This is a genomic window from Chloroflexota bacterium (genome assembly GCA_020850535.1).
In the GTDB taxonomy this organism is placed as follows: Bacteria; Chloroflexota; UBA6077; order UBA6077; family JACCZL01; genus JADZEM01.
Genome location: JADZEM010000005.1, coordinates 1 through 57671, shown reverse-complemented (window position 1 = coordinate 57671; position 57671 = coordinate 1). Strand labels below are relative to the sequence as shown.

The 57671-nt window shown below is 68.9% G+C and carries 43 protein-coding genes (1 of these 43 running past the window's edge); 19 read left to right on the top strand and 24 right to left on the bottom strand.

Features of this window, described 5'->3' with window-relative positions:
- Nucleotides 1-1665, top strand: the 3' portion of a protein-coding gene (locus IT306_00905; protein ID MCC7366948.1) for a GAF domain-containing protein. Its footprint begins 1626 nt before the window's first position; 1665 of the gene's 3291 nt are visible here — the last part of the coding sequence; its start codon lies off the left edge, out of view; it ends in the stop codon at nt 1663-1665.
- Between the two features lie 11 nt (nt 1666-1676).
- Nucleotides 1677-2744 carry a response regulator gene (locus tag IT306_00900; GenBank protein ID MCC7366947.1) on the top strand — a complete coding sequence of 356 codons (1068 nt, stop codon included), beginning with the start codon at nt 1677-1679 and terminating at the stop codon, nt 2742-2744.
- A gap of 107 nt (nt 2745-2851) precedes the next feature.
- Here IT306_00900 and IT306_00895 read toward each other — a convergent pair whose 3' ends face one another.
- From IT306_00895 to IT306_00880, 4 genes are all read right to left on the bottom strand, one after another.
- On the bottom strand, nt 2852-3214 hold the full coding sequence (locus tag IT306_00895) for an Hpt domain-containing protein (GenBank protein ID MCC7366946.1): 363 nt from the start codon (nt 3212-3214) through the stop codon (nt 2852-2854).
- A complete protein-coding gene (locus tag IT306_00890; GenBank protein MCC7366945.1) occupies nt 3211-3918 on the bottom strand; it encodes a response regulator transcription factor in 708 nt (235 codons plus the stop codon). Before IT306_00890 ends, IT306_00895 begins: the two co-directional genes overlap by 4 nt.
- A 154-nt stretch (nt 3919-4072) precedes the next feature.
- The gene (locus IT306_00885) at nt 4073-5656 is read right to left on the bottom strand and encodes a response regulator (GenBank protein ID MCC7366944.1); all 1584 of its coding nucleotides are present in this window, start codon (nt 5654-5656) and stop codon (nt 4073-4075) included.
- Nucleotides 5657-5844: 188 nt separating this feature from the next.
- Nucleotides 5845-8532 carry a GNAT family N-acetyltransferase gene (locus tag IT306_00880; GenBank protein ID MCC7366943.1) on the bottom strand — a complete coding sequence of 896 codons (2688 nt, stop codon included), beginning with the start codon at nt 8530-8532 and terminating at the stop codon, nt 5845-5847.
- Nucleotides 8533-8871: 339 nt separating this feature from the next.
- Between IT306_00880 and IT306_00875 the strand changes: the two genes are divergently transcribed.
- From IT306_00875 to IT306_00845, 7 genes are all read left to right on the top strand, one after another.
- A complete protein-coding gene (locus IT306_00875) occupies nt 8872-10125 on the top strand; it encodes an ABC transporter permease (protein MCC7366942.1) in 1254 nt (417 codons plus the stop codon).
- A gap of 1 nt (nt 10126) precedes the next feature.
- Nucleotides 10127-11389, top strand: a complete 1263-nt coding sequence (locus tag IT306_00870; protein MCC7366941.1) for an ABC transporter permease — start codon at nt 10127-10129, stop codon at nt 11387-11389.
- A complete protein-coding gene (locus IT306_00865; protein ID MCC7366940.1) occupies nt 11379-13010 on the top strand; it encodes an ATP-binding cassette domain-containing protein in 1632 nt (543 codons plus the stop codon). Before IT306_00870 ends, IT306_00865 begins: the two co-directional genes overlap by 11 nt.
- Before the next feature lie 213 nt (nt 13011-13223).
- Nucleotides 13224-14384, top strand: coding sequence for a universal stress protein (locus IT306_00860; protein MCC7366939.1), 1161 nt, complete (start codon nt 13224-13226; stop codon nt 14382-14384).
- Nucleotides 14385-14474: 90 nt separating this feature from the next.
- Nucleotides 14475-15962 (top strand): anion permease, encoded by a 1488-nt coding sequence (locus IT306_00855; protein MCC7366938.1) that lies wholly within the window; start codon nt 14475-14477, stop codon nt 15960-15962.
- Between the two features lie 78 nt (nt 15963-16040).
- Nucleotides 16041-17123: a phosphotransferase gene (locus tag IT306_00850; protein MCC7366937.1), complete on the top strand. Its 1083-nt coding sequence runs from the start codon at nt 16041-16043 to the stop codon at nt 17121-17123.
- 236 nt (nt 17124-17359) lie between these two features.
- Nucleotides 17360-18598, top strand: coding sequence for a hypothetical protein (locus IT306_00845; GenBank protein ID MCC7366936.1), 1239 nt, complete (start codon nt 17360-17362; stop codon nt 18596-18598).
- A 234-nt stretch (nt 18599-18832) separates the two neighbouring features.
- On the opposite strand, the gene gyrA is transcribed toward IT306_00845, so the two are convergent.
- From gyrA to IT306_00825, 4 genes are all read right to left on the bottom strand, one after another.
- The gene (gene gyrA / locus IT306_00840) at nt 18833-21442 is read right to left on the bottom strand and encodes a DNA gyrase subunit A (protein MCC7366935.1); all 2610 of its coding nucleotides are present in this window, start codon (nt 21440-21442) and stop codon (nt 18833-18835) included.
- A gap of 359 nt (nt 21443-21801) precedes the next feature.
- Nucleotides 21802-22524, bottom strand: coding sequence for a phosphotransferase (locus IT306_00835; protein MCC7366934.1), 723 nt, complete (start codon nt 22522-22524; stop codon nt 21802-21804).
- A gap of 81 nt (nt 22525-22605) precedes the next feature.
- The gene (locus tag IT306_00830) at nt 22606-23379 is read right to left on the bottom strand and encodes a glucose 1-dehydrogenase (protein MCC7366933.1); all 774 of its coding nucleotides are present in this window, start codon (nt 23377-23379) and stop codon (nt 22606-22608) included.
- On the bottom strand, nt 23376-25706 hold the full coding sequence (locus tag IT306_00825; GenBank protein MCC7366932.1) for a xanthine dehydrogenase family protein: 2331 nt from the start codon (nt 25704-25706) through the stop codon (nt 23376-23378). The genes IT306_00830 and IT306_00825 overlap by 4 nt, the downstream gene beginning before the upstream one ends.
- Nucleotides 25707-25953: 247 nt before the next feature.
- Here IT306_00825 and IT306_00820 point away from each other — a divergent pair, with 247 nt between their 5' ends.
- Nucleotides 25954-26337, top strand: a complete 384-nt coding sequence (locus IT306_00820; GenBank protein ID MCC7366931.1) for a RidA family protein — start codon at nt 25954-25956, stop codon at nt 26335-26337.
- Nucleotides 26338-26431: 94 nt separating this feature from the next.
- Here the strand turns inward: IT306_00820 and IT306_00815 are convergent, their stop codons facing one another.
- Both IT306_00815 and IT306_00810 read right to left on the bottom strand, forming a co-directional pair.
- Complete coding sequence (locus IT306_00815; GenBank protein ID MCC7366930.1) at nt 26432-28846, bottom strand: EAL domain-containing protein; 2415 nt, start codon at nt 28844-28846, stop codon at nt 26432-26434.
- 204 nt (nt 28847-29050) lie between these two features.
- Nucleotides 29051-29212 (bottom strand): hypothetical protein, encoded by a 162-nt coding sequence (locus tag IT306_00810; protein MCC7366929.1) that lies wholly within the window; start codon nt 29210-29212, stop codon nt 29051-29053.
- Between the two features lie 559 nt (nt 29213-29771).
- Between IT306_00810 and IT306_00805 the strand changes: the two genes are divergently transcribed.
- The 3 genes from IT306_00805 to IT306_00795 all read left to right on the top strand — a co-directional run bounded on the left by IT306_00805 (nt 29772) and on the right by IT306_00795 (nt 31763).
- Nucleotides 29772-30275 carry a Zeta toxin family protein gene (locus tag IT306_00805; GenBank protein MCC7366928.1) on the top strand — a complete coding sequence of 168 codons (504 nt, stop codon included), beginning with the start codon at nt 29772-29774 and terminating at the stop codon, nt 30273-30275.
- On the top strand, nt 30272-30502 hold the full coding sequence (locus IT306_00800; GenBank protein ID MCC7366927.1) for a hypothetical protein: 231 nt from the start codon (nt 30272-30274) through the stop codon (nt 30500-30502). Before IT306_00805 ends, IT306_00800 begins: the two co-directional genes overlap by 4 nt.
- Before the next feature lie 157 nt (nt 30503-30659).
- On the top strand, nt 30660-31763 hold the full coding sequence (locus tag IT306_00795; protein MCC7366926.1) for a methyltransferase domain-containing protein: 1104 nt from the start codon (nt 30660-30662) through the stop codon (nt 31761-31763).
- Nucleotides 31764-31831: 68 nt separating this feature from the next.
- On the opposite strand, the gene IT306_00790 is transcribed toward IT306_00795, so the two are convergent.
- From IT306_00790 to IT306_00775, 4 genes are all read right to left on the bottom strand, one after another.
- A complete protein-coding gene (locus IT306_00790) occupies nt 31832-32569 on the bottom strand; it encodes an RraA family protein (protein MCC7366925.1) in 738 nt (245 codons plus the stop codon).
- Nucleotides 32570-32674: 105 nt separating this feature from the next.
- Nucleotides 32675-36073, bottom strand: coding sequence for a sulfatase-like hydrolase/transferase (locus IT306_00785; protein ID MCC7366924.1), 3399 nt, complete (start codon nt 36071-36073; stop codon nt 32675-32677).
- Between the two features lie 44 nt (nt 36074-36117).
- A complete protein-coding gene (locus tag IT306_00780) occupies nt 36118-36822 on the bottom strand; it encodes a response regulator transcription factor (GenBank protein MCC7366923.1) in 705 nt (234 codons plus the stop codon).
- A gap of 156 nt (nt 36823-36978) precedes the next feature.
- Nucleotides 36979-37893 carry a dephospho-CoA kinase gene (locus IT306_00775; protein ID MCC7366922.1) on the bottom strand — a complete coding sequence of 305 codons (915 nt, stop codon included), beginning with the start codon at nt 37891-37893 and terminating at the stop codon, nt 36979-36981.
- 47 nt (nt 37894-37940) lie between these two features.
- Between IT306_00775 and map the strand changes: the two genes are divergently transcribed.
- Nucleotides 37941-38774, top strand: coding sequence for a type I methionyl aminopeptidase (gene map, locus IT306_00770; protein MCC7366921.1), 834 nt, complete (start codon nt 37941-37943; stop codon nt 38772-38774).
- 328 nt (nt 38775-39102) lie between these two features.
- On the opposite strand, the gene IT306_00765 is transcribed toward map, so the two are convergent.
- Entirely contained in the window at nt 39103-40290 is a 1188-nt protein-coding gene (locus IT306_00765; GenBank protein ID MCC7366920.1) for a thermonuclease family protein, read from the bottom strand.
- Between the two features lie 503 nt (nt 40291-40793).
- Here IT306_00765 and IT306_00760 point away from each other — a divergent pair.
- A complete protein-coding gene (locus IT306_00760) occupies nt 40794-41801 on the top strand; it encodes a hypothetical protein (protein ID MCC7366919.1) in 1008 nt (335 codons plus the stop codon).
- Nucleotides 41802-41913: 112 nt separating this feature from the next.
- On the opposite strand, the gene IT306_00755 is transcribed toward IT306_00760, so the two are convergent.
- The 7 genes from IT306_00755 to IT306_00725 form a co-directional block, all read right to left on the bottom strand.
- Nucleotides 41914-43635 carry a glycosyltransferase family 39 protein gene (locus IT306_00755; GenBank protein MCC7366918.1) on the bottom strand — a complete coding sequence of 574 codons (1722 nt, stop codon included), beginning with the start codon at nt 43633-43635 and terminating at the stop codon, nt 41914-41916.
- A 17-nt stretch (nt 43636-43652) separates the two neighbouring features.
- The gene (locus tag IT306_00750) at nt 43653-43883 is read right to left on the bottom strand and encodes a hypothetical protein (protein MCC7366917.1); all 231 of its coding nucleotides are present in this window, start codon (nt 43881-43883) and stop codon (nt 43653-43655) included.
- 227 nt (nt 43884-44110) lie between these two features.
- Complete coding sequence (gene trxA, locus IT306_00745) at nt 44111-44446, bottom strand: thioredoxin (GenBank protein MCC7366916.1); 336 nt, start codon at nt 44444-44446, stop codon at nt 44111-44113.
- 120 nt (nt 44447-44566) lie between these two features.
- A complete protein-coding gene (gene rfbD, locus IT306_00740; protein MCC7366915.1) occupies nt 44567-45478 on the bottom strand; it encodes a dTDP-4-dehydrorhamnose reductase in 912 nt (303 codons plus the stop codon).
- Between the two features lie 162 nt (nt 45479-45640).
- Nucleotides 45641-47608, bottom strand: a complete 1968-nt coding sequence (locus IT306_00735) for a glycosyltransferase family 39 protein (GenBank protein ID MCC7366914.1) — start codon at nt 47606-47608, stop codon at nt 45641-45643.
- Nucleotides 47608-49536 carry a glycosyltransferase family 39 protein gene (locus IT306_00730; GenBank protein ID MCC7366913.1) on the bottom strand — a complete coding sequence of 643 codons (1929 nt, stop codon included), beginning with the start codon at nt 49534-49536 and terminating at the stop codon, nt 47608-47610. The genes IT306_00735 and IT306_00730 overlap by 1 nt, the downstream gene beginning before the upstream one ends.
- Nucleotides 49537-49847: 311 nt before the next feature.
- On the bottom strand, nt 49848-50957 hold the full coding sequence (locus IT306_00725) for a hypothetical protein (GenBank protein ID MCC7366912.1): 1110 nt from the start codon (nt 50955-50957) through the stop codon (nt 49848-49850).
- Nucleotides 50958-51313: 356 nt separating this feature from the next.
- Between IT306_00725 and IT306_00720 the strand changes: the two genes are divergently transcribed.
- The 4 genes from IT306_00720 (at nt 51314) to IT306_00705 (ending at nt 56726) form a co-directional block, all read left to right on the top strand.
- Nucleotides 51314-52492, top strand: coding sequence for an LLM class flavin-dependent oxidoreductase (locus IT306_00720; GenBank protein ID MCC7366911.1), 1179 nt, complete (start codon nt 51314-51316; stop codon nt 52490-52492).
- Nucleotides 52493-52694: 202 nt separating this feature from the next.
- Nucleotides 52695-53882 carry a transposase gene (locus tag IT306_00715; protein ID MCC7366910.1) on the top strand — a complete coding sequence of 396 codons (1188 nt, stop codon included), beginning with the start codon at nt 52695-52697 and terminating at the stop codon, nt 53880-53882.
- A gap of 255 nt (nt 53883-54137) precedes the next feature.
- The gene (locus IT306_00710; GenBank protein MCC7366909.1) at nt 54138-55079 is read left to right on the top strand and encodes a D-2-hydroxyacid dehydrogenase; all 942 of its coding nucleotides are present in this window, start codon (nt 54138-54140) and stop codon (nt 55077-55079) included.
- A gap of 1356 nt (nt 55080-56435) precedes the next feature.
- The gene (locus IT306_00705) at nt 56436-56726 is read left to right on the top strand and encodes a hypothetical protein (GenBank protein ID MCC7366908.1); all 291 of its coding nucleotides are present in this window, start codon (nt 56436-56438) and stop codon (nt 56724-56726) included.
- 263 nt (nt 56727-56989) lie between these two features.
- Here the strand turns inward: IT306_00705 and IT306_00700 are convergent, their stop codons facing one another.
- Together IT306_00700 and IT306_00695 are read right to left on the bottom strand one after the other, a co-directional pair.
- Nucleotides 56990-57145, bottom strand: coding sequence for a hypothetical protein (locus IT306_00700; protein ID MCC7366907.1), 156 nt, complete (start codon nt 57143-57145; stop codon nt 56990-56992).
- A gap of 5 nt (nt 57146-57150) precedes the next feature.
- The coding region (locus IT306_00695) for a hypothetical protein (protein ID MCC7366906.1) at nt 57151-57671 on the bottom strand (521 nt) is incomplete at its 5' end.

Below are 57671 nucleotides of genomic sequence, written 5' to 3'. Positions count from 1 at the left end.
ATCGCCGCGCAACTCTCGCGGATGCACGCGCTGACGCGGCTGAATCAGGTTATCTTCTCCACGCTCGACCGCAAGACCGTGCTGGCGGAGATCGCGCGGGCCGCCGCCGAGATCTTCGAAGCGCCGTTCGTGGCGTTCTGGGTGCTCGATCCGGAGACCCAGACGTTGAAGTCGCAAGCGTTCTCCGACGACGAGATCGGCCTGGCGCTCCGCTCGCGCACGCTGACCCTCTTCGAGGCCGGCTTCGGCGACTGCGTCCCGGACGCCTGGACACACGTCGAGATCGCCGACGCCGTCGAGGATCAGCGCATCGCGATGCCGTCGTGGTGGGCGCGCCACGGTCTCAAGACCTACTACGGCGTGCCCATTGTCGGAGACGATCGCCAGTTGCTCGGTCTGCTGGCGCTCTACGGCACTGACCGCTTCCACTTCTCCGAAGGCGACCGCGACTTGCTCGACAGCTTCGTGGCGCTGGCGGCCGTGGCCGTGCGTAACGCCTTCCTCTACGAAGCTGAGACGGTGGCCCGGCAGCTTGCGGAGCAGGCCAACCGCTCCAAGAGCGAATTCCTGTCCCGCATGAGTCACGAGCTGCGGACGCCGCTCAACGCCATCCTTGGCTTCGCCCAGATCCTGGGGATGGCCCGGCTGGAGGCCCGCGACGCCGAAGCGGTGGGCCACATCCTCCACGCGGGCAAGCATCTGCTCGGGCTGATCGACGACGTGCTGGACATCGAGCGCATCGAGGCGGGGCGGCTGCCGATCAACCTCGAGCCGCTGCCCGTTGCCGATCTGGTCGGCGAGCTGCTCGACCTCGTGCAGCCGACTGCGAACGGGCGCTCGGTCACGATCAGAACGTACGGGCTGGATGAGCTGTCCGTCCTGGGGGATCGCCAGCATCTGCGGCAGGTGCTCTTGAATCTGCTCAGCAACGCCGTGAAGTACAACCATGAGGGCGGCAGGGTCACGCTGAGCGCCGAGCCGGTCGACGGCGAGCAGGTGAAGCTGGCCGTCCGGGACACCGGTGACGGTATCTCGCAGGAGCGCATGCGCCAGCTCTTCAATCCGTTCGACCGGCTCGGCGCTGAGCGAACGGGCGTCCAGGGCACCGGCCTCGGGCTGGTGATCGCGCGGTCGCTCACTGAGGCGATGGGCGGCGAGATCGGCGTGGAGAGCACCGTCGGCCAGGGTACGACGTTCTGGGTGCAACTGCCCCTGGCTGCCAACGCACGCCCGACGCTGAGTGTCCTCCCACCGACGACGGAAGACCCGGCGCCGGCTCCGCCGACCCTACGGCAGAGCATCCTCTACGTGGAGGACAACCGACCGAACGCCCTGCTGGTTGAGCGGTCGCTGGCGTGGCGGCCACAGGTCCGCCTGCTGACCGCCGAGACGGCCAGCGAGGGACTGGCGCTCGCGCGTGCACAGCATCCACTCTTGATCCTGGCAGACCTGCACCTGCCAGACATGTCTGGCGCGGAGCTGCTGGCCGAGCTGCGGTCTGCTCCCGATACGGCGCACATCCCCGTCGTCGTCCTGAGCGCCGACGCCAACCGCGAGCAGATCGACCGGTTGCTCGCGGCGGGCGCTCACGCCTACCTCACCAAGCCGTTTGACGTGCGTGCGTTCCTGGGCATCGTCGACCGATTCTTGCAGGAGGCGTCGTAGTGGAGAGCCCGCTGTATCGAAGCTCGCACATCTTGATTGTCGATGACGAGCCAGCGAACTGCGCGGTCCTCACGCGCCTGCTCAACCAGCACGGGTTTGGCAACATCCAGGCGACGACCGATCCACGTGACATCCTGGTGTTGATGCTGGAGACGCCGCCCGACCTGATCATGCTCGATCTGCACATGCCGCACCTGGACGGGTTCGCCGTGATGGAGCTGCTCAAGCCGTGGCTCGCCGATGGCCCGCTGCTGCCCATCCTGGTGCTGACCGCTGACGCCACCCGCGACACGCGACTCCGGGCGCTGGCCGGCGGCGCAAAGGACTTCCTGACCAAGCCGTTCGACGCGACCGAGGTGCTGCTGCGTGTCGAGAACCTCCTGGAGACACGTGCGCTGCACACGACGCTGTTTCGCCAGAACGCCCGACTTGAGGAGAAGGTCCAGGAGCGAACCCGTGAGGTCGAGCAGTCTCGCCTGGAGATGCTGGAGCGGCTCAGCACGCTGGTGGAGGCCCGTGACGACCTGACCCACCGTCACATGCTGCGCGTCGGGGAGAACGCCGCGCGGCTCGCGGCGGCGCTTGGGGACAGCGCGGACGCCGTCGAGCTGCTCCGCCGGGCCGCCCCCCTGCACGACGTTGGGAAGGTCGGGATTCCAGACCACGTCCTGCTCAAGCCGTCCCGCCTGACCCCGGACGAGTACGCGGTCATCCGCGAGCACACGCTCATCGGTGCGCGCATCCTCGCGGACAGCGGCTCGCCGGTGCTCCAACTGGCCGAACGCATCGCCCGCTTCCACCATGAGCGTTGGGATGGTGACGGCTACCACGGCGTCGCCGGTGCGGCGATTCCTCGCGAGGCCAGTATCGTCAGCATCGTGGACGTCTTCGACGCGCTGACCCATGTGCGGCCTTACAAGACGGCCTGGCCGCTCAACGAGGCGATCGGCGAGATCAGGCGCCTGGCCGGGCAGGCGTTCGACCCGGAGCTGGTGGCCGTGTTTCTGGAGCTGCACCGCCGTGGCGAGGTGCTGGTGGAGCCGGGCAGCCCGCGCCTGAACGCGCGCGTGGTGGCCTGACCGGCCGCCAGGGTCACGCCAAAACCCAGATGGCACGCATCCGAGGTCGTCAGGGCGATGGCAGCCCGCGGTTCTCAGGTTGGAATTGATGTTGGGCGACGCCTGGGCTACGCTGCCGTCACCTGCTCCAGTGCGGCCAGCAACAGGACGCGCGTCTCGCCGAAGGTGGCCGCCAGCCTGTCGACGCCGGCCTCCAGCTCCGAGCGTTCCTGGCGATCCGCTGCCTGCTCCAGCAGCCGAGCCTCCTCGGTCAGGCGGGCCGCCCCGACGAAGCTGCCGCTGCCCCGCAGACCGTGTGCCGCCCGCGCGACTCGCACAAGGTCGTCGGCCGCAAGCGCCTCCCGCGCCTCAAGGATCAGGCCCTCGGCTTCGCGCAAGAACACGCTGACGAGGCGCGGCACCATCTCCTCAGGATTGGGCAGCTCCTGGAGGGCGTCGAACTCCTCGCGGTCGAGCAGTGGCCGGCTCATGATGCGTGGTCCGTCACGCGGCGGTTGAACATATAGCCGAGGCCGCGCACCGTGATGATGTGGCGGGGCTGCTCCGGGAACTCTTCGATCTTCATGCGGAGGTTCCGAACGTGGACCTTCATCAGCGGGCGGGCCTCCCGCTCAGGGATGTGGTGGCCCTGGATCTCGGCAACGAGCTGTTGGGCGCTCACCATGACGCCCGGCCGTCGTGCCAGCGCTGACAGGATACGCAACTCGGTGGCCGTCAGGTTGAGCGCGCGGCCGTTCCGCTCGACCCGGCCGCTCCCGAGATCGACGGTCAGATCGCCGAGGCGGATGATGCTGGCGCGCGGGCCAGCCGCCCGCCGCATCACCGCTTCGACGCGCGCCACCAGCACCGCCGGCGAGAACGGCTTGACGAGGTAGTCGTCACCGCCGGCCCGCAGTCCCTTGACGATGTGCTCCTCGTCTCCGAGCGCGGTCAGGAAGATGACGGGCAGCTCCTGGCTCTCGCGCAGGCGCGAGCAGAGCTCCCAGCCGTCCATCCCAGGGAGGCGTACGTCCAACAGCGCGAGATCAGGTCGCTCCTCGGCGGCGATCTGGAGCGCCGTCTCGGCGTCCGCGGCGTCCCGTACGGCGTACCCGGTCGCCTGGAGCGCCACACAGATCAACTGGCGGGTGAACGCTTCATCCTCGACGACCAGAATGGAAAGAGGTCCACTCATGGCTCGCTCCTATCACTGGCCGGGGGCACTGGCGCCACGGGAGGCGGCGTGCTGACTCCCGCGGCGCCCCGATCCTGACCTCGTGTGTGCCTCCGCGCATCACCGTCCCCGCGCTGGCCGGGTCGCTGGTGGGACGTGTGGCGTGCTATGCTGTTCATGCCTCTGCGCCTGTCGCCGGGGGGCCGCCGACCGGCAGCTCCACCGAGAATGTCGAGCCGTGGCCGCGCCCCGGGCTCTCAGCCCAGATGCGCCCGCCGTGCAGCTCCACGAGCTGCTTCGCAATGTACAGGCCCAGCCCCGAGCCAGGGATACCCTCGCGCTCGACCGTGCCGACCCGCTGGAATCGCTGAAAGAGGCGGTCGATGTCGGTGCGGTCCATGCCGAGGCCCTGGTCCGTGACCGTGAACGTGACGTGCCCATCCGTCTTGCACACGGCCAGCTCGACGCTGCCGCCGCCCGGCGAGTACTTCAGGGCATTGCCGACGAGGTTGGTGATGATGCGGCGAACCTTCTCGGCGTCCGCGGTGAGCTGCGCCGTGTCGCCAGTGAAGCGCCGCACCAACCGGTGTCCGTTGGGGCCGGCCTCGAAGGGCAGCAGCGCTCGATCCGCGATGTCGTAGGCATCGATCGTGCGCAGGGACAGCCCGACGCGCCCGGCGTCCAGGTGGGAGACATCCAGGATGTCGTCCACCAGCTCGGCAAGACGCCGCGCCTCGTTGTGCAGGACCTCGGTCCAGCTGGTACGCTCGGCCTCGGCGACGCCGCTGTCGAGCAGCAGCTCCGAGAAGCCGAGCAGCGACGAGAGCGGCGTGCGCAGCTCGTGGGACACGGTGGCGATCAGCTCCGACGCCATCCGGTCCCGTTCGCGCTGGGCGGCCAGGCGCGCGACTTCGTCGGCCAGCCGTCGCCGTCCGGTGACATCGGTGCTCAGGCCGTCGATCCGGACCGGCCGGCCCGTATCGTCGCGGGTCATGCGCGAGCGCGTCTCCAGCCAGCGCACCTCGCCGTCCGGCCGCACGATCCGGTGCTCGACATCCAGGCGACCCATGATGCGTAGCTTCGAGAGCCAGCCGCCGGCGACGTCGCGCTCATCGGGGTGCAGATACTGCAGCCAGAAGGCGGCTGCGCCATCGCCGACGGGGATGACGCGCCCGAGCACCGTCTGCGCGGCCTCGCTGACGTAGATGAGCTGCCCCTCAGGGTCCGCCGCCCAGACGATCTGATCCAGCGAGTCGAGGACCGTCTGGAGCTGGCCCTCGAGCATGTCGGTGCGTTTGCGGAGCGCCCGGTGCAGGCGGCGCGTGCGGAGCTGATGCTCGACCCGCAAGGCGACCTCGACGGCATCCACCGGCTTGGTCAGGAAGTCGGTGGCCCCGGCTGCCAGCGCCCGCCGCCGTGCCTCCACGGTGACATCCGCCGTCAGGACGACAATCGGGAAGTAGTCATCCGGTGGGAGCCAGTCCCGCAGCAGCTCCAGGACCGCGAACCCATCGAGGTGCGGCATGTGCAGATCGAGCAGCAGGATGTCCGGCTCAAGCTCCAGGAAGGAGAGCAGCAGCTGACGTGGATCGGTGATCGAGATGATCTGCCCGTAGCCATACGACTCGAGCAGACGCGCCAGCATATGGACGTTCGCCGGCTCGTCATCCACGATCAGGATGCGCGCGTGTGGTTGGGCCGGCGACACGATGGCGGGCGTCTGGCTCATCGTCTGCTGCTCACGCTCCAGTGCCATCATCTCGCCCGATCATCCCCGCTCAGAGAGGAAACTCCCTGGGGAAACCATGTGCCCTTTTTGCACGATCCCACATCGTCTAACGCGCCGGACAATCGGTCTGGGACGCCTTGTTCAGAGGTTGTTCAGAGACTGACATGATGGCGTCGGGACGTGTGCGCGGCACGTCTCGACGCCATCATGTGGAGAGCCTACCGGCGAGCGCCCAGCGGACGAGGCGCATCAACGGCTGTCACGCGAATGCGCGCATCCACAATGTAGGCACCGGTCTCCAGCACCTTGACGGGGTTGCAGTCCATCTCAGCCAGTTGCGGCACGTCTTCGGCCAGTGCGCCCAGCCGCCTCAGGATGTCCTCAAGCGCCGCCACGTCCGCCTTCGATGCGCCACGGTAGCCGTTGAGCAGCGGATAGGTCCGGAGCTCCCGGACCATGCCGCTGACATCCTGCTCGGAGAGCGGGAGCAGCCGCACTGAGACATCCTTGATCAGCTCTGCCGTGACCCCGCCAGCGCCGCAGGCCAGGACCGGGCCGAAGCTTGGATCCTGCACGAGGCCGACGATCATCTCGACGCCGCCGCTGACCATCTGCTGCACGACGTAGCCGGTGGGGGCCTGTCCGGCAGCCGCCAGCCGCTCGCTCATCGCCAGGGCGGTCTCGGTGACCTCGTCCTTGCCGCTCAAATTGAGCTTGACGGCTCCCGCGTCCGTCTTGTGGAGCAGCCCCGGCGCGATGCCCTTCAACGCGATGGGCACGCCGAACTCGTCGGCCGTCTGCGCCGCCTCCTGGATCGTCGAGACGACCCGCTGCTTCGCCTGGGGCAGCCCGTAGCAGTCCAGCAAGGCGGCAACCTCATCTGGCTCAAGCCAGCCGCCGCCCCGTCCGAGGGCCGTTGCCACGAGCGCCGCCGCCTCGTCCCGGCGGATGTCATCCGGGCGGCTGGCTGGGATCGGCGGGGCGGCCTTCCACGCGCCGTAGCGGGCCGCCCGCGAGAGCGCGATAGCAGCCGGCTCGGGCGAGGAGAAGATCGGCACGTCTACCTGATCGGCTGTTGCGCCGGGCACCTGGTCGGCGCACATGAAGACGGCGAGGACCGGCTTCTTGCCGGCCAGGTTGCGAGACGCCGCGCGGATCTCACGGGCGACATCCTCAAGCTGTACCGAGAGCGGCTGGATGAAGATCGCCACGACGGCGTCGATGCCCGGGTCGGCGGCCACCATCTCGATGGCTTGCCGGTACTGGTCGGCGCTGGCGGCCGCCAGCATATCGACGGGGTTCACGGCGCTGGCCTCGGCCGGCAGCAGCGCCTTCAGGGCCGCCGTCGTCTCGGGTGAGAGCGGCGGCACGACCAGCCCCTCGGCCTCGCAGGTGTCGGCGCAGAGGATGGCCGGCCCGCCTACGTTCGTCACGATGCCGACGCGCCCGCCCATCGGGACCGGCTGCTTCGCCAGCAGCGTCGCGATGTCGAACAGGCTGTCGATGGTGTCCGCGCGGATGACGCCCGCCTGCCGGAAGAGCGCGTCCACCGTCACATCCGAGGCCGCGATCAGCGCGCCCGTGTGCGAGGCTGACGCGCGCGCCCCGGCCGAGGACCGGCCGCTCTTGATCGCCACAATCGGCTTGCTCTGAGCCACCCGCCGGGCGATCCGCCCGAACTTGCGCGGGTTTCCGAACGACTCCAGGTACAGCAGGATCACGTCGGTCTCGGATGCGGACTCCCAGTACTGGAGCAGGTCGTTGCCCGAGATGTCTGACTTGTTCCCCATCGAGACGAAGTCCGAGATGCCGATGCCACGCCGCTTCGCCTCCTGGATCGCGGCCAGCCCGAGCGCGCCACTCTGCGAGGCGAACGCCACCCGGCCGGCCGGGGGCATCGTCGGGCCGAAGGTCGCGTTGAGGCCGGCCGTCGTGTTGAGCACGCCGATACAGTTGGGGCCGATCATCCGCATGCCGTTGGCCCGGCAGATCCGCAGCAACTCCTTCTCGCGGTCACGGCCGCTGCCATCGACCTCGCCGAAGCCGGCCGTCAGCACGACCAGCGTTCGCACGCCCTTGCGCCCGCACTGCTCGGCGACTTCGAGCACCAGCGACGACGGCACGGCGATCACCGCCATGTCGACCGGACCCGGCACGTCCTCGACAGTCGGGTAGGACAGCACGCTCTGGACGACCTTCGCCGTCGGGTTGATCGGGTAGACCGGGCCGTCCAGCCCGGCCGAGAGCAGGTTCCGCAGGACCGCCGCGCCGACGGTGCCCTTGCGCTTCGACGCGCCGACGACCGCGACGGAGGTCGGGCGCAGGAAGTGGGTCATGGCGCTGACGACGGCCAGCTGCTCGCGGTGCTCGAACCGCTCGATGGCCTCCTCGGTGAGCGAGGTTGGCAGCTCGACGCGGATCTCGTTCGGGTCAGTGTGGAGCTGGATCGGGAAACCGGAGTCGCGGAACAGCCCGAGCATCCGGTAGTTGGCCGGCAGCACGATGGCCTCGAAGTGGTAGATGCCGTGCGTGGCCGCGACCTCCGCGAGGTGGCCGAGCAGGATGGTGCCCAGCCCGCGCCCCTGGAAGTCCTCCGCGATGGTAAAACCGACCTCGGCGCGGTCACCATCGGTCACGGCGTAGGCGCCGTGTCCGACGATGCGCCCATCGGCGCCCGTCGTCGCCACGATTCCGAACGTCTGCTCGTAATCGACGTGACTGTCTTTGGTGGCAATCGCTTCCAGGTTGACGCCCGCGCTGAAGAACCGGAGCACCCGCGCATCCACGGACAGCGAGGCCAGCAGCGTCAGCAGCCGCCCCTCGTCGTCCGGGCGGATGGGGCGAACGTGAACGGTAGAGCCGTCTCGTAGCGCAACATCGGCTTCTCGGTGGGTTGGGTAGGTCACGCTCACGATCCAAGACCTTTCTCGACGCGCGCCCACGGCGCGCAACAGCACCAACAGTTGTCAACTTCCCATTCAGGTTACGGATCGGCGGGCGAATGTGCGTCCTGACAGATGTCATGTTCTGGTCGGGACGCTCACCGTCTCCTGTCGGGATCGCACCACATCGGGCCAGTTGACTCCCTGAGCTGGCCCATTGTCGCACAGGTCGCTCGCAGCGCCGAGAGTCTACGCCGCCGTGCCGCCGCCCCTGAGATGGGTGGCCCGCACGATCCGTGACAGTCGTCCCTGTCCGCGTGCGGGCGAACGCGGTGAGATGAAGGGGAGAGATCGGAGAGGCCCATGTCCGCAATGCGCGGATTCCTGCACGGTGCGCGCCCGGTGCGTCTCGCGGAGCCGTTCCCGGCGTCCGCGGCGAGCGGCGGCGTGCTGCGCGGCCTGCCGTTTCCGCTGCGCTCGGTGGTCCGCCGCTGGCGCACGCTCGTCGGCATGATCCTCGGCGTCGGCGTTGCGCTCGGCATCGGCATGACGATCATGGCCGTCAGCAGCGCGTCCGTGAACCTGCTCGCCGGCGACTTCGCCCGCTCGGGCGCGGACCTGTACGTCCACGCTGAGGGCGGCACGCTGATGCCGATCCTCCCTGGCGACTCGCCCGGCAAGCTCCAGAGCGCGCGCGGCAAGCTCTCGCAGATCAGGAGCATGCCGGGCGTCCGGTCGGCGTTCGGGACGATGACCTGGAGCGTCGAACGGGAGCGGGCCGACCGTCGCCGCCGCATCGGCGAGCCGACCGAGCTGGTGACCGTCGTCGGCGTGGACGGCGACCCCAGCCTGATGACCGATACCCTGCTCCTGCAGTCCGGCCGCTGGATCCGGCGGGCTGACGAGGTCGTCGTCGGGTTGACGCTGGCCCGCGAGAAAGGTCTGAGCCTTGGCGACACCATTCGCCTCAACGAGGGCGATTTTCGGGTGGTCGGCGTCGGGCGGCTGCGCAGCTCCGGCTGGGGCTCGGACGGCCTGGCGTACATGGAGTACCGGGCATTGCGGCAGCGGGCCGAGTTCGGCGACGCCATGAACGTGATCGTGGTGGACAGCAGCCAGCCGGCCGACACCCGTGCCCGCGTCGAGCGGATGGAGTCGGTCGCCGTCTCCAGCCCTGACGACCTCGTCCGGCAGGCCGAGAAGCTCCTGGAGTCCAGCCGTGTGATGCAGGGCATCATCGTCGGGCTGACGCTGACCATCGCCGGTCTGTTCGTCAGCAACATGCTGGGCCGGTCCGTCACGGCCCGCCGCACCGAGCTGGCCACCATGCGGGCCATCGGCGTGCCGCGCACGTCGATCTTGCTGCTGATCGCCGGCGAGGCGCTGGCTGTCACGGCCCTGGCGACGGTCGTGGCCATCGGGTTCAGCCTGTCGCTGGGCTGGCTGTTCGACCGCTACCTCGCGCCGCAGTACGGCATCGAGACGATGTACGTGGCCGGGCCGACGCTCTTCCTGGGGGTTGGCGGGCTGGCGCTGGGCATCGGGCTGCTGGCCGGCCTGGGGCCGGCCCGGCGGGCGACGCTGGTCGATCCCGTCGAGGTGCTGCGGGAGGCATGAGGTGACGACGTACCGCCGCGGCGTGACCGCGCACCTGGATGGGGCCAGTCCGGACCAGCCGAGCCCGTCAGGCCTGGACACGGCGCGCCAGCCGATTCCGCTGCTGGCCCTGCCATACGCGGTCCGGACCGTTCTCCGGCGCTGGCGCGGCACGATCGGTATGGTGCTGGGCGTCGGTATCGCGCTGGGCATCGGGATGACGATGCTCGGCGTCAACACGGCCACGCTCGACCTCTACACCCGGGAGTATCGCCTCTCGGGGGCGGACTTCCGCGTCATTCAGCAGGGCGGCACCCTCGTTCCGTTGCTGCCCAGCGACTCGCCCGGCACGCTCAAGCACGCCACCAGCCGGCTGGCCCAGATCCGCGGGATGCCCGGGGTGATCCAGGCCGTTGGCGCGGTCTCCTGGGAGCTGGAGCGCGAGCGGCCCGGCCCGAAGCGCACGGACCAGCCGGCCGAGCTGGTCGGCGTGATGGGCATCGACGGCGAGCCGGACAAGATCGACGGCACGGTGGTCATCGACAGCGGGCGCTGGCTCCGGCGGTCGGATGAGCTGGTGGTCGGGAGCCGGCTGAGCCGCGAGAAAGGCATCACGCTCGGGCAGAGCGTCCGCCTGGGCGGGCGCGACTTCCAGGTGGTCGGCATCGGCAAGCTGCGCGGCTTCGGTTTCCAGGCCGACAGCATCGCCTACCTCGACCGGCAGAGCCTGCGGCAGCGAGCTGACCTCGGGGATGTCGTCAACGTGATCGCGGTGGACTCGTCACGGCCGGAGGCGACGCGCGCCCGGCTGGCCGACCTCGACGCCGTCTCCGTCTACGACGTGCCCGAGACGGTCCGTCTGGCCGAGAAGGCCCTGGAGAGCGACGTCGTCAGCCATTGGACGATGACCCTCATGATCCTGAGCGTCGCCGCGATCTTCGTCAACAACATGCTTGGCGGGTCCGTCGAGGCGCGCCGGCTGGAGCTGGCGACGCTGCGGGCCATCGGCGTGCCGAGCCGCACGATCCTGCTGTCGGTGGCCGGCGAGGCGCTGGCGATCTGTGCGGCGGCCTCGGTCGTCGGGGTCGTGGTCGCCACCCTGTTCGGCACGATCATCAACGGCTACGTTGCGCCGGCCTACGGCCAGGAGGAGTTCTACGCCGCCGACCGCACCCTGATCGTGACCGTCGTGGCGCTCTCGCTGACGCTGGGCGCGCTGGCAAGCCTCGGCCCGGCCCGGCAGGCCGTTCGAGTCGATCCCGTGGAGGTGCTCCGTGACGCATGAGCCGCTGCTGGAGCTTCGCCACGTCCGGCGGACGTTCGAGGCTGGCGAGACGACCGTCGTCGCGCTGGACGACGTGTCGCTGACCATCGGCGCGGCCGAGATGGTCGCCATTCAGGGGCCGTCAGGCTCTGGCAAGAGCACCCTGCTGCAGATCATCGGGCTGCTCGACCGGCCGACCTCCGGCGCAGTGCTGCTCGACGGGCAGGATCTGAGCGCACTCAGCGACGCCGAGCAGACGCGCCTGCGCCTGACGACGCTCGGGTTCGTCTTCCAGCGCTTCCACCTGTTCAACGACCTGACGGCCACCGAGAACGTCGAGCTGCCGATGGAGGCGGCCGGCGTCCCGCTGAACGAGCGCCGCGCCCGCGCCGCCGAGCTGCTGCGGGCGGTCGGTCTGGGCGAGCGGATGGAGTTCCGGCCGTCGCGCCTGTCCGGCGGGCAGCGGCAGCGGGTCGCCATCGCGCGGGCGCTGGCGAACAACCCGCGCATCATCCTGGCCGACGAGCCGACCGGCGAGCTGCACTCCGAAGATAAGGCTCGCGTGCTGGCGCTGTTCCAGCAGTTCCACGCCGAGGGGAGGGCGATCGTGATGGTCACCCACGACAAAGAGGTTGCCGCCACCGCCGAGCGGCAGATCGAGATCCGCGACGGGCAGGTGGCCGAGATCACCAACGCCACGACGCTGGCCGACGCCGCTCAGCCGCTCGCTATGGCTGCCGCTGGCGGGGGCAGCGAGCCGACGCGCCTGGAGCGCCGCCGCGCCGTGATCCTGCTGCCGGACGGCACGCCTGCCGAGCACCATGAGGTTGCCCCAGCCGAGGCGCGCGGCGCGCAGGCGTACGCCAACGGCCTGTCGCCGCTGCCGCCGGGCGACGCGCCGACCGCCATGACGCCGGCGTCCGCCGCGCCAGCGCCGACCGTGCCGACGGCCGGCACGCCGATGGCCGCGGTTCCGGTCGCCACGGCTCGTCGCCGTTCGTCCAGGCGCTGGCCGCGCCTGCTGGTCACGGCGGCGCTGGCGATCGGGCTGGTGGCGGCGGGCGGAGTCGCCTACACCCGGTACGGCGGCTCGGCAGGCTCGACGCCGGCCCCGACCGAGCAGGCGACCACGACCAAGAACGTGGCACGCGGTGAGCTGCGCCCCGAGAGCGAGGCGACGGTCCGCACGCTGGTCGGCGGCGTGGTGACCGGCCTGTCGGTGAGCATCGGCTCGACCGTGGTCGAGAACCAGGAGCTGGCCCGGGTGCGGACCCCGGACGGGGCCATCACGGTCATCACGGCGCCGTGGCAGGGCAGCGTCACGAACCTGCCGGTCCACACCGGCGACACCGTCACGGCCGGCGCGACCATCGCGGCGGTCGGGGACATCAGCCGGCTGCGCATCGAGACGGACGACGTGGACGAGTTCATGGTGGCGCGGATCCGGACTGGCCAGAGCGTGACCGTGACGGTGGACGCCATCGAGGGGCGGGAGCTGCGCGGGCGGGTTCGCAGCGTGGCGCTGCGCTCCGAGCGGGATGCGGACGGCGACCTGCACTACCCGGTCATCGTGGATCTGGACTGGACGCCGCCGGACCTGCGGGCCGGGATGACGGTCCGGGTGCACATCCCGCAGGAGTAGGACGTGGTCGAAGAAGGCCCTCGCCTGGTGTGCTCCCCCTCGCGCCGCGCAGCGGAGCGGCGGGTGAGGCTCTTCCCGCGAGGGCGCCCATTCGTGTCCCGACAGGGCGGACGAATATCCCGCTGATCCCGGGGCAGATGCCTCAACGCGTAGGCCCGCCGTCTGCGTTACGCTTCAGTGGGACGGATGAGCGCCCCAGTGAGGAGGCTCACAATGACCACTGTGCTCGTTCCGCTGGATGGCTCTGAGCTAGCCCAGCGCGCCGTTCCTTTCGCACTCGGGATCGCCAGGCGCGATGGACGCTCCGTACTCTTGCTGCGAGCCGTCAACACGCTGGCCGCCCCGACCTACCGCGAGGGGCAGATCCTCGTGAACGAGGCCGCCGACGCCCTCGAAGCCTACGCCGCAACGCTGGCAGACCGTGGCCTGACCATCACCACCCGGGTCGTGGATGCCCCGGCGGAGGTCGCCATCCTCGAAGCCGCGGAGGACGACGAGGTTGACCTGATCGTGATGTCCACGCACGGGCGCAGCGGGCTGGGCCGCTGGATCTACGGCAGCGTGGCTGACGCTGTGCTGCGGGATGCGCCGGTGCCGGTGCTGATTATCCCCCCACATGGCAGCCCTGAGCTGAAGGAAGATGGCCCCGTCAAAATCCTCGTGCCGCTGGACGGATCGGCGCTCGCACTGTCGGCGCTCGGGCCTGCCACCCGGCTCGCCGACAGCCTCGACGCGACGCTGGTGCTCGGGTCGGTCGTGACCTTCCCGCACTACGCCGCCTACGCCGAGGGGTACACGTTCGTCGATCCCGCGCCAACAGAGAATGCCCTGGCCGTCAGCCGCGAGTACCTCCAGGAGGTCGCGGCGACGATCCGCACCGACACCCGCAAGGTCGAGGTCTCGGCCATGTTCGGCTCGCCGTTCTTCGGGGTGGCGATGCTGGCCGCTGAGCTTCAGGCCTCGCTGATCGTGATGGCGACGCATGGCCGAGGCGGCCTCGCCCGCGCGGTCATGGGCAGCGTCGCCTCGGCAACCCTCAAGCAGAGCGAGATCCCCGTGCTGATGGTCCGTCCGGACGAGCTGGCCCGCATCGAGCAGAGCGACGCGGGGCTCACCGCGACCGAAGCTCGCCCGGCCGAGACGGCGATGCCGATGCCCGACATGCTGACCGAGCCTGCCGAGGCCGGAGAGACCGAGCCGACCGTGACCGTCGCGCTGACGCCCGAGGAGCTGAATACCCTGATCCTCGCGCTTGGCGAGCGCTTCCACAGCGAACCAGTCGATCCCCGCTACGCCGAAACGACGCGCGAGCTGCTGGCGAAGCTCCGAGCCGCCCGCGCACCGTCCTTTGCCGATCCGGTCGGCGCCCGCTGAGATGTTCATGAAGCTGTTGTGAATTCAGGGGCTGGCAGGACGGGATTGGCCCGGTCCTCACCAGCCCCAGGCGCAAGAAGAGGCGGAACTATGGCTACCGTCGCGCATCATCGCCCCCATCTCTCCCTACCGCACTTCCCATGGCATGGCGTCAAGCTGGTCCCGTTGCTGATCACGCTGGCTGTCGGTGCGATTCTCTGGATGATCCCTCCGCCGCAGGTTGCCGCCGATGCGCTGCCCCAGGGCGCGAACATCGCGAAGGCGTGGCACCTCCTGGCGATCTTCGTCGCCACCATCGTCGGCATCATCACCAAGCCGCTGCCGATGGGCGCTGTCGCGATCCTCGGCGTGACGGCTACCGCGCTGACCAATACGCTGACGATCGCGGATGCGCTGTCGGGCTTCCAGGACACCACGATCTGGCTGATCGTCCTGGCGTTCTTCATCGCGCGTGGGTTCATCAAGACCGGCCTCGGCAGCCGCATCGCGTACCAGTTCGTGCGGATGCTCGGCACGCGGACCCTCGGTCTGGGGTACGGACTGATCGCGACAGACCTGGTACTCGCGCCGGCTATCCCCAGTAACACCGCCCGCGCCGGCGGCGTAGTCTTCCCGATCCTCAAGTCGCTGTCAACCGCCTACGGCAGCCGTGCCGAAGACGGCACCGCCCGCAAGATGGGCGCCTATCTGACCATCACGGCGTTCCAGGGCACCATCATCACCAGCGCCATGTTCCTGACGGCGATGGCCGCGAACCCGCTGGCCGCCAAGCTCGCCGCCGATATGGGCATCGCCATCAGCTGGACCAACTGGGCCGTCGCGGCGCTGGTCCCGGGCCTCGCCAGCCTGATCATCGTTCCGGCGCTGCTCTACAAGCTGTACGCTCCGGAGATCAAGAGCACCCCGGCCGCCGCCGAGATGGCCAGGACCGAACTCGCCAAGATGGGCCCGATGTCCGCTGATGAGTGGATGATGCTCGGCACGTTCGGCCTGCTGCTGGTCCTCTGGATCTTCGGCCCGCAGCTCGGCAACCTCAATGCAACCACCGCTGCGCTCGTCGGCCTCGGCGTGCTGCTCCTGGTTGGCGTGCTCTCCTGGAAGGATGTCCAGGAAGAGACCGGCGCCTGGGACACCCTGGTCTGGTTCGCCGCCCTCGTGATGATGGCGGGCTTCCTCAACAAGCTCGGCCTGGTGCCGTGGTTCAGCAAGGCCGTTGGCGACAGCCTGGCTGGCGTCAACTGGGTCTACGCGTTCCTCGCCCTCAGCCTCGTGTACCTGTACAGCCACTACATGTTCGCCAGCAACACCGCCCACGTCGGCGCGATGTATGCCGCCTTCCTCGGGGTCTCGGTGGCTGTCGGCACGCCGCCCGTCCTCGCCGCGCTGGTGCTCGCGTTCTTCAGCAACCTGATGAGCAGCATGACCCACTACGGGACCGGCCCGGCGCCGGTGCTCTTCGGGGCTGGCTATGTGGACATCGGGACGTGGTGGAAGCTCGGCTTCGTCGTCAGCGTCGTGAACGTCGTCATCTGGCTGGTGCTCGGCGGCCTGTGGTGGAAGGTGCTGGGCCTCTGGTAATTCCCTCTCCTACCCTCTGACGCCCCCGTCGTTCGCCCGGCGGGGGCGTCCCCGTTCACAGCGGAAGCGAGGCCGACGATGCCACAGACGCTCCCGCCGCTCATCTCGGCGCTGCTCCAACCGGACGCCTACCCGTTCGAGGCCGGCAACATTACCCTCCACGAGACCCACATCTCGTGGGTGCTGCTGGCCGGGCCGTACGCCTTCAAGCTGCACAAGCCCGTCGACTTCGGGTTCGTCGACTTCACGTCGCGGGCAGCGCGCTACGCGGACTGCGCGGCCGAGGTCCGCCTGAATCGCCGGCTCTGTCCGGACGTGTACCTCGGGGTCGTGCCCGTCGAGCATCGGGACGGCCGGTACCGCGTGACGCTGGCGGAGCTCGATCCATCCGGCCTCGCTGAGCCGCTCGACCGGCACGCCGTCCTCGCGCCCGGTGCCGAGCCGGCCGTCTGGATGCGGCGTCTTCCCGCCGACGGGATGCTGCCCGCGATGCTCGCGCGGGACGCTGTCCCGACCGCGCTGGTGGAGCGGATCGCCACGATGCTCGCTGCCTTCCACGAGCGGGCTGAGACCGGCCCCGGCGTAGACGAGTATGGGACCGTCGCCACCATCAAAGCGAACTGGGACGAGAATTTCCGGCAGGTGATGCCGTTCGTCGGACGGACGATCCTCCCTGAGGTCTTTGGCGAGACGGCCCGCTGCGTCCGCCGCCTGCTGACCGTGCAGCGCCCCCTCTTCGAGCGCCGCGTGGCCGAAGGGCGCATCCGTGACTGCCACGGTGACCTGCACGCCGGCAGCGTCTGCGTGGCAGATGGTCAGGTGTACCTCTTCGACTGCCTGGAGTTCCTGCCACGCTTCCGCTGCTCGGATGTGGCCGCCGAGGTGGCGTTCCTGGCGATGGATCTCGACCATTACGGTCGCCGTGACCTCGCGAATGCGTTCGTCCGGGCCTACGTCAGCGCGAGCCGTGACCCGGAGCTGCTGGCGCTGCTCGATTTCTACCGCTGCTACCGCGCGTTCGTGCGCGGCAAGGTGGACAGCCTGCGGCTTGCCGATGTCGCGCTGCCCGAGCCAGAGCAGCAGTCCGTTGTGGCGGACGCCCGCGCCTACTTTGACCTCGCGCTCGGGTACGTCCGCCAGGCGGCCATGCAGGCGGCCTGATCTCGGTTCAGGAGTGTGGGTGTGCAGCCGGGCGTACGCGAAGCGCTGACTGGCGCAGGGCAGGTGCACGTTGGGCGCGTCCGTGCAGCGTCGTCGGGGCTTTCAAGCCCCGCCCGCCTCCCGGGCAGCATTCGCTTGAGCCGCCCGACCTTGCGTATCCTGCACGGGAGAGGTTTCCGTTCCAGGGGGCGGCCGTCCCGGTTGGCCCTCCCCTGGCGACGGGCTTGGGGGGCGACGTGACGTGTCCATACTGCGCGGCGAGCCTGCCCGACGGGGCTCGGCTGTGCTCGGCCTGTGGGAAGCTGCTCGCGCCGACAGCGCCGCCGCCCGGTCCGCCTGCAGGCCAGGGTGCGCCGCCGTACCTGGGCGGTCCACAGGCCGGAGCGCCGTGGACCGCCCCGACCGGCGTGCCGCCACGCTGGGGGCCGGGCGCGCCGCCGGGCGGGCCTGGCTACGGGACGCCCTACGGCCACACGCCGAACGTCTACCACGCCCTCTTCGACCCTCGGCAACTGCCACCCGAGACGGCTGAGGCGTATCGCCAGCACCGGCTGCACGCCACGTTCTCGGTGTTTCTGGCGATCTTTCTGCACCTAGTGACGTTCGGGTTCTCGTCCTGGGTGATGATCGCCCGCAAGCACTCGTTCCTGCCCCGCATCCTCCCGGACGATTTCACCTTTGGGCGCGGCTTCGGCTTCCTGTTCATCCCGTTCTTCAACCTGTACTGGATGTTCGTGCTGCTCCATCGCACGGTGGATCGGCTGGCGCTGCAGACGAAGCTCTGGGAGGCTGGCCCTGCACCCTCGCGCGGGCTGGCGACGGCGCTCGCGATCCTCAACGCGATCGGCGCGATCCCGTACCTGGGCCTTGTGGTCAGCGTCATCCCGCTGCCCATCGTCTGGGCGTTCTCGCTGGCGCAGATGCAGGCAGTCTGCAACCGGCTGGCCCTGGCCGCTGCGCCGGCATCGGCCCGCGCCGACATGGTGATGCTGGAGCGCCGGATGCGGCTGCGCTGGCTCGGTTGGACGCTGCTGGGGCCGTCAGCCCTCGTCGTCGTGGCGACGCTCGTCACGTTCGCCGGGCCGGCCGGCGGCGCGCTGGAGGCCATCATCGGCCTGACGGTGTTCCTGGCGCTCGCGCTGGGCGGCGCGGCGATGGTCTACCGGGGCAGCCTGGGCACCCGCGAGACCTACCACGACCTGAGCGGCATTGCGCCGCAGATCGTGGCCGGCTACCTGCGCCTGGACAAGAACGCCGCCTGGACCGTGGTCTGGGTCGCGGGCATCCTCGCGGCGCTGACGGGCGGGATCGGGTTGGTGACGGTTGCCTCGCCGCAAGTCGAGGGCGCGGTGGAACAGGGTTGGGCGTCGGTGGGGCAGGCGGTTGGCCTGGTGGCGCTGGCCGGCTACGCCACGTACAAGGCCCGAGAGCTGCAGGGGCAACTGGCGTGGCTGGAGCGCGCGACGGGCGAGTAGCCAATGGGAAGGCCCTCAGCTCCGAACCCGACCGGGCCGGCGTGAAGGGCCACCGCCGTTCAGTCTGGCATGCGTGGCGCTTCCGTACCACGAGCGTCAGTGCGTGGACCTGCATGGTGAAGGTCCGACTCGCTGACGCTCGCGGTGCGGATGGCGTCCTCTCTGAACGCCATCGGGGGTGAATGCCACTTCAGCGGGGGTGAATGCCACTTCAGCGGGGGTGAAGGCCTTCCCCTACTGAGCGCCGTCCGGCGACGCTCCGTTCTTGCTGCCCTTGCCGCTGGCAGAATGGACGCCGGCAGCGCCGTTCGCGCTGTTCATCGCAGGGGCCATCAAGTCCGAGTGATCGTCGATTGGCCCGTTTCGCGTGTCGATGACGGCGATGCAGGCGACGCGGTCACCCTCCTTCAGGTTCATCACGATGACGCCCTGCGCGTAGGGGCCAAGCTTATTGATGGTCGCCAGCTCGGTGCGGATCACGATGCCGCTGCTGGAGATCATCATCAGCTCTTCGTCGCCGCGGACCACCTGGACCGACGCGACCCGGCCGGTCTTCTTGGTGATGTTCAAGATGCGCTGACCGCCGGTCCCACGCCCGTGCGGCGAGTAGTGCTTGAGCATGGTCCGCTTGCCCATGCCGAACTCGGTCACGACCAGCAGCTGGCCCTCGGGATCGACCACGTCCATGCCGGCCAACTGATCGCCGGCCGACATCTTGAGGCCGCGCACGCCGCCGGAGCCCCGTCCGCTCTCGCGCAGGTTCTGATCGACGATGAACCGGAGCGCCTGCCCCTGCTCGCTGACCAGGATCACGTCCGAGCCGGCCGAGCAGTGCTTGACCCAGCACAGCTCGTCGCCGGTCTCCAGATCCATCGCCTTGAGGCCGTTGCGGCGGACCGTCTCGAAGTGCTTCAGCGCCACCTTCTTGACCTCGCCCATGCGGGTGGCCATCAGGAGGTACTGGTTGTTCTCGAAGTCGGGGGCGGCCAGGATCGCCGTGACGCCCTCCTTCGGATCGAGGTCGATGACGTTGATCAGCGGGATGCCCTTGGCCGTCCGCTCGAACTCAGGGATCTGGTACGCCTTGGTCTGGTAGACCTTGCCCTGGTTCGTGAAGAAGAGCAGGTTGTCGCGGGCGTTCGCGACGACCATGTGCCGCAGGGCGTCCTCCTCGCGGAGCACCTGTCCCCGGATGCCCTTGCCGCCACGCCGCTGGACGCGGTAGGTGTCCGAGCGCAGCCGCTTGACGTAGCCACGGCCGGAGATGGTGACCAGGACTTCGTCGTTCGGGATCAGATCCTCTTCCGAGAGATCCCCGCCGACGATGTTCGCGACCTCGGTGCGGCGGGCGTCGCCGAACTTCTTCTTCAGCTCCAGCAGCTCGTCGCGGACGAGCAGCAGGATCTTGCGCGGGTTCGCCAGCAGGTCTTCGAGGTAGGCGATGGTCTTGAGGATCTCGTTGTACTCGTCGATGATCTGCTGCCGCTCCAACGCGGCCAGCCGGCGCAGCTGCATGTCGAGGATGGCGCGGGCCTGGATCTCGGAGAGGGTGAAGCGCGTCTGCAGCGTCTGGAGCGCCGCCTCAGCCGAAGCCGAGGCGCGGATCGTCTGGATGACCTCGTCGAGGTTGTCCAGGGCGATCTTCAAGCCTTCCAAGATGTGGGCGCGGGCGCGGGCCTTCTCCAGCTCGAACCTGGTGCGGCGGGTCAGCACTTCGTGGCGGTAGTCCAGGAAGTGCGTCAGCATCCGCTTGAGCGTCAGCACGCGCGGCTGCGGCGGCAGGGCATTCCCCTGCTCGTCCTTCTCGACCACCAGCGCCAGCATGTTGATGCCGAACGCCGTCTGCATCGCCGTGAACTTGTAGAGCTGGTTGAGGACGGTGCGGGGGCTGGCCTCGCGCTTCAGCTCGATCACCAGGCGCATGCCCTGGCGGTCGGACTCGTCGCGCATGTCCGAGATGCCTTCGAGCCGCTTCTCACGCACCAGCTCGGCGATCTTCTCCTGAAGGGTCGCCTTGTTGACCTGATACGGCAGCTCGGTGACGACGATCTGGAAGAAGCCGGCCTTGCGCTCCTCGATGGCGGCGCGGGCGCGGATCAGCACCCGGCCGTGGCCCGTGGCGTAGGCGTTGGTCAGGTTGTCGATGACGAGGCCGGTCTTCGAATCCTTCTCCTTGGTGATCAGGATGCCGCCCGTCGGGAAGTCCGGCCCGGTGATGTGCTTGAGCAGGTCTTCAACCGTCGCGTCGCGATTCTCGATCAGCACCAGCAGCGCCCCGACGACCTCGTTGAGGTTGTGCGGCGGGATGTTGGTCGCCATGCCGACGGCGATGCCGGCCGAGCCGTTGCAGATCAGGTTCGGGAAGCGCCCGGGGAGGACTGTCGGCTCATTGCGGGTGCCGTCGTAGTTGGCGCTCCAGTCGACGGTGTCCTTGTCGATGTCGGCCAGCATCTCGACGGTCAGGTGGGTCATGCGGGCCTCGGTGTACCGCATGGCCGCTGGCGGATCGCCGTCCACCGACCCGAAGTTGCCCTGGCCGTCCACCAGCGGGTAGCGCATGTTGAAGGTCTGCGCCAGCCGGACCAGCGTGGGGTAGATGACGGCCTCGCCGTGGGGATGGTAGTTGCCGGAGGTATCCCCGCAGATCTTGGCGCACTTGCGGTACGGCCGGCCGGGCGCAAGGCTCAGGTCGTGCATCGCCACGAGGATGCGGCGCTGCGAAGGCTTGAGCCCGTCTCGAACGTCTGGCAAGGCCCGCGCGATGATGACGCTCATCGCATAGTCGAGGTAGGAGTTGCGCATCTCCTCTTCGACTGAGACCTGCTTGACGATGCCGATTTCCATGCGCACCCCCTGGAGAGCCTGTTCGCGTGACCAGGATCGGTCACGGTCGCGGTCCGTGCTGCTGCATCCTGACGAGGGCCAGCGACCGCACAACGGTCACAGCCGGCCGCCCGCGCTGCGCGGTGTCCGAGGTTCCGCGCGGACACCAAACGGGGCCGAGTCGGGCGCACGTCCGCGCCGCTCGGCCCCCGCTAGAACGTCGTTCTCACAGCAACAATTCTACCCGATTCAGCCCCCGTCTCACCAGATACGGAGCCGTCACACAGCTCGCCCGCTCTTGTATCTATTGTCGCAACCTGGTATTGCAGTGCCGGTCGCTACCTCACGATCCGTTGCCCGGTGGTTTGCGACATGTCGGATCAGGCCGGCAGGCCGTGCCGCGCCAGCAGCTTCCGGATCGCTGCCCGCTCCGACGGGCGGACGTTGCGGTCACGCAGGCGCACCTGGGCCACGGCCGGCAGGTGGCGCACCGCGCCGGCGCGGCCAGCGTGGTGCAGAAACGCCCAGACCAGCACCCAGCGCAGCACCGAAAAGATCCAGCCTTTCAGACCGCCGACGGGGATCTCGGACGTTGCCATGATGACCCAGGTCAGTGCCACGGCCGCATCGACCTCTCCTCGTCGGGCGGCCTCCCAGTCGATCACCACCGGACCGCGCGGCGAGAGGATCACGTTGTCCGGGTGCAGATCCAGGTGCAGCAGCACGCCGCCGGAGTCCGGAACGCTGCCCCCGAACTCGGCCGGGGGGAACGGCTGCATGCCGTCGAGCGGCCGGATCCGCGCGAGCCGCCGGTGGAGCCGGGCGAGTGTCCGGGCGTGACGCCAGACCATCCACGGCTTCTTCCCGAGGTCCTGGAGCATCGTCGGGCCGGTGATGCGCTCCACCAGCATATCGGCGCCGCGCACGTCGTAGACGGTCGGCGCTGGATACCCGTTCGCCCGTGCCTGCCGCGTGACGTCAGCCTCGCGGACGGAGAGACGCCCGCCTCGGCGACGGCGCAGCACCCGACCGTGCAGTGCCGGGTCGGCAAGCTCGAAGACGTCAGCGTCGCGCCCGGACGCCAGCTTCCGCCCGAGCGGCAGATCGAGACCCGCTGTCAGACGGTCGTTCACACCGGTTCCTCACCCCATCGCCCAGATGCTCCACGGGGGAATGGTAGCGAGTCAGCGCGCGAGGTAGCCGCCGTCCACGACCAGGGCCGACCCCGTCACGAACGAGGCCTCGTCCGAGGCCAGGAACAGCGCCGCCGCCGCGATCTCCTCCGGCTGCCCGAGCCGCCCCAGCGGGTGCAGCGCTGCCAGGTCGGCAAGGGTGCCCTGTGGGCCGTCCTGGCCCTGAAACTGGCGCAGCAGCAGGGGCGTCTCGACCGCCCCGGGGCAGAGGGCGTTGACGCGGATGTGGTCCCTCGCGTGATCCAGGGCCAGCGCCCGCGCCAGGTTCAGCACGCCGCCCTTCGAGGCCGCATACGCTGCGAACCGCTCGGCTGCCACGAACGCCAGTTGCGACGCCGTCAGGACGATTGAGCCGCCGCCGGCCGTCTGCATCGGCGGGATCGCGGCCCGCGCCACCAGGAAACACCCGGACAGGTTGGTCCCAATGACGCGGTCCCACTGGGCGGGCGAGGTCTCGGTGGCCGAGGCGACCAGCTCCTGGCCGGCGTTTGCGACGAGCACCGTCAGCCCGCCGAAGGTGGTGACGGCATCGTTGACCATCCGCCCGGCGTCCTCAGGGCTGGCAACGTCGCCACTGGTGGCGACGGCGTGCCCGCCGGCGGCCTCGATCAGGCGGACGGTCTCGGCGGCGGCGTCGGCGTGCCAGTCGGCTACGGCGACGCGTGCGCCCTCGCTGGCGAACCGGAGGCAGATCGCCCGGCCGATGCCCGAGCCGCCGCCAGTGACCAGCGCGATCTTGCCGTCCAGCCTGCCAGGAGACCTCATCCCCGCTCCGGGCGTGAGGCCTTCGCCTGCTGGATCATCCGCCAGACGTTCCCCGCCGTCAGCGGCGTCCGCTTCACCTCGACGCCCAGCGGCGCGAGCGCGTCCTCCACCGCGGCCGAGAGCACGGCGGGGGGAGCTAGAGTCCCGCTCTCGCCAAGCCCCTTCACGCCGAGCGGGTTGAGCGGCGAGGGCGTCTCCAGGTGATCCTGGCGCACGTCCGGCATGTCCGTGGCGCGCGGGACCGCGTAGTCCAGGAACGAGCCGAGCGGCTGGGCCGTCTCGTCGTAGTAGATCTCCTCCATCATCGCGCCGCCCAGCCCCTGCGCGATGCCGCCCTGGATCTGCCCGTCCACCACGGTCGGGTTGATGCGCGGGCCGGCGTCGTTGACGGAGACGTAGTCCAGGATCGTGACCTCGCCGGAGTCGCCGTCGACCTCCACCACCGCCACGTGGGTGCCGCTGGCGAACGTCGGCAGCGGCGCCTGGAAGTAGTGCCGCGCGAAGAGGTCCGGCTCGATGCCCTCCGGCAGGGTGGCCCACGGCGAGGCCGCCGCCGCCAGCGCGCCGAGCGTGACCTTCCGCTCGGGCGCACCGATCACCTGGAACGCGCTATCGTCCAGCTCCAGGTCGGCCTCAGTGACCTCCAGCAGGTAGGCCGCGAGCTTCTGCGCCTTCGCCCGGACCTGCCGGGCCGCGACCGTCACCGCGCCGCCCGCCATCACGGCGTTGCGGCTGGCGTAGGTGCCCACGCCGTACGGGATCTGGTCCGTATCGCCGTGTGCGACGGTCACCCGGTCCGGCGTCGTCGTCAGCTCGTCGGCCACGATCTGCGCCAGGGCCGTGTCAGTGCCCTGGCCGTGCGCGTGCGCGCCCGTCGCGACCACGATGTCGCCGCTGGCGTCCACGCGCACCTCGGCGCTCTCGAACGGCCCCAGCCCCCCCAGCAGCACGAAGCTTGAGACGCCGATCCCCAGGTAGCGGCCCTCTTTGCGGGCCGCCGCCTGCTTCGCTCGCCAGCCCGGGTAGTCGGCAAGCTCGAGGGCGCGGTCCAGCCCCTGCTCGTACTCGCCGCTGTCGTAGACGATGGGCACCTGGGCCGAGCCGAGGCCGGTCTTCCAGGGGAACTCGTCCGGCTGGATGAAGTTGCGCCGCCGCAGCTCGGCCGGATCGATGCCCAGCTGACGGGCGGCGGTGTCCATCGTCCGTTCGAGTGCGAAGACCGCCTCCGGGCCGCCGGCTCCCCGGTAGGCGCCGGCCGGGGCCTTGTTCGTGAGCGCACAGCGGATCGTGGCCTGGTAGTGCTGGATGCGGTACGGCCCGAGCAGCGATCCGCCCGTGATCGACGGGCAGAGCACCCCAAGCCCGCGCGTGTAGGCCCCCAGGTCCGCCGTCACCAGCGCCCGCAGCCCGACGACCACGCCCTGCTCGTCCAGCGCCAGCTCGACCTCGTGATCCTGCTCGCGGGAGTGGGCTGTACAGACGAAGTGCTCGCGGCGGGTCTCGATCCAGCGGACCGGCCGGCCCAGCCGCTCGGCCACCAGTGGGATGACGGTCTCCTCGGGGTAGATATCCTGCTTCACGCCGAAGCCGCCGCCCAGGTCTGGCGCGATGACCCGCACCTTGTGCTCGGGAACGCCGAGCGACTGCGCCAGCGCCGAGCGGACCGTGTGCGGCCACTGGGTACTGCTCCAGATGAGATAGCGACCGGTGATCGCCTCCATCTTCGCCAGGACGCCCCGCGTCTCGATGGGGGTGCCCGTGTACCGCTGGACCGTGAAATGCCCCTTGACGACGTGCGCCGCCCGTGCGAACGCGGCGTCCACGTCGCCAACCGACACGTCAAAGATCGCGGCGAGGTTCTCTCCGAGCGACTGGTGGAGGACCGGCGCATCGGCTGCCAGCGCGGCATCGACGTTCGGGACCGGGTCCAGCGGCTCAAGATCCAGCTCGGCGGTGAGGGCCGCTGCGCCGTCCTCGGCCTCGTAGCGGCTGCTTGCGACGACGACGGCGATCGGCTCGCCGACGAAACGGACGGTGTCCTGCGCCAGCGGAAGCTGGCTGCAGGGTCGGTAGGCCGGGTGCGGGATCACCGTGGGCGTGGGCCGCAGGGCGAAGTCGGCGGCGGTGAACGCGCCGATGACGCCCGGGACCATCGCGGCGTCGGTCGGGATCTCGCGAATCTCGGCATGCGGGTACGGGCTGCGGACGAACGCTGCGTGCAACATGGCCGGCTCAGTCAGGTCTTCGAGGAACGATCCGCCGCCAACCAGCAACCGGGGATCCTCGAACCGCTTGATGCGCTTGCCGAAGAACCGCTCTGCCGCCACGCTAGTCGCCTCCTGGGGCGTTTCCGGTCGATGCTGGACGGCCGAGTGCGCCCAGAAGGCCAGAAGAAGATTGCGCGGGATACAAGAAGTCGGCGCCGGTGGCGCCGACCACCCGAACTGTACCAGGAGCCGCGAGTTCCGTTGCGGAATGGCCCCTGGCACCGGCCCCTCGCCCGCATACGTGGCGAGGGGTTCCGTCGTACCATCTCCTCACAGCCTCTACACAGCCCGACACGAGGAGCACCTGATGGACTTGCAGCCCGTCAAGACCGCGTCCGCGCCGATCCCACGTGGCCCGTACAACCAGGCCGTGCGCGTCGGCGACACCATCTACGTCGCCGGACAGATGCCGCTCGACCCGGCCACCAATATGCTGGTGGAGGGCGACGCCGCTGCCCAGGCCCGCCGCGTCTTCGAAAACATCAAGGCGATCGTCGAGGCGGCCGGCTCGTCGATGGACCGGGTCGTCAAGACGACGATCTTCCTGACAGACGTCGCCGACTTCGCGGCGGTGAACGCCGTCTACGCCGAGTTTTTCACGGGTACGCTGCCGGCCCGCTCGACGGTCGGCGTGGCGGCGCTGCCGGGTGGCGGTGCGAGGCTCCAGGTGGACGCGATCGCCATTGCCTGAACGGCGACCCGCGGAGCGGGGCGGTCAGGCCAGTGGACAGGCCAGCGGTGAGGCCAGTGGTCAGGTCAGGCCGGTGGTCAGGTCAGGCCGGTGGTCAGGCCGCGTTCGTCTTCGTGTTCGTGCCGCGCTCGGCCAGGAGACGCTCGACATCGTGCTCGGGCAGCGGCTTGGCGAACAGGTACCCCTGGCCGAGCTGGCACCCGAGCGCCCGCAGCAGCGAGAGCTGGTCCTCGGTCTCGACGCCCTCGCCGGTCACGTCGAGATTGAGGCTCCTCGCCAGTGCCACGACGCTCCGCACAATCGCCGTGTCGTTCGCATCCTCGCCGAGCCCGCCCACGAACGAGCGGTCGATCTTGAGCGTATCAACCGGGAAGCGCTTCAGATAGCTGAGCGACGAGTAGCCGGTTCCGAAGTCGTCGATGGCGAGGTGGACGCCCAGCTCCTTGAGCCGCGCGAGCTTTTCCACTGCGCCGTCGATGTCCTGCATCAGCACCGTCTCGGTGATCTCCAGCTTCAGGCGGGACGGCTCCAGCTCGGTCTCAGCCAGCACCTGTGCGACCATCTCCACAAGGTCAGGCTGAAGGAACTGGCGCGCCGACAGGTTGACGCTCATCGTCAGCGAGGACGAGTTCTTGTAGTGCAGGTGCCAGGAGCGCGCCCGCAGGCAGGCCTCGCGCAGCACCCACGAGCCAACCTCGACGATCAGCCCGGTCTCCTCGGCAATCGGCACGAACTGCGATGGCGAGATCGGGCCGCGCGTCGGGTGGTCCCAGCGCAGGAGCGCCTCGAAGCCGAGCAGGTTCTCGCTGGCAAGGCAGACAATCGGCTGATACACCAGACGTAGCTCGCCGGCCCCCAACGCCGAGCGCAAATCCGTCTCCAGCTCCATTCGCTCGATGGCGCTCGTGGTCATGGTCGGGTCGAAGACCTGAACGCGGGCCTTCCCGTTCGCCTTCGCCCCGTACATCGCCAGGTCGGCGTTACGCAGCAACGTGTCGGGGCGGTCCCGTCCAGGGACGCTCAGGGCGATGCCGATACTGAACGTGACGACCAGTGAGCGCCCCTCGATGGCGATCGGCTCGCGCATCGTCGCGCTGATGCGCTCGGCCACGTCCACGACCGCGCTCTCGTCGCTGATCTCCTCGAAGAGCACAGCCAGCTCGTCGCCGCCGAGACGGGCTGCCGTGTCCTCCTCGCGCAGGCAGTCGCGCAGACGGTTGGCCACCTCGACCAGCAGGCGATCCCCGATGTCGTGCCCGAGGCTGTCGTTGACGACCTTGAAATTGTCGAGATCGAGGAACATCACGGCGATCGAGCGGTGGCGGCGGTCGGCGCGTGCGAGAGCGCGTCCGAGCCGGTCGTGGAAGAGCGCACGATTCGGCAGGCCCGTCAGCATGTCGTGGAAGGCGAGCTGCTGGAGGTCGCGCTCGAACGCCTTGCGGTCTGTCACGTCGTGGAACGCGACGACGATGCCGGAGACGGAAGGATCGTCCAGCACGTTCGTGGCTACCACCTCGAAGTCGAGCCACTCGCCGGTGCCGTGGATCAGGCGCAGCTCGCTGGTGATGGTTGCGCCGGGCTCGTCGATCACCTGATCGAGCAGAACGTACAGCGCCGCGCGGTCCTCGTCGTGGAGGTGCTCGGCCAGCGCCGTGCCGATGAGCGCATCGGGTTGACAGCCCCAGGCGCGCTCGGCCGGCTGACTGACGAAGGTGATATAGCCGCTCGCGTCGAGCACGGCGACGACATCCGACGTGTGGCCGACGAGTGAGCGCAGGCGTCGCTCGTTCTGGTGGATCAGGTCTTCGTGCTGGGTTTGCTGGCGGCGGATGACGTTCGCCGCGCCACGCACGATCAGAAAGAGCGACAGGAACAACACGCCGAAGCCACCCAACACCGTGGTCCACACGAGCAGGCGAATCGGCCGAATTGGCGTGATATCCACGTAGAGCTGGTATGCGCCAACGATGCGGTTGGCGACTCTGATGGGCACGTAGACTTCCACGGCGGCGTCATAGCGCGCTCGAAGGTCGGCATTCTCCTCCGCGGACAGTGTCGTGTGCTTGCTCGACGTCACGCCCTGCAGCGCCAGGCTGATGGGCGACCCGCTCTCAAGCGGTTGCCGCATGCCGCGCTTGGACTCCAGGTCGGAGTACAGCACCGTGCCGTCGGGCGCGAAGACGTGCAGACGGAGGACGCCGCGCTGGCTGCTGAGCATCTTCCCGAGGTACGGATCGAGGCGTGTGGCGAGCGACCTGAGGCGCTCCTCGGTGTAGGGCGGCTCGAAGTCGGTCAGGCTGATGTGGCCGGTCGCGCCAAGCTGCACCTGATCGACAGCCCGCTCGACGGTCAACTGAAGGATGTGGTCGGTCAGCTGATCTTCGATGATCGCGGCACACGCAAACGCGACGCCGACCGATACCAGCAGTCCGACCAGCCCGAAGCGCGCGGTCAGCCCGATGCGCTCGCTGTACCAGGCGAGAAACACGAGGCTGCGGCAGATACGCACGATGCAGCATCGTCGTGACACAGCCGTGGCCATCGATCGTACGTTCTGACCAATCTGACCCATGGGAGCACCAGCCTCCGCCTCGGGCAATCCCACTCTGCCCAGCCAGTACCTCTCCCCAGAGCACCAGTCACACGATCAAACGGCCCGCCCGCCGCTTCTGGGATGGCATGTGACGGCCCGGTGGACGTATTTCCCAAACGTTCACCGTGCGCGGTGCGTCGTGGCGAGCTGGAACCCCGCCCGGGGGCCGCCGCCGACCATCGTCTGCCAGTCGCCGCGGCGGTCCGCTACCGCGAGCTGCGCCGTGGCGAAGCCGCCGCCGATGTGACGTACCCAGAGCTGCATCGTGACCGTGCCCGACACGGTCGTACGCCTGAGGCGCCGTCTGCCCGTTGCAGTTCGTACTGGTCCAGTTCGGATAGCAGGCCCCGAGGCGGAAGTTGATGCGGACCCAGCCGGCTCTGGCCTGGCGCATCAGGGGCAGCTGGCAGCTGGTTGTACACCGTGTAGTAGAAGGCGACGTTGCCGCTGTCGTCCACGACCCAGCCACCTTGCAGACCGTGGTCCCCCTGGCCCTGCGCGAGCGCCGGAACCGGCTGCCAGGTCATCGGAACGGCCAGAACGACCGCCAGAAACAGCAACAGCAGGCGACGGCGCACGGTCCCAGGCGGCACGGAATGCTGAGGCAACATCTGCATGGTGGTGATCGCGGCGACTCCCCGCCAGACGAACGAACGAGCGAGCGGGCCGTCCGTCCGTTCTGTCATGCCACAGGCTGACCGTCGAGGAGTGCGGCTGCTGTCGCGACTCTGCCGTGCTGGTTCGCCAGTGTGGGCTACACTCAGGTCATGCCGACCGTCGTGATCCTGGCTGGCCCGAACGGGGCCGGCAAGTCGACCGCCGCCCCTACCGTCGTGGCTGAATGCTTGCCATCGGCGCGTTCGTCAACGCGGATACGATTGACAGAGGCCTTTCAGCGTTCGACTCCGAGAGCGTCGCCATGCTGGCAGGTAGAATCATGCTGCAACGGCTTGATGAGCTGGCGACCCAGCGCGCGGATTTCGCCTTTGAGACGACGCTCGCCAGCCGCTCATTCGCCCCTTTCCTCCGAGGACCGCGGCGATCTGGCTACCGGGTCGAACTGGTGTATGTGTGGTTGCCAAGCGCAGACCTCTGTGTCCAGCGGGTGCATGCGTGCCGTCGCTCCGGTGGACACGTTGTCGATGAGGAGGTTGTGCGGCGTCGGTACGCCCGCGGTCTGCAAAATCTCTTCAGTCTCTATCAGAGCTTGGCGGACGACTGGCAAGTGTACGAACATGCCGGGGGAAGCGAGGCTCGGCGCGTGGCCGAAGGGCGTGGACTGCACACCGACGTTGTTCACGATCTCCAGATGTGGAACCTGATGCGGCAACAGGGGCGTACATGAGCATTGACAACCCTCGGCGTAGCGACGAGGACGACATTGCCGCAGTCTTCACGACACCAGGGAAGGTGAAGGCAGCTATGGATCACGGAATTCGTGATGCGCCGCGCCGGCACAAGCTTCTCGGCGAATCCATCGCCATCTGGCGTGATGGGCAGGTCGTCATCGTGCCGCCCGAGGAGATCGTCGTCCCTGAGCTTCCCGACGACGAGCGCGCGCCCCGTCCGTAGGTCCGAGTCGCCGCACAGACTCCTGCACTGTCCCCAGCAGCACGCCGTCCGGGTGTGGCCGGGGATAGTTGCGTCATGACGGCTTGTGCCAGACTGGATCCTGCGACGATGCCGGCGCTGCCTGTGCGACCGGCTCATGAGGCAAGGAGATTTCCAGATGGCACTGGCCGCCGGCAACGAGCAGATCACCGCCGAGCGTGACGCGCTCGTTGAACGACTCTTCGACGCGGTCCTCGGCACGATGGATGTCGTCACCTGCTACATCGGCGACAGACTCGGGCTGTACGACGCCCTGGCCATGGGTGGCGGCATGACGGCTGCCGAGCTGGCAGCCCGCACCGGCACCCACGAGCGCTCCATCCGTGAGTGGCTGGAGCAGCAGGCGGCCAGCGGCATCCTGTCTGCCGCCGACGCTGCCGCATCCGCCGACGACCGGCGCTTCACCTTGCCGGAGGGCCACCGCGAGGTGCTGACCGACCGCAACAGCCTCAACTGCCTCGCTGGCCTGATCCGGCTGACCGTGGGCGCGGCCTCCCCGCTCTCAGCCGTCCTCGACGCGTACCGGACCGGCGCGGGCGTCCCCTACCCGGACTTCGGTGCGGATACCCGTGAGGGCATCGCCGAGATGAACCGCCCGATGTTCGACAATCTGCTCGGGCAGGATTGGCTGCCGAGCATCCCTGACCTGCATGCCCGCCTGCACGCCGCTCCGGCCGCGCGCATCCTCGACGCCGGCTGCGGCACCGGCAACTCGACGCTGGCCCTGGCACGGGCCTATCCGAACGCCATCATCCACGGGTTCGACGCCGATCGGGCGTCCATCGACACGGCCCAGGAGAAGGCGGCGATGGCCGGCATCTCCGACCGGGTCTCGTTCCTGGTCCGCGACGCCTCCAGCCCGCACATCCAGGGCCGCTACGACCTCGTCACCGCGTTCGAGACGATCCATGACATGGGCCGCCCGGTGGCGGCGCTGAGCCAGATGCGCGAGCTGCTGGCGCCCGGTGGCGTGGTGCTGGTGGCCGACGAGAACGTCGCCGAGGCGTTCGAGGCGCCGGCCGGGCCGATCGATCGGCTGAACTACGGCTTCAGCGCGATTCACTGCCTGCCGGCCACCCTGGCCGAGTCCGACGAGGCGGCCACCGGCACCGTTATGCGGCCGGAGACGCTGCGCCGCTACGCCATGCAAGCCGGCTTCTCAGAGGTCGAGGTCGCGCCCATCGAGCACGACTTCTGGCGGTTCTACCTGCTGCGCCCGTGATCCATCGCCTCCGCACCCCCTGTCTCCCCCTCTCCGCGCCGGGGTGGGCGAGACAGGGGGCACGGTCTCTACTTCTTGGCCGGGCCGCCGTAGGTGGTGCCGGCCGACAGCGCCCGCAGGTCGGCTGCCGTCTTCGCGGTCTTGAACCGCTCGACCTGCTGGGCTTCCTTCTCCAGCGTCGCCTTGGCGTTCGCCACGACGGCCGCGAGGTGCTGGGCCGGGAACTTCACCGCGCCGTTCTCGTCCATGTGGACGATCTCGCCTGGCGCGACGTCCATGCCGCCTACCGACACCGGCACGTTCACAGACTGCACCGCCATCTCGCCGTGGCCGGCCGTCACGCCGCCCAGCAGCAGCTGAAAGTCCATCCGGCGGATCGCATCGACGTCCCGCGAGGGGCCGTTCGAGAGCATGCCGACGGTCCCGACGATCTTCATCTGGGTGACCATCATCTCGCCGGCGAGACCGGCCTTCGCCATCAGCTCCGGCGGCCACTTCTGCTGGATGATCAGGATGGTCGGCTTCGGGCTGGCGTCGAGCGCGTCCAGCACGTCGTTGAACGACAGCCGGCCGGAGAAGTTCGGGTCGGGCAGGCCGTAGGTGCAGGTGACGGCGTAGCCGGCGACCGGCTTCATGCCCGGGTAGATGCACCGAATCGAGGTGTCGGTGTACCAGTTCTCCGTCCACGGGTTGTACAGCCCGAGGCAGAGCGGGTTCTTCGGGTAGGTGGCGACGACGTTGGTGATCGTCGGGGTGTCAATCGTACAGATCTCTTCCAGGAGTTCCGCGGTCGACTGGTCGGCCATGCTGAGGCCTCCTCACTGCTTCGTGACCGGTGTGGCCGCTGCGAGGATAGCCCCGGACCAGGGGAACGGTCAACGCAGACGGCCGGCCGGACGGCCCTGGCGGCTCTATCCCGGCCGCAGCCAGAGCCACTCCCGAAGCTCTTCCACCAGCCGGGTCGTCGTCTCCGGCTCGGCTTCGGAGCGGTCATGCAGCTCGTTCGGATCGTCTCCGAGGTAGTACAGCTTGGCCGTCTGCTCGCGACTCGACCAGATCAGCTTCCAGTAGCGGTCCACCACGGCGACCTCGCTGCGGTCCGCCAGCTCGGTGAACGCCAGCCGGTCGTCGCCAGCGCTGTGCCCGAGCATCAGCGGCAGCAGACTCTGCCCCTCGAACACGTCTGGGATCGGCGCACCGATGGTGTCGAGGATGGTCGGGGCGAGATCGACGCTCATGGCCGGCGCGGCCACGGCCCGCTGGCGCGGCAGGCGGCTCGGGAAGGAGACGATCAGCGGGACGCGGGTGGTGGCGTTGTAGAGCGTCGAGCCTGAGAACCACGTGTCATGCTCGGCGAAGCTCTCGCCGTGATCGCCGGTCAGGATGATCAGCGTGTTGTCGTCCAGATTGAGCTGTTCGAGTCGCGCCATCAGCCGCCCGATCTGCTGATCGGTGAAGGCGATCTCGCCGTCGTAGAGTGCTACCAGATGGTTGATCTGCGCGGCGGTCAGCTGCGCGCCGTCCTCCACGTCCCGGATCGTCTTCGTGCTGCCATCGCGGCAGGTATCGGCGCAGCCGGCGTCCTCAACCTCCTCGAAGGGGTGCGGCGGCGTGAACGGCGGGCTGGGATCGACGTAGTGGACCCACAGGAAGAACGGCGACGACTGGTACTGCTCCAACCAGGCGATGGCCGCCTCGGTGGTCACGTCGGCGCGGCCGTCAATCGCCTCGTCCACGCCGCGCGGCAGCGAGAATGCGCCGCTCATCGCGCCCGGCAGCGCGAGGTACGCTTTGAGCCGCTCGTAGGTGGCTGAGAGCACCTGGGCGCGGTTGTCCGCCAGGTACTCGGGCCGGTTGATCGTCAGGTCGAGATAGTCGTGGAAGCCTCGGTCCAGCCCGGAGTAGCCCGGCTCGAAGCTGACCCAGCTGTAGACCGCGCCCGTGCGGTAGCCGTTCTCGGCCAGCGACTGTGCGAGCGTCGGGGCGTTGGCGTCGAGCCGGTCCACCAGATCCTGCCGGACGCCGTTGGTGGCTGGGAACGTCCCGCTGAGGATGGCAGCGTGGGCGGCGTTGCGGTCGGGCTGCTGGGTCAGGGTCGTGTCGAAGCGAGTTCCACGCCGCGCCAGCATGTCGATGAACGGCGTGCGGGCCTTCTCGTAGCCGTAGGCCCCGAGATGGTCGGCCCGCAGGCTGCTGACGGTGATCAGCAGCACGTTCGGGCGGCGCGGCCCGGGCGGCGCGACGGCGGTATCGGGCGGCGCGGCTGGCTGAGCAGCGGCCTGGGCGACCGGGGCCGGCGGCTGGGCTTCCGGCGAGCGTGGCGTCACCACCCGGCGGGCAGACAGCGAGGTCGGCGCTTCGGCCAGACGGTGCGCCACCTGATCCCGCCCGACGAGCACCGTGGCGGCGGTCAGGATCACCACCAGGGTCAGCGAGGGGGCAGTGCGGAGGACGTGGTTGCCGCGCGGCCAGCGTTGCCGGATCGCGACCAGCGCGAAGGCGACCCCGAGCGCCAGCACGGCGCAGGAGAGCACCACGAACGCGACCGGGTACAGGGATTCGGGCGCGTCAAACGGGATGTCCTTGTTGAACAGCTGGTTCCAGCGGAAGCCGATCAGCAGGCCGACCAGCACCAGCCCGGCCGAGGTCATCCCGAGCGTCGCATGGACGGGCCGCGGCGTCCGTCCGGCCATCCGCATCGCGATGCCGGCCAGGAGCGTGACCACCCCGCCGACCAGCGCAAACGCCAGCCCGTCGATCAGGACGGCGTACCCGAACAGATCCATGAAGCTGTTCGCGCGCCGCAACGCCGCCGACGAGATCAGCGCCTCGACGATGCCGGCCGTCGCTCCGACCAGTGAGGCGACCAGCACACCGCGCGCCACCACCGGCCACAGTCGGGCGCGGGCTGGGGTGTGCTGGCCTTCCATCGGCTGGACTGTCTCTGGCTCAGCCGACGGTGCTGGCGCTGCGTCGAAGGGCAGGGTGATCGAGAAGGTCGTACCCTTGCCGACCGCGCTCTCGGCGGCGATGTGGCCGCCGTGCGCCCGCACCAGCTCGCGGGCGATGGTCAGGCCGAGGCCGGTCCCGCCGGCCCGCCGCGAGCGCGCCTTGTCTACGCGGTAGAACCGCTCGAAGATGTGCTCCAGGTCGGCCGGGGCGATGCCGGCCCCGGTGTCGCGGACGGTCATCACGACGGCATCGTCGTGCTCGCGGACGCCGACCACGATCTCGCCCTGCGACGTGTGCGCGATGGCGTTGCGGATGAGGTTGCCGAGCACCTGGCGGATGCGGCCAGCGTCGATGGTCACGGGGCGGACCGGGCGCGGCGCGTCCAGCTTCAGCTCGATGTTCTGGGCCGAGGCCTGTGGCAGGAACGCCCGCACCTCCCATTCCGCCAGCTCGACGAGGTCGATCTCGTCGCGGTCAAGCTGGAGCTGGTGGGCCTCGGCCAGCGACAGCTCCTGCAGGTCGTCCACCAGCCGGGTGAGCTGCAGCATCTCGTGGTGGATCGTCGCCAGCGTCTGCTCGTCCGGCTCGACGATGCCATCCTGGATCGCCTCCAGGTATCCGCGAATGCTGGTGAGCGGCGTTCGCAGCTCGTGAGCCACGTCGGACACCATGTTCTGGCGTAGCTGCTCGACGCGCGCCAGCGACGAGGCCAGCGAGTTGAAGGCGTCCGCGAGATCCCCGACCTCGCCGCCCACGGACGTATCGATCCGCTGGACGGTGTCGCCGCGTTCCAGGCGGCGGACGGCGCGGGTCAGTGCTTCGAGCGGCGCGGCCAGCAGCCGGGCCATCCCGACGCTCAGGACGATGGCGGCGAGCAGCCCCACCAGCAGCGCCCAGACGAGGTAGCCGGCGAACGTGCTCAAGAAGAGGTGGGCGCGCGGGTCCAGCACCGGCTGATCGACGCGGGCCGGTGAGATGTAGAGCGTCCCGACGGCGAACTCCTGGGAGCGGATCGAGACGCGCCGGCCGCGCCAGTCGTCGCGGGCGATCTGCCCGACCCACTGGTTCTGGGAGTCGGCCAGGATGCGCCCCTGTGCGTCGGCCAGCACGAGCCGCTCGCCCATCAGGTCGGCGACCGACTGCACGGTGCCCTCGACGCCCGTCCACTCGCGGCGGCGGTCGTAGTAGCGGCTCAGGATGCTCTCGGCGCGCTGGACGCGGGCCGACTGCTGGTCCTCGACATAATCCTGGAAGCTGCCGGTCAGCGCGCGGCTGACCAGCAGGATGACGGCGCCCAGCGTGACGGCCAGCACCAGGCAGGTGCCGATCAGGAGGCGGAACCAGAGTCGGCCGGGCATGAGCGTTCGTGTCCCCAGTGCGCATGGGGCGGGCGAGCCTCGCGCTAGGCGCGGCTCGACGCGGTGGCGGGAGCCTCGAGCTTGTAGCCGAGGCCGTAGACCGTCTTGATGAACCGCTGGCCGCCCGCCTCGAGCTTGCGGCGCAGCGAGGTGATGTGGACGTCGACGTTCCGCTCGAAGCCCTCGAAGTCGTACCCGAACGCCTTCTCGATGAGCTGCGGGCGGCTGAAGACCTGCCCGGGCGCTTCGGCCAGCGTCCGGATCAGGTTGAACTCGGTGGGGGTCAGGCGGATCGGCTTGCCGTCCACCTCGGCCTGGAAGCGGCGTGGGTACAGCGTCAGCGGCCCGACGCGCATCTCCTCGGGGCCGAGGTCGTTGGTGCCGGGGACGCGGCGCAACACCGCCCGGATGCGGGCGAGCAGCTCGCGCGGGCTGAACGGCTTGGTAAGGTAGTCATCCGCCCCGAGGTCGAGGCCGGTCAGCTTGTCGGCTTCGGTGGTTTTCGCTGTCAGCATGATGATCGGGGTGTTCGACTCACGGCGAACCTCGCGGCAGACGTCGAGGCCGCTCATGCCGGGCAGCATCAGATCGAGCACGATCACATCCGGGCGTGACCGTCGATACTCGGCCAGGGCGGCCGGGCCGTCGTAGACGCACCAGACCTGGTAGCCATCGCGCTCGAGGTACATCTTGACCAGTTGCACGATATTCTCGTCGTCGTCGACAACCAGCACACGCCGTCTGGGCACGGTCGGGCCTCCCCCTTTCCGGGATCGATCGTATCGAGAGAAGTTTAAGCGAATGTGAAGATCGAAGGGAAGAGGGCGCTCGTGGGTCGGCGCCGCGGCGCAGAGTCTGCCGATGGGCCAGTGTGCGGGCCTCCGTGCTTGCGTCCGGGGCGTTCGTCAGGGCGCGGCGTGGCTGGTTCCCAGCAAGGTGGCCAGGGCAGCGTCCACCTGCCGCTCGGTCTCTGCGAGCGTGCCGCCGTTGTCGATGACCACGTTCGCCAGCCGGACTTTCTCCTCCTGGCTTCCCTGCGCGTCGATCCGCATGGTTGCCTGCTCGGGCGTGAGGCCCCGGTCCGCCGTCAAGCGGCGCACCTGCTCGGCGCGCGGACAGGTGACTACCCAGGCCGTGTCGAGTTCCCTGGCGAGGCCCGATTCGAACAGCTTGATGGCGTCCACCACGACGATGGGCGCGGTGGCCGCTGCCATCGCCCGGCGGATCAGCGCCCGCACGCCCGGGTGGAGAATCGCTTCAAGCTCTTTCAGGGCGGCTGAGTCCGAGAACACGATGCTCCCCAGCCGTGGCCGGTCAATCGCGCCATCGGCTGCGCGGACCTCGGAGCCGAAGCGTGCCACGATGCCGTCGTTCTCGGGTGTGCCGGCCGCCAGCAACTGGTGGGTGAGGCGGTCGGCGTCGATGTACTCCGCGCCGCGCGCTGCCAGCAGCCGGCCGACGGTGCTCTTGCCGCAGGCGATGTTGCCCGTCAGGCCGATGAAGCGTGGCCGTGTGCGGCCCGACACCGTTCTTGGACCCGGCTCCCCCTCAGCTGCCACGAGCGACCAGGACGACAGGCTCGGCTGGAGCGTTTGCCACGCTGCACTTGTGCGTCCAGTGGACAAACGCCTCAACCTCGGTTCCCTTGAATGGATCGACGTTGAGGTGGGCTGCCAGCACTGACAACGCGGCGATGGCTCGCAGTCCGTCAAGCTCGCGAAGTCTCTGCACCAGCGTCCCTCCGCGCGGAAGTGTATCGCCGGTCTCCGGCTGTGTCGAGGCTTCGGGTGTGCCCTTTGTTGGTCAACGTGAGCAGGCATTCATCCGGCCTGGCCAGGGTTCTGGTATCATCGCGTCAACTATGAAGATGAAGCTCAAGCCGATCACCGAGAACCAGATCATCATTAAGTCGCCGGCCGAGTTGCGTATGATGCGCGAATCCGGCCTCGTCGTTTCCCGCACGGTACGCGAACTGGTCGCCGCGATGAAGCCCGGCATGACGACGAAGGATCTGGATCAGGTGGCGCTCAAGAGCTTCAAGCGCCAGGGTGCGAAGTCCACCGCGTTCGGGTACCACGGGTTCCCAGGGCAGATCTGCGTCTCGGTGAATAACCAGGTGGTGCACGGGATCCCCGGGCCGTTGAAGATCCACGATGGCGACCTCGTCAAGTTTGACGTGGCGGCACAGTATCGCGGGTACGTTGGGGATACGACGCTCTCGGCGGTCGTGGGCAGCAAGCCAAACGACGATCAGCAGCGGATCATGGCGATCACCTACGGCGGGCTGATGGCAGGCATCGCCGCGGCGAAGGCGGGCAATCGCCTCTCGGACATCGGCCACGCGATCCAGACATTCGTCGAGAAGCGCGGTCTCAAGGTGGTGCAGGAGTTCGTGGGGCATGGCGTCGGCCGCTCGATGCACGAGCCGCCGCAGGTCTCGCACTGGGGCGCGCCCGGCAAGGGGCCGCTGCTCCGCCCGGGCATGGTCATCGCCATCGAGCCGCAGGTGAACCTGGGCGGTCGGGCCGTGCAGATGCTCTCGGATGGTTGGACGGCGGTCACGCTGGACGGCAAGATCTCCGCGCACTACGAGCACACCGTGGCGATCACGCCCGATGGTCCGTGGGTGCTGACAGAGCCTGACGACGCCGACGTGACGAACGAAGAGCGGCTCATCCGCGAGCTGGCGACCCGAATCTAAGCTCGGGATTTCGGGCGCGTCGGTTCCCGGCCCGCGCCCCGCCGCTGCCGATTCCTCTGCGCCTCCGCGACGGATGCTGCCACTCGACTATGACGGACCGTCTCCCATTTGACACCGTAACGTAACACAAAGTGCACCTCGGCGCTGCCGTTGTGCGGCGGCAGTGCGTGCGTGAGGGTGCTGCGTCGTTGACTCCGATGGTGTCTGCTGCTGGTCGGCCCGGCCAGCGGCGGTCGGGGTCGGTTGGGCGGGTCGTGCTGGCGGGCGGCCACCAGCTTGCCACTCGCGAGCTGCTGGCGTGGCTGCGGTGCAGCGGCTTGATCCCAGGCTAGCGGCTCCAGCCGGCCGCCTGGGCCTCGGCTTCAGTCTTGAAGCACGCTTGCGGGATGGCGTCCTCGTAGCCGTCGTCGGTCGGAAGCGCGAAGCGTCGTACGCCGTTGGCGTCGGCCGCCAGTGCTTTGATCGGGATGCCGTCCGGGCAGGCCGTCTCGCTGAGGCCGGTGGCCGGCGGCTCGGGCGTCGGCGGGCGGACCTCGGTGGCTCGTGCCCGCACGCCCGATGCTCGCGCCGCGATCATCTGCCAGCGACCCACGATCCGCAGGCCTGCCTGCGCGTCGGCCACCAGCCCATCGGCCGTTCGGGCGCGCGCTGCCAACTGGTACGTTCCCAGGCCGCGCGGGCGGGCCGTCCAGGTGTCCGAGCAGATCGTGCGGCCGGCGCAGAAGACCGAGCGCTCGTCGCTGAAGGCCGGGTCATCGGGGCGGTCGCCGCGCACCACCACCTCATCGAGGCCCACGCCCGCCCGCGCCTCGACGGTCACCGTCAGCACCGTGCCGTCGCCGCCGCGCTCGGTGCCCAGCAGCAGGCGGATGGCCGGGTCGGTCGCCCAGAGCTCGGGCGTCTCGTCCAGGGGGTAGGCCGTGGCAATCGTCGGCCGGCTGCCTACGTCGCAGGCCGACCAGATACCCTTGCTGCCGAGCTGCGCGGCCTTCGCGGCGGCGCGGAAGTCGTCCGAGTAGGCCGTGTTCGAGCCAACGGAGAGCGGCAGGGCGTATCCCTCGGCCAGTAACTGCTGATTGAGGCTGGTGCGCTGCCCGTCCAGGTGCAGGTAGCCCAGCAGCCGCCCGGCCCGGTCCCGCTCACGGACGTCAAGCTCCAGGGCGCCCGACCGGTTCAGCGCGGCGGCCCGCGTGTACGCGGCGGCCTCCCTGGCGAAGCACGCGGTAGCCTGCCCTGGCGGATCGACCTCCGGCGCATCGATGCCGATCAATCGCACGACCTCGGAGCGGCCGTCGCGCAGCTGCACGGTGAGGGTGTCGCCGTCGCCGACGCCCGTCACGACCACCGGCAATGTGACGACCTCGTCGGCATGGGCGGGGCGTGTGGCGGCCAGCAGCACGACGATGAGGAACACGAGGGTGCGACGGGCGAGCGGCGCAAGGGTGCGATGAGCGAGCGGCGCAAGGGTACGATGAGCGAGCGGCGCAAGGGTACGATGGGCAGGCGGGCGGACCATCGGGCGGACTCCCATCGGCGGAATCGGCTGGGCGGGCGCTGGCCAGCCGGGGGGGTGCCCACGCGGGCGAGCGCGGGCCAGCATGAGCAGCGGCAATTGTAGCGAGGCCGCCACCACGAACCTGCCCCCTGGCGCGCAGGCCTGCGCGTTCTGCTGGGGCTCGGGCTGAGTGTGGAGCGACGCGCGGCACGGATTGTGCGGCAAGGTGGCCGACCACATCGAGGAGAAGTGACAGCGGGCAGCAATAGGCGACCGTCACCCCGCTCATTCGTTTCTTGCAGAGGGTGTCTCGATCTCCCCATCATGACACCGACGGACGAGCGGGCCGTGTTTGCCGGCAGCGTTGCGCTTTGTGGAGCGCTCCCGTGCACGCGCCTGTCTCTTCCGCGCTCACACGCTGAGAACGCGGCCGACTGTCTGCTCGGACGGTAGGTCGTCCATCCCGTCGCTGTGCTGCTGTCCTCCTGGACGGACGGCCCATCGACGCCGGAGAAGGAGCAGCTATGTGGCTTCGTGCGAACCTCGTGCTGGCCGTTGCCGTCCTGTTCGCCGTCGTGCAGATGCTTGCCAGTGTGACTGGCGGCCCGCGCGTCAGTGAGACCTACGCCAGCACGACCCCGCCGAACGGCGGGCTGACGCGGACGGTCGCGGCGCAGGACGACAACGACGACGACGAGGACGACGACAACGACGACGATGACGACGACGACGACAACGAAGATGACGAGAACGACGACTCGGACAACGAGGACGACGAAGACAACGACGATTCCGATAACGAAGACGATGAGAACGACGACTCCGACAACGAGGACGACGAAGACAACGACGATTCCGACAATGATGATGACTCGGACAACGACGACTCCGACAACGACGATGACGACTCGGACAATGAAGATGACGCGGACGACGAGGACGACAGCGCCGACGACGAGCTGGATGATGAGCTCGACAACGTCGAGCCAAGCGCCTCGGTGACCGCACCGACCCCCACGACGGCGACCGGCCCGACGACGGCCGCTGCGCCACCGCCGGGCATGGGTACGGCCTCGTCGCCGTCCGCCTCGCCGGCGGCCTCGCCCGTGCCAGCCACCGAGGTTCAGCTGGTGACCACCGGCATCGACTCGACCCTCTCGTTGCAGGCCGACCGCATCGCCGTGCAGGTCTTCGGGACCATGCCGGCCGGCATCACGCTGAAGCTGCGGCTCGTCGATCCGCTGATGTTCCCGGCCTCTCCGGGCATCCGGGCTGGCAACTTGATCTTCCAGATCGATGCGACTGACGCGATGGGCGTCCCGATGCCGACCCTGCCCGGCGAGGTCAACCTGAGCGTCAGGTACACCGACGTGGACGTCGTCGGCCTGGACGACACGCTGATCACGATGGCGCACCTCAACCCGCTCGATTCAACGTGGCAGATCGCGCCGAAGCTGATGACCGATCCGTTTGCGAACTCGCTGGCAGCGTCCGTCATGGACACCGGCGTCTACGCGGTGTACATCCCGTAGTACACCCGTAGGCTCGCCCGGACAACGCGCTTTCCATCGCGCGGCCCCACTCGTGGGCCGCGCGATGGTCGTTCGGGCGGTGGCTGCCCGCGGTTCTCAGATTGGACTCGGTTTAGGTCCGGCGGCGCGCCCGCACGATGGCATATCCCCGGTCGGGCGGCGCATCCGGGGCGGCGTGCGTGGCGATCTCGTCCAGGATGTATGCTTGCGACGCGCGACCGAGGCTGCCACGGGCCAGGATCGCCAGCCCGCCCACTTCCTGGAGGCCGCCACTGAAGCGCCCGTCTGGCCCCAGGTCGATGCCGGTGAACGGGATGCCGTCGATCTCCAGCCACTGGCTCAGGACGCGCCCCAGCCGCCCCTGCGTGAGCGTCCAGTCACGCAGGAGCGCGCGGTCCACCGCCACGATCTCGTTCGGTCGGCGCGCGGCCTGTAAGCGGGCGTAGTCGTCCAGGAGTCGGTCGTTCGTGCGGCCAGCCTGCTGGGCATCCGCATAGAATCGCCCCAGAGACAGGCTGGACCCGGCCGCCAGGACGACGACCGCCACCACCAGCAACGGCCCGACTGGCAGGCTGCTCGCCGCCACTCGGCCCCGCAACGCGCGCCGCGCACTGGCCGTCCACAGCGCCCACTGCTCGGCGGCGCAGACGGCCCACGCCGCCAGCAGCAGCGGCGTCAGCGGCGCGACGTAGCGCGAACGGCTCACGATCGGCTCGAACTGGCCGTGCAGGTACGGCAGCCCGAAGAGCATGGCGATGCCGAGGAGGGCCGGCAGCGGCCGGCCGCTCAGCCAGAGCGCCGCCAGCGTCCCGAGCGTGACGGCGAAACCCAGCACGACCAGCGGATGCCAGAGCGGTACAACCGGCTGCCCAAAGTGGTTGAGCAGGCCCGGCAGCGTTGCGCCGATGGACTCGACCACGCCGTAGAGGTTGCTGATGTAGCCGCCCATCGTGTCGCGCTCGGAGCCTTCGTAGATGGCGCGCTGATCCATGCCGGCGCTCAGCCAGACCAGCTCGCCGCGCAGCCACGAGTTGAGCAGCGTGGGCGCCTGCCCGATGACGAAGGCGACGCCCGCGAGGTACGGCCAGGGCGAAGCCAGCCACCCTCGGTGCTTCCACAGCATGAACACGACGACGGCCGGCAGCAGCACAGCGACCGTTGGGTGGGATTGAAACCCGAGGCTCAAACAGAAGCCGGCCAGCACCAGGGCCACCCCGCCGCTGGTCCCGGCCATGCGCCGGCTGATGGCCGCATCGCGGCCGAGCCGGACGGCGCGCTGCACCAGCCAGACGCCGGCGGTGGTGAAGAACGGTGTGAGACAGTGGCCCCAGCCGATGTGGCTGTTCACCACGATGTGTGCAGCGTTCAGGCCCAGGAGCAGGCCGGCCGCCAGCCCGCCCGCCAGGACGGCCCGGTGGCGCATGGCCTCGTCGAGCCGGGCGGCGGGTCCGGCCTCGACCAGCTCACTGGCCAGCAGGAACGTCGGGATGACCGTGAGCGCCCCGAACACGTAGGCCACCAGCCGGGGCACCCAGTAGTGTGTGCCAGCCAGCCAGAAAGCCACGGCGGCCAGGTAGTTGAAGATCGGGCCGTTGTAGAGGTTGTCGTTGGCGAGCGGAATGATGCCAGTCCGCACCAGTCGCGCGGCGATGATCGCCTCGTCGCCCTCGTCGGTCCAGATGGGGATCGTCCAGAGGTGCGGCCACCGGATCACGAACGCCAGCACGGTGATGCCGAGCACCACCAGCAGCGCGACCTTTCCTGAGGCGGCCGGGGCTGGACGAACCGTCGTCGCTGCTGCTGATGGCTGCGCGGTCGCCCGCGCGGTGCTCATGGGCAGCCCCGCCTTTCCTACCTCGGCGGCCCGAGACGGTAGATCGCGCGGTGATCCGGGAAGGAGGGCGCGCCGTCAGGGCCGTTCCACTCGCAGCAGAAGGGGTCGTCTCGCCACCGCGGTACGGCGGTGATCGGGAGATCGGCGCCCTCCCAGGCGTCCTGGCCGGGCCTGCCAGCGGCGGCGGGCGCGCCCGCCATCAGGCCGAGAGCAAGTTGCAGGGTGCCGACAGAGGCAATGCGGCGCATACGTCCGGTCTCCAGAGAGCGGCGCAAGACAGGGGGAAAGCGCCGCGAGTATACCGGAAGATGACAGTGAGATGGCTTTCACACAACCATCAGATGACGTTCTGAGGACGGCGCATGCGAAACGCCCACCTTCCAGTATCGGAAGGCGGGCGTTTCCTGGTGCCTCGGGGGGCGGCCCGTGCGGGCCGGGTGCGGAGCGCCGTCGGCGGTTTGCCGACGGGCGCCGGTCAGGCCTCCGCGCCGATGTGCTTCTCGACCTTCGCCAGGATCTGCTTCTCGGGCATGAACCCGACCAGCGTCTCAACCGGCTGGCCATCCTTGAAAAGGATCAGCGTCGGGATGCCGCGGATGCGGAACGCGCCCATCATCTGGGGGTTCTCGTCCACGTTGACCTTCGCGACCTTCAGCTTGCCTTCCTGCTCCTGCGCGATCTTCTCCAGGTGCGGAGCGATCATCTTGCAGGGCTGGCACCACTCGGCCCAGAAATCGACGAGGACCGGCGTGTCGGACTGCAAAACCTCGGACTCAAAGGTGCCGTCGGTGACGGCAACGGGATGTGCCATGGTGTTCCCTCTGTGTGTAGCGGTGAAGCACCGCCGTCGTGCCCGCCTCGGCGCTCGATCGTTCCCGAGACACTAGGTATAACGCACGAGCCACGCGGGTATTCCCTCGCCCCGGTCCCCTCACACGAGGCCGGCCTCCTCGAACTGCCGCTTCACGATGGCCAGTCCCTCGGCCGGGCCAAGGATCGGCAGATCGGGGAACGTTTCCCGCAGCTTGTCCATCAGCAGACCGGCCTTGAGTGGGCGTGGCGCTGCCTGATGCAGTTGCGCCGTGGTGATCGGGTCCATCAGGCTCGCGTCCAACCCGAAGACCTCCGCGATCTGCCGCGAGAGCTGCAGTCGGGAGACCACCTCCGCGCCGGCCGTGTTGAAGATGCCGGTGACGTTGCTGCCGGCCAGCGCCAGCACCATCTGTGCCAGATTGTCGGCCAGGGTGGGCGAGCCGACCTGATCGTGCACGATGTTGACGCGCTCGCCGGCCTTGAGCTTGCCGACCAGCCACAGCACGAAGTTGGCCCGGACGTGCGGCGCATACCCATAGACGACGGTCGTCCGCCCGATGGCCCAGCGACCGCCGGCCGCCATCACCGCCTGCTCACCGGCCTCCTTGGTCTTGGCGTACCAGCCGAGCGGGTGGACGGGGTCGGTCTCGCGGTAGGGGCCGTTGGCGCCGTCGAAAACGTACTCGGTGGAGAGGTAGACCAGGCGGATGTCGCGCTCGGCGCAGGCCTGCGCGAGGTTGGCCGTGCCGGCCGCGTTGACCGCGAGGGCCGTGTCGCGCTCGCGCTCGGCCGCATCGACGTTCGTGAACGCGCCGGCGTGGATCACAGCATCTGGCCGCGCCTCGTCCAGCACCTGGCGGACGCGCTCGGAGTCGGTCACGTCGAGCCACCAGTGCGGGAACTCGCCCAGGAACGCGTTGGTGCGGCTCTGGTTGTACGCCCCGAGCGCCGTGTGGGCCGGATCGCCCAACAGCTGTTCCAGCACCTTGGTCCCGACCAGTCCGTTTGCGCCGGTCACCAGCACTCGCAAGGCTTCCCTCCCCGTTGCCGCCCTCGCGCCGCGAAGTATACGGGTCGATGGCGACCGCAGGTTCGTGAGGCCGGCTGCGACGTGTGGTTCACGGCGTATCCGTCAACGCTCTGAACCGGAGCGCCCAGCTGCAAACCCGGTGGGCGATATGGACGACGCCGCCTATTGCACCCGGATCCGGGCCAGCTCGAACCGCCGGATCGGCTCCTGCTGCGATCCCAGGCGCGGATCGCCGGCCGTGATCGGCAGGTCGGCCCTGGCCTTGCTGTCGTAGATGCCCACGCGCAGGACGTACTCGCCGGCCGGGGCCGTTGCCGATACGTCGAACGTCGAGGACTGGAACAGCCAGCGGCCCGGCGTCCACTCGTCCAGGCCGGCCCCGCGACCGCCCAGCGAGAGCTGTTCGTCGCTCCAGGTCTGGCCGTCCGGCCCCACCAGCTCGGTGATCGCGTGATAGTCTACGCCGGCCCGGGTCAGGGCTTCCCATTCGTAGGTCACCCCGACATTGCCGTTGCGGGTCAGCTCGCGGCGGTCGAGCGAGAACCCCGTCAGCCGCAGCGTCCCGCCGAAATCGATGGCCGTCGGCGTCTGGATGAAGCCCTCCAGCGCCCGACGGGCCTGCTGCATGTCTACGTCGTTCCGCAGATAGATCACCTGCGGCGCGTCTCCGCCCCGACCGTACAGTTTGATCGGCTCAAACTTCTCGTCGATCCAGAGGCGGAAGTTCCGGAGTGAGCGAAAGCGGTCGCCAGCCAGCGAGACAAGCCGCACGTTGTACGCCTCGGCCGAGGTGACGATTGACTCGCCGGTGAGCTGGCGGGCGCGCACCCGGCTGGAGGACGGGTCCGCCAGGTCCGGCGGCACCAGCCGCTGTGCCAGGAACGCATGCTCTGGCTCGTCGGTGACCACGAAGTCGCCCTTCTGCGAAAGCGCCGCGATGGTCCCCGCGATGTCTGCCGAACGGGCGAACCGCTGGCCCTCGAACCCGGGATCTAGGTTCATGAACCCGACGTTCAGCGTCGCGATGCCCGGCAGCGACCACGCGTACAGCAGCAGGGGCGCCACCAGCACGAAGCCGCCCATCATCCCGACGAACCGCCGGTCCCTGAGCGCCTGCCACGTTGCGCCGACGCCGGCGCCGGCCGCCACCACCAGCGGCGGCACGGCGATCACCACGTGCTTCGGGAAGAGCGGCGCGTAGACGGCCAGCAGGGCGCCCGACGCCGCCATCCACCCGAGGATCGGCAGGGCCATGCGCGGGCGGATCAGCAGCGTCAGCAGCGCGCCCGCCCCGCCCAGCGCGAAGAGGCCCCACTGATCCCGCGCGACCAGGGTCGTGCGGAGCACTTTCAGGTTCTCGGCGAGGTTCCAGCCGCTCGCCTCCCGACTCCGCAGTCGGTATTCGACCATCTGATCCATCACCGTCGAGAAGCCGGTGCTGAAGACGATGGCCGCCACCACCGCCAGCGAGACGAGGCCCACCAGCAGGAGCATCTTGATGCTGAGGCGTGGCCCGAACAGCGCCGCCAGCGCCACCGCGACCACGGCCGGCAGGACGATCGGCTTGATCAGCAGCGCCGTCCCGAGCAGCAGCCCGGAGATGACCAGCCAGGGCCAGCGGCCCGTCCGCTGATAGGCGAACGCCGCCGCCACGGCCAGGATCGCCGGGGCCAGGGCCGGCACCTCGGCCAGGGCCTGCCGCGAGTAGCGCAGGTAGTTCGGGCTGAGCGTCAGCAGCAGCGCGGCCACCACCCCGCCGACCGGGCCGCCGGCCGCCCGTGCCGCTGCGTACACGCCCACGATCCCGAGCAGCGAGTAGACGCCCACCGCCAGCCGCGCTGCCCCGAGGGTCTCGCCGAACAGCCGGTAGAACGGGAAGAGCATGTCGAGCAGCAGCGGCCCCTGCGACGAGTAGATCTCCTGCATCGGGCGGTAGCCGGCCGACATCAGCAGCAACTGCATCCCCCGGATGCCCTCGTCAAGGTCGCCGCTGGTGCCGCTCAGCCTGACCAGCCGCATCGCCGCGTTGGCGATCAGGAACAGGCCGAGCACCACCGTCTCGGCCGGCCAGGTCGGCGCGCTGACCCGCACACCGTAGGCTGAGGGGACGGAGAGCGTTCGTGACTGCATCAGGGGCGCACCTGGACTGTGCCGAGGGTCACGGTCTCCTCGCCGGGCGCCGCGCCATCGACCGGCAGCAGCTTCCTGGCCTTCGAGTCGTAGACGCCGATGGCCAGTGTGTACTCGCCGGGCGGCGTCCGCTCCTTGATCGCCAGGGTGGAGGTCCGGAAGACCCACCGCCCGGCCTCCCAGGCCGAGGTGCCTTCGCCGCCGCCGCCCAGCCCCCGCTGGTTCTGCTCGACCGGCTGCCCGGTCCGGTCCTTGAGCATCGTGACGATGGAGTAGTCGACTCCGGGGGCCTGGAGCGCCTGCCATGCCAGCGTCAGGGTCAGGCTGCCGCCGGGGCGGGCCTCGCCGCGCTCAGTGGCGTACCCGAGCAGGCGCAGCTCGCCGCCGAACGTCGCGCCGCTCGGCCGGTCGAGCGTCCGCTCAAGCTGAGCGCGCGCCCCGTCCAGGTCGGCGTCGCGGCGCAGGTAGACGGCGCGGTCCTTGCCGTTGCGGCGCTCGTTGATCTTGATCGTGACAAACTCCTCGTCCACCCAGGCTGCGAACGGCTTCAGGTTGCGGAGTCCGTCGCTGAACAGGAAGAGGACGCGCACGTCCGACTGTCGGGCCGCGCGGACCACGTCGTCGGCGTCGAGCGAGCGCGAGCGGATGCGGACCATCGAGGTGTCCACCAGGTTCGGGGGTACCAGCCGCCGCGCCTGAAACGCGACTGCCGGCTCGTCCACGATGACGAAGTCGTTCGGGCCGGTCAGCGTCGAGAGCAGGCGGATCTCGTCGTCGAAGCTCTCCGGGCGCGTCTCGGGCATGCCGACCACCAGCCGCCGGTCCAACTCGAGGATGCGCGGCAGGCTGATGGCATACCAGCCGCCGAGCGCCACCACGCCGGCCGCCACGATCCATGGTAGCCGCGCGCCCGGCTGGCGTTCCTCCCAGATCCGCCACGCGGCCGCGGCCCCGACGCCGACGAGCAGCGTCAGCGGCGGCAGCAGGATCACGGCGTGCTTGAACTGGAGCGGCGAGTAGACCAGCAGCAGCCCCAGCGAGGTCACGGCCCACGAGACGAGCGGCAGCCCAAGCCGCCAGCGAGTGACGAGCAGCAGCAGACCCGCTGCCCCGGCCAGGGCTGGCAGCACCAGCCCTTCGTCGGCCATCTCGCCAGAGATCGCCGCCCAGTTCTCCTTCAGGCTCCAGCCCTCGACGGCCCGCGAGGCCACCCGGAAGCGGATCATCTGGTCATAGACGCCCTGGGGGCCGACGGCCAGCACGATGACGGCCAGGACCGCCGCCAGCACCGCGCCGAACAGCAGGCCACCCAGGAGCCACTGACGCGGTCGTCGCACGTCGCCCAGCAGGATCGCGAGGCCGACGGGCACAAGCGCCGGCGCGGCCATCGGCTTGATCGTCAGCGAGACGGCCATCAGCAGGCCGGCCCCGGCCAGCCACCACTGCCGCCCGCCGCGACCGTAGGCCAGCGCGCAGCCGACGGCCGCCATCGCCGGGACCAGGGCCGGCACCTCGACCAGCGCCAGCCGGGAGTTCTTCAGGAAGATCGGGCTGACGGTCAGCAGCAGCCCGGCCACGGCCCCGGCCACCAGCCCCCCGGCGTGGCGGGCCGTCCAGGCGGCCACCAGGATGCCCACCACCGAGAACAGTGCGGGGGCCAGCCGCGCCGCCCCGAGCGTCTGCCCGAACAGCAGGTAGGTCGGGTAGAAGATGTCGAGGGAGAGCGGCCCCTGCGACGCGAAAATCTCGCGGAAGGGTCGGTAGCCGGCTGCCATCAGCATTAACTGGGTGCCGCGGATCCCCTCGTCGAACTTGCCGGCGAACGCGTCGAGGTTCAGGAGCCGCGACGGGACGGCCAGGGCCAGCAGGACGAGCACGCCGACGACGCCGACGCGCGAGCCGGCCCGTGAGGTCAGGGATGCGCGCAAGGGGACCGCGCTCATCATCCTCCAGGCGTCGCGGGGGTGGGGGGCACGGGGAGCCTCACGTTCGAGCGTCGTCAGCAGGCACGGCCACGGCACGGCTGGGCGGCGACAGGCAGTCGGCCGGCGCAGCATGGCGTGGCGCGGCGACAGCGGCGCGGGGCCTCAACCGTTGCACTGATGGTTCCCCGCCGATGCTCGCGATTCTACCACCGATTTTGGGGTGGTCGCATGCACCAGGATGGCCGGTTCAGGCGCACCATCCGGCCTCCCCCTCTCCCTCTCCGCGCCGGAGAGGGGCCAGGGGTGAGGTCTCCCTACGGGCTGACGGGCCGGCTGATCTCCACGCCCGACGTCCCCGATGACGCGCCGGCGTCTGGCATGAAGATCGGCAGGGGCCTGGAACGGACCGCTGCCGCCGACATGCGCGGCGTGTTGGCGAACGGCGCGCTGTTGTTCGGGTTGCCGGCCGCGCGCGGCAGCCCGCGCAGCGCCTGGTACGCGCCGTTCGAGGTCGCCACGTTGCCGGCCGGGTCCAGTGTGAACATCCAGTGGTCGTCAACATCTGGATCCCAGATCAGCGGCGTCGCGGCGATCACGCGATGGTCAGCCTGCCAGTCCTTGTAGGCCTGCGCGTAGAAGCGCGCGATGTCCTCGTCTGAGCGACGGTTGATCCAGCCGGTCTCGGTGACGATCACCGGCAGCTCGCGGCCGATGACTTCCAGCTCCAGCTCGTAGCCCCGGTGGGTGAACCGCACGCCATCCCCGAAGCCGTCCACCTTGTACGAGTTGGTGGCCCAGGCTGGCAGCCGCTCGAAAATCGAGGCGTCGAGCGCCATCATCTCGACCAGGAAGTCGAAGGCGTCCTGCATGATCGGCAACTGATGCGGGTTCGACAGGTTCAACGGCGCGTTCACGACCTTGAACCGGTCGGAGCTCGCGAACGCCGCCATGAACTGGTTCAGGTACGTGACGTAGCTCGGCACGTCGACCTTGCCGCCCCACTCGCGGCCCAGGTTCGGCTCGTTGGCCGGCACGATCCAGACGGTCCGGTTCGGGAACGTGACCTGCTCGAAAAGGTCGCGCCAGCGGGGCGGATCCGTCTCGTTCGGGCGGTCCCAGACGCCGGTGGCCTCGTCAAAGCGTGTCCCGACACGCACGATGGGCTGGACGCGGTTCTCGTAGCAGCGGTCCAGAACCTGCTGGAACAAGTGGCCCGCCATCTCGTAATCGCGGTCCTCGCGGGTCAGCAAGATCGTCAGGTAGCCCCAGCTGCCGCCGTTGGCATTCGCCACGTTCGCGGCGGCCCAGATGTACCGTGGCTGATGCAAGCGTGCGATATTCAGCCCGACGATGTTGTTGCCGGGGCCGCTGGCTGGCGGAGGCGGATCGACTTGCGCGTATGCGACGGGCGTGTCATGTCCCATGAGCCGTGCCAGGAGGGGAACTTGCGTCGCTGCGAGAAGCGTGGCCAACGCCCGCCGTCGGCTCACCAGTCTTGGCTTGTCGGCTTGCGCGCTCACATCCGTCCACTCGCCCCAGTTGGGCAGCGCGGAGCGTAGCAGGCAGGGTGCTGGCTTCCTGGGGCGCGGATGCTACATCTCCGTCACAGCTTGTAACGACGACGTTGCAGACGGGTCGCGCCCATATGTCAAGGCGCATCACAGTCGGTGCTGGTACCATGTCGGCCCAGCCACACGGCGCTGCCCGGCCGGCAGCCCGAGCGTCAGGTGGCGACCCGCGGCGTCACCGTCAGCGTGCGCCGAGCTCTGGAGGCGACCCCATGACCCTGCCCGCGCGCATGCGTTTCGGCATCTTCCTGGCGCCGTTCCACCGCGTCGGCGAGAACCCGACCCTCGGCTTCGAGCGCAACCTGGAGCTGATCCAGTGGCTCGACCGGCTCGGCTACGACGAGGCCTGGATCGGCGAGCACCACAGCGCCGGCTGGGAGACCATCGCGTCGCCCGAGCTGTTCATCGCGACGGCGGCCGAGCGCACCCGGCACATCAAGCTGGGCACGGGTGTGGTCAGCCTGCCGTACCATCACCCGTTGATGGTCGCCAACCGCATCGTCCAGCTCGACCACCTGACACGGGGGCGGGTGCTGTTCGGGGTGGGGCCGGGCGCGCTCGTGACCGACGCCATCATGCTTGGCATCGAGCCGACCCGCCAGCGCCCGATGATGGACGAGTCGCTGGCCACCATCATGCGCCTCTTCACGGATCCCACGCCGCTGACCTACGAGTCGGACTGGTTCCGCCTGAAGGATGCCACGCTCCACCTGCGGCCCTTCACCAACCCGCACCCGCCGCTGGCCGTTGCCAGCATGGAGTCGCCGTCTGGGCCGCTGGCGGCCGGCCGCTACGGCGCGGCGATCCTCTCGCTGGCCGTCACCGGCGGTCAGCGCGGGCAGGTCGATCTCAAGAAGATGTGGGCCATTGCCGAGGACGAGGCCGCGAAGCACGGCAAGACTATGAACCGGGCCGACTGGCGGCTGGTTGTGCCCGTCCACATTGCCGAGACCCGCGAGGAGGCCATCGAGGACGTCCGTCGCGGGGCCGCCAACCAGGCGTACGAGTACGGGGAGGCGGCGCTCGGGCGGAAGGTCGCCTGGGACGGCCCACCTGAGCGGCTGGTGGATCACATGGTGCAGTCTGGCGGCTGGATCGTCGGCTCGCCGGACGATCTGTGCGCGGCCATCGAGCGCTTCGACGCGGCAACAGACGGCTTCGGGGCGCTCCTGATCAACGCCCACGAGTGGGCCAACCGCGAGAAGATCCTCAAGAGCTACGAGCTGATCGCACGGTACGTGATGCCGCGCTACCAGGGCTCGCTGGTGGGCATCCAGGACTCGTACCGTCGGTCGGTCGAACACAGTGCGGAGATCAGCACGAAGCGGACGGCAGCCCTGGAACGGGCGCACCAGACGTTCGAGCAGCGAGAAGCGCCGACGCCAGCCTGACTCGATGTCAGCCTGACCCGACGCCAGCCTGACCCGATGTCAGCCTGACCCGACGCCCCGGTCACCGTCCACAAAACCTGTTGCAGGGGACTGCCGCCTTCAGGCGGCATGGGGAATGCGACAGCGCGGCGGCGCGCCGGCTCCCAAGCCCTGCGCCCGCCCTTTCTTACCGAATCTGGTCTGCATCTGGGAGAATTGCCGTATGCAACGAACGATCCGCGTGCGACTCAGGCCGACTGTTGAACAGGCTTCTGCCCTGTTCGAGACAGCGCGCCTGTTCACGTTGGCGTTCAACGCCGTGGCCGCTCACGGATGGCAGCATGGCGAAAAGAACGGGGTGACGCTGCACCACGCGACCTATCGCCCACTCAAGATGCAGTACCCATCGCTTGTCTCCGATCTGCATATTCAAGCGCGAGTCAAGGCGACTGAAGCCGTCAAGTCGGCACTCGCGCTCCAGAAGCAGGGGCGCAAGACCGGCCGGCCTCAGTCGGCTGCCTGCCCGCCTCGCTACAACCTGCATACCGTCAAGGTGGATTGGCAAGCGAGCATCGCCACCCTGTCCACCACCAGCGGCCGGCAGCGCATCCCGTTCGACGTGTTCACCTACGCTGCCCGCTACGTTGGTGGTGACGTTGCTACAGCCGACCTGATGTACCGCGCGGGCGCGTGGTGGCTGCATGTCGTGGTGACCGTTGAGGCTCCCGCGATCGTCCCCACCGACGCTGTGGTCGGGGTTGACCTGGGGATAGCCCAGCCGGCCGTCACGAGCACTGGCCTGTTCCTGGGAAAGAAGGCGTGGCGGAACCGTGAAGCTCGCCGCTTCCAGCAGCGCCGCGCGCTCCAGCAGCGGGGGACCAAGAGTGCCAAGCGCCGGCTGAAGATGACTCGCCGGGCGCAAGCGCGGTTCCGTCGCGACTGCGACCACGTCCTGTCCAAGCGCATCGTGCAGGCGACGCCTCCAGGCGGGACGATTGCCCTGGAGAACCTGACCAACATCCGGAAGCGCGTCACGGTGCGCCACGGCCAACAGGCTCGGCGCGTGCATGGATGGTCGTTCGACCAGATCCGATCCTTCGTTGAGTACAAGGCCGAAGAGCGGGGCGTGACGGTGTCCGGGGTTGACCCTCGGAATACCTCGACGATGTGCTCCTCGTGCGGGCACATCGCGCGTAAGAATCGCCGCTCTCGTGGCTGGTTCACGTGTCGAGCGTGTGGCTTCCAGCTTCACGCTGACCTGAATGCTGCCAGGAACATCGCGGCCAAGTACCGTGTCGCCCCTGGCATCGCCGGGGACGACGGGGTGCCAGTCATGCACCCTATCGCGGGGGAAGCTGAGCTTGCTCATGCTTTCACCTGCAAGCTGCCTGCTTTAGCTGGCAGTTCATGACCTTCCAGCCAACCATCGCCGTCAATTGTCGCACCGAGCGAGCGTCCAAACTGTCATCCTGAGCGCAGCGAAGGATCTCACAGACTTGTCGGTCAGCGGGTGAGATCCTTCGACTCCGCTCGCAAGCTCGCTCCGCTCAGGATGACACACTGCCCCGGATGACACATTGCTCCGGATGACACATTGCTCCGGATGACACATTGCTCCGATTCCTCGTCCATCATCAAGCGACGCCACATCCCTGAGGAGACCACGTTGCCCAAGCTGCTGATCGTGAGTAGTGACGCACCCGAGTACATCGAGATCTTCGCGAAGGAAGCGCCCGAGCTTGAGTGCAAGCACTACAGGGTCGACGATCCGTCGGTGGCCGAGTTCGTCCGCGAGATGGACTTCCTGTACGCCTGGTACTTCCCGCCAGAGCTGGTCAAGGATGCCCCCAAGCTGCGTTGGATCTCCTCCACCGGCGCCGGCGTGGACAACGTGATGGCGGCGCGAGACTGGCTGCCGAAGGGCGTGCCGGTCACGCGGATGGTTCATGTCTTCGACGTGGCGATGGCCGAGTACGTGCTGGGGCACCTGCTGGCCGTGCAATTGGACATCCGCCGCACCGAGCGACAGCAGGCGGCAAAGGTCTGGAAGGGGTTCCGGCCGCCCCAACTGCGGGGCGCGACTGCCGTCGTGGTCGGGCTGGGGAGCATCGGCAGCGAGGTGGCGCGGACCCTCAAGGCGCACGGGCTGACCGTCTACGGCGTCTCGCGGACGGGCGCGCCCGTCGACGGCGTGGACGATGTACGGAGCATCGCCGAGCTGGACTCGGTGCTGCCGCTGGCCCAGTACCTCGTGCTGGTGGTGCCGCTCACACCTGACACGCGCGGCATGATCGACGCACGCCGCCTGGCCATGCTCCCCGAGGGCGCGGTGCTGGTCAACATCTGCCGTGGGGCCATCGTCAAGCAGGACGACCTGATCGCGTCGCTCCAGTCGGGCGGGCTGCGGGCGGCCGTGCTGGACGTCTTTGAGCAGGAGCCGCTGCCGACGGACAGCCCGTTCTGGGAGATGGAGAACGTCATCGTGACGCCGCACATGAGCGGCCCAGACGATGCCCCGGTCAACGCGGCCCGCTTCCTGGAGAACTACCGGCGGCTGGAGGCCGGCCAGCCACTGCTCGGGCAGGTGGACTTCGGCCGCGGCTACTGACCGGACCGGAGGCCCTCGCCCGCAGGGGTGACGGCCTCCACTGGGCAGCCCGTGAAGGATGTTCCCTACCGGCTCTCACTTGAACAATTGCCGTTCGATCTCACGATCTCCGCTGAGGGCCGGAATACCGCGCCGGTGACCAGGTACTTTGTCCTGGAGCGATCTCCTCAGGGGGAGTAGGGTGACTCGCAGCTTATGCTGCGGACCGCAGACGTTGACGATAACGCAGCGAGCACGTAGTCGCGTGAGGCGTCGTCTTGAACCCGAACGATGTTCGAGGGCGGGCTGGCGAACGCGAATCAGGGCCAGATCGAGAACCTGGCCGAGGGCGAGCCGCAAGCGCTTATCAGCGGCGACCATGTGGGTCGCGTACCGATTCCGAACGGGAGTTCTTGAGGCGCGGCCAGTCGGGTCAGCTGAGAAGCCTCGCTGCGTAGCGTGCGTCGCTGGGTATGATGCTCGCAGACATGTGAAAGCACCTGGGCAGCAGCCGGGAGCTTCATGCGAGGTGTGGACTTGGGATCGTCACCTCACGGTCAGGATAGCACTCGCTCATGGGCAGATCCCGGGGCGGTCGAACACGATGGCGGTTTCTGTATCAATGAAGGCCCGCGGTACTTCGGATTCGGCGGGGCCACAGGAGTCTTTCCGAGCGGCCCGCTGTGCCGAGTCGATCAGGTCGTACTTCGGTACGAGCCGAATGAGCGGGGGCCAAGCAGAACTCGTGATCCTCAGTCCGATGATCTGGTAGGGACGCGCCGGGGCGGCCTGTGCTGCCCGGAGCGCAGCAACTCCTATCTGCTCGGGCCGCAGGACGTCCCGTCGAAGAAGGTTGGCGACTCGCGACGGGAAGCGGGTCGCAGGCTCGATGCCATACAGCGCAGACGCTCAACGGGTGCCCGCATCTGATGGAACCGACCGAGCAGCCATGTCGGAGGGCACGGCATCGTCACCACGGACCTTCTACCGGTTGGTAAGGGCGAAGCCCCCGACACGGGATGACTTCTTGTCCTACAAGGCGCTTTGTCCTACAAGGCGCTCGGCAAGATGTTCGTCGTCAAGACTCCTGAGCAGGCACGGTGGGCTGAGGGCATCTCGGTCAATGAGGAACTGGTGCAGGCGGTTCGAGCATCGCGGCGCGGACCGAAGAGCACCGGGGCACGCCATTTATCTCGACGATGACGATTCCCGAGGATGCCGGCGTCACGTTTGGGCGCACAGGCGCGCAGGAAGGACACTACACGCTCTGGGGCGATCCGGATGTCCTACCCAGCTGTGTCATGTCCACGGATGCCGTGAGCGACGTAGACTTAGCTTGAGTATGGCACGCAGTAGCCACACGAGGGACCATACAAGATGCACGCGCACGAGTTGTGGGAAACTGAATCGGGGAACCTGATGGCCTCCTTCCCCACCGAGGCTCAAGCGCTCGCCGCGGTTGCAGAGCAGATTCGTCAGTACGGTCCCTCCAGTGTGGCAACCATTGCCCTTGCGCTCGTCAACGACAGCAACGAGGCCGGCGATTTCGAGCAGATCGCCGCGGGGCCAGAGTTGGTGCAGCTGAGCCACGGTCGAACACGTCATGCGCCTCGCTGCTCAGGTGAAGATCTCACCGAGGGACATCGACGCAGCACGGGACGCTATTGACGAGCTGAAGGCCCTGCCAACGCGGCAGATTGCCGAATTGATGGACAGGTCCGAGTCTGGCTCGGCACTCATCGATCTGGGACGGGGCGCCCTCAAAGACATCGATCTTGGCGCAATGCACGTGTTCGATTCGGTGATCGGCAAGGGGATTGATGTTGGAGCGATCGAGACGATTCAGACGGACGCAGCTCGCCATGTACTTGACAGCGTTGGTGTTGCGAAGCTTGCCGGGCCATACTGGGCTAAGGACAATACCGATAAGTTTAGGGCCAGAGGATGCGGACGGTCGTCGCGGCGACGGGCGGCAGCGGGGGCTGGCCCGTTCGGCGGCGGCGCTTGAGGCGGAAATTGCTCATCTTGCGCTTGACGGCGCGCGGATTGTGGCGCGGGCGTCGTGGCGGGAGGCGCTCGGCGGCCACTGCGGTCAGCAGGCCGGCTGAAAACTGGGGAGGCGGTCGGGCGGCGTGCGTTGGGCGCGCGGGATGGCGCGGCGCAGGACGCCCAGGGCGCCGGTGAAGCTGAGGCGGTCGGGATCGATGCCGTCGCGCAACGCGGCCTGATACATCACGGTGCGGATGGCGAGGTGGGCGAGCAGCAGCCCGTAGACCTCCTGGACGACCTCGCGGGGATGCTTGCTGCGGAGCGGGCGGGGGTGCGCCCACTGGTGGACCTTGACCTCTTCCAGCGCGGTCTCAATGGTCCACCGGCGAGCATAGCCCTCCAGGATGAAGGCGTGATCGACGGTGAGGTCGGTGCAGAAGCACGCCTCGTCACGGCGTCGGCCGCTGGGATCTCTGACGATGACGATGCGGACCGGGTGGTCGCGGAGCGCGCCGTACCAGAGGGCGGTACAGCCGAAGACGAGCGGGGTGACCTGCCGGCCGTAGAGGGTGACCGGCAGCGGATCCCAGGGTCGGCGGGTCGCCGCCATGGCCTTGGGGGTGG

What these genes read in the sequence shown, in the direction of transcription:
- trxA (MCC7366916.1), bottom strand. Translation starts at nt 44,446, where the DNA reads ATGGCACATCCCGTTGCCGTCACCGACGGCACCTTTGAGTCCGAGGTT.
- IT306_00890 (MCC7366945.1), bottom strand. Translation starts at nt 3,918, where the DNA reads ATGAGTGGACCTCTTTCCATTCTGGTCGTCGAGGATGAAGCGTTCACC.
- IT306_00760 (MCC7366919.1), top strand. Translation starts at nt 40,794, where the DNA reads ATGTGGCTTCGTGCGAACCTCGTGCTGGCCGTTGCCGTCCTGTTCGCC.
- IT306_00705 (MCC7366908.1), top strand. Translation starts at nt 56,436, where the DNA reads ATGCACGCGCACGAGTTGTGGGAAACTGAATCGGGGAACCTGATGGCC.
- IT306_00795 (MCC7366926.1), top strand. Translation starts at nt 30,660, where the DNA reads ATGGCACTGGCCGCCGGCAACGAGCAGATCACCGCCGAGCGTGACGCG.
- IT306_00755 (MCC7366918.1), bottom strand. Translation starts at nt 43,635, where the DNA reads ATGAGCACCGCGCGGGCGACCGCGCAGCCATCAGCAGCAGCGACGACG.
- IT306_00875 (MCC7366942.1), top strand. Translation starts at nt 8,872, where the DNA reads ATGTCCGCAATGCGCGGATTCCTGCACGGTGCGCGCCCGGTGCGTCTC.
- IT306_00785 (MCC7366924.1), bottom strand. Translation starts at nt 36,073, where the DNA reads ATGCCCGGCCGACTCTGGTTCCGCCTCCTGATCGGCACCTGCCTGGTG.
- IT306_00820 (MCC7366931.1), top strand. Translation starts at nt 25,954, where the DNA reads ATGGACTTGCAGCCCGTCAAGACCGCGTCCGCGCCGATCCCACGTGGC.
- IT306_00830 (MCC7366933.1), bottom strand. Translation starts at nt 23,379, where the DNA reads ATGAGGTCTCCTGGCAGGCTGGACGGCAAGATCGCGCTGGTCACTGGC.
- gyrA (MCC7366935.1), bottom strand. Translation starts at nt 21,442, where the DNA reads ATGGAAATCGGCATCGTCAAGCAGGTCTCAGTCGAAGAGGAGATGCGC.
- IT306_00720 (MCC7366911.1), top strand. Translation starts at nt 51,314, where the DNA reads ATGACCCTGCCCGCGCGCATGCGTTTCGGCATCTTCCTGGCGCCGTTC.
- IT306_00735 (MCC7366914.1), bottom strand. Translation starts at nt 47,608, where the DNA reads ATGCAGTCACGAACGCTCTCCGTCCCCTCAGCCTACGGTGTGCGGGTC.
- IT306_00715 (MCC7366910.1), top strand. Translation starts at nt 52,695, where the DNA reads ATGCAACGAACGATCCGCGTGCGACTCAGGCCGACTGTTGAACAGGCT.
- IT306_00855 (MCC7366938.1), top strand. Translation starts at nt 14,475, where the DNA reads ATGGCTACCGTCGCGCATCATCGCCCCCATCTCTCCCTACCGCACTTC.
- IT306_00790 (MCC7366925.1), bottom strand. Translation starts at nt 32,569, where the DNA reads ATGGCCGACCAGTCGACCGCGGAACTCCTGGAAGAGATCTGTACGATT.
- IT306_00765 (MCC7366920.1), bottom strand. Translation starts at nt 40,290, where the DNA reads ATGGTCCGCCCGCCTGCCCATCGTACCCTTGCGCCGCTCGCTCATCGT.
- IT306_00860 (MCC7366939.1), top strand. Translation starts at nt 13,224, where the DNA reads ATGACCACTGTGCTCGTTCCGCTGGATGGCTCTGAGCTAGCCCAGCGC.
- IT306_00775 (MCC7366922.1), bottom strand. Translation starts at nt 37,893, where the DNA reads ATGCCTGCTCACGTTGACCAACAAAGGGCACACCCGAAGCCTCGACAC.
- IT306_00850 (MCC7366937.1), top strand. Translation starts at nt 16,041, where the DNA reads ATGCCACAGACGCTCCCGCCGCTCATCTCGGCGCTGCTCCAACCGGAC.
- map (MCC7366921.1), top strand. Translation starts at nt 37,941, where the DNA reads ATGAAGCTCAAGCCGATCACCGAGAACCAGATCATCATTAAGTCGCCG.
- IT306_00805 (MCC7366928.1), top strand. Translation starts at nt 29,772, where the DNA reads ATGCTTGCCATCGGCGCGTTCGTCAACGCGGATACGATTGACAGAGGC.
- IT306_00725 (MCC7366912.1), bottom strand. Translation starts at nt 50,957, where the DNA reads ATGGGACATGACACGCCCGTCGCATACGCGCAAGTCGATCCGCCTCCG.
- IT306_00885 (MCC7366944.1), bottom strand. Translation starts at nt 5,656, where the DNA reads ATGATGGCACTGGAGCGTGAGCAGCAGACGATGAGCCAGACGCCCGCC.
- IT306_00750 (MCC7366917.1), bottom strand. Translation starts at nt 43,883, where the DNA reads ATGCGCCGCATTGCCTCTGTCGGCACCCTGCAACTTGCTCTCGGCCTG.
- IT306_00800 (MCC7366927.1), top strand. Translation starts at nt 30,272, where the DNA reads ATGAGCATTGACAACCCTCGGCGTAGCGACGAGGACGACATTGCCGCA.
- IT306_00895 (MCC7366946.1), bottom strand. Translation starts at nt 3,214, where the DNA reads ATGAGCCGGCCACTGCTCGACCGCGAGGAGTTCGACGCCCTCCAGGAG.